This is a genomic window from Nocardioides zeicaulis, from assembly GCF_042432345.1.
In the GTDB taxonomy this organism is placed as follows: Bacteria; Actinomycetota; Actinomycetes; order Propionibacteriales; family Nocardioidaceae; genus Nocardioides; species Nocardioides zeicaulis.
On record NZ_JBHLXH010000001.1, the window covers coordinates 1,542,456 to 1,600,126 of the forward strand.

47 protein-coding genes (1 of these 47 only partly in view) are annotated in these 57,671 nt (G+C 73.7%); 27 read left to right on the forward strand and 20 right to left on the reverse strand.

Going from position 1 to position 57,671, the window contains the following annotated elements; all coding sequences use genetic code 11:
* From purD to ACFFJG_RS07670, 3 genes are all read right to left on the reverse strand, one after another.
* Nucleotides 1-903: phosphoribosylamine--glycine ligase (gene purD, locus ACFFJG_RS07660; protein WP_378518004.1), on the reverse strand; the 903-nt coding region annotated here is incomplete at its 3' end.
* 76 nt (nt 904-979) lie between these two features.
* Nucleotides 980-2,506: a hypothetical protein gene (locus tag ACFFJG_RS07665; RefSeq protein ID WP_378518005.1), complete on the reverse strand. Its 1,527-nt coding sequence runs from the start codon at nt 2,504-2,506 to the stop codon at nt 980-982.
* Nucleotides 2,507-2,608: 102 nt separating this feature from the next.
* Nucleotides 2,609-3,892, reverse strand: a complete 1,284-nt coding sequence (locus ACFFJG_RS07670; RefSeq protein WP_378518006.1) for an adenylosuccinate synthase — start codon at nt 3,890-3,892, stop codon at nt 2,609-2,611.
* A gap of 181 nt (nt 3,893-4,073) precedes the next feature.
* Between ACFFJG_RS07670 and ACFFJG_RS07675 the strand changes: the two genes are divergently transcribed.
* Nucleotides 4,074-4,991, forward strand: coding sequence for a diacylglycerol/lipid kinase family protein (locus tag ACFFJG_RS07675; protein WP_378518007.1), 918 nt, complete (start codon nt 4,074-4,076; stop codon nt 4,989-4,991).
* Nucleotides 4,992-5,012: 21 nt separating this feature from the next.
* Here ACFFJG_RS07675 and ACFFJG_RS07680 read toward each other — a convergent pair whose 3' ends face one another.
* On the reverse strand, nt 5,013-5,993 hold the full coding sequence (locus ACFFJG_RS07680; RefSeq protein WP_378518008.1) for a helix-turn-helix domain-containing protein: 981 nt from the start codon (nt 5,991-5,993) through the stop codon (nt 5,013-5,015).
* Between the two features lie 315 nt (nt 5,994-6,308).
* Here ACFFJG_RS07680 and lysS point away from each other — a divergent pair, with 315 nt between their 5' ends.
* Together lysS and ACFFJG_RS07690 are read left to right on the forward strand one after the other, a co-directional pair.
* Entirely contained in the window at nt 6,309-7,994 is a 1,686-nt protein-coding gene (lysS, locus tag ACFFJG_RS07685) for a lysine--tRNA ligase (protein ID WP_378518009.1), read from the forward strand.
* Between the two features lie 216 nt (nt 7,995-8,210).
* Nucleotides 8,211-9,263, forward strand: a complete 1,053-nt coding sequence (locus tag ACFFJG_RS07690; protein WP_378518010.1) for a hypothetical protein — start codon at nt 8,211-8,213, stop codon at nt 9,261-9,263.
* Nucleotides 9,264-9,388: 125 nt separating this feature from the next.
* Here the strand turns inward: ACFFJG_RS07690 and ACFFJG_RS07695 are convergent, their stop codons facing one another.
* Nucleotides 9,389-9,853 carry an acyl-CoA thioesterase gene (locus tag ACFFJG_RS07695; protein ID WP_378518011.1) on the reverse strand — a complete coding sequence of 155 codons (465 nt, stop codon included), beginning with the start codon at nt 9,851-9,853 and terminating at the stop codon, nt 9,389-9,391.
* 51 nt (nt 9,854-9,904) lie between these two features.
* Here ACFFJG_RS07695 and ACFFJG_RS07700 point away from each other — a divergent pair, with 51 nt between their 5' ends.
* The 6 genes from ACFFJG_RS07700 (at nt 9,905) to ACFFJG_RS07725 (ending at nt 18,502) form a co-directional block, all read left to right on the forward strand.
* Nucleotides 9,905-10,327: a DUF3151 domain-containing protein gene (locus ACFFJG_RS07700; RefSeq protein ID WP_378518012.1), complete on the forward strand. Its 423-nt coding sequence runs from the start codon at nt 9,905-9,907 to the stop codon at nt 10,325-10,327.
* 40 nt (nt 10,328-10,367) lie between these two features.
* Complete coding sequence (locus ACFFJG_RS07705) at nt 10,368-13,418, forward strand: hypothetical protein (protein ID WP_378518013.1); 3,051 nt, start codon at nt 10,368-10,370, stop codon at nt 13,416-13,418.
* Complete coding sequence (locus ACFFJG_RS07710; RefSeq protein ID WP_378518014.1) at nt 13,415-14,743, forward strand: SWIM zinc finger family protein; 1,329 nt, start codon at nt 13,415-13,417, stop codon at nt 14,741-14,743. Before ACFFJG_RS07705 ends, ACFFJG_RS07710 begins: the two co-directional genes overlap by 4 nt.
* A gap of 87 nt (nt 14,744-14,830) precedes the next feature.
* A complete protein-coding gene (locus tag ACFFJG_RS07715) occupies nt 14,831-15,115 on the forward strand; it encodes a DUF3311 domain-containing protein (protein WP_378518015.1) in 285 nt (94 codons plus the stop codon).
* Nucleotides 15,112-16,842: a monocarboxylate uptake permease MctP gene (mctP, locus tag ACFFJG_RS07720; RefSeq protein WP_378518016.1), complete on the forward strand. Its 1,731-nt coding sequence runs from the start codon at nt 15,112-15,114 to the stop codon at nt 16,840-16,842. Before ACFFJG_RS07715 ends, mctP begins: the two co-directional genes overlap by 4 nt.
* Before the next feature lie 142 nt (nt 16,843-16,984).
* On the forward strand, nt 16,985-18,502 hold the full coding sequence (locus tag ACFFJG_RS07725; RefSeq protein ID WP_378518017.1) for a DHA2 family efflux MFS transporter permease subunit: 1,518 nt from the start codon (nt 16,985-16,987) through the stop codon (nt 18,500-18,502).
* Nucleotides 18,503-18,595: 93 nt separating this feature from the next.
* Here ACFFJG_RS07725 and fbaA read toward each other — a convergent pair whose 3' ends face one another.
* Entirely contained in the window at nt 18,596-19,630 is a 1,035-nt protein-coding gene (fbaA, locus tag ACFFJG_RS07730) for a class II fructose-bisphosphate aldolase (RefSeq protein WP_378518018.1), read from the reverse strand.
* Between the two features lie 247 nt (nt 19,631-19,877).
* Here fbaA and ACFFJG_RS07735 point away from each other — a divergent pair, with 247 nt between their 5' ends.
* The 3 genes from ACFFJG_RS07735 (at nt 19,878) to ACFFJG_RS07745 (ending at nt 22,132) form a co-directional block, all read left to right on the forward strand.
* Nucleotides 19,878-20,792 (forward strand): hypothetical protein, encoded by a 915-nt coding sequence (locus ACFFJG_RS07735; protein WP_378518019.1) that lies wholly within the window; start codon nt 19,878-19,880, stop codon nt 20,790-20,792.
* Nucleotides 20,789-21,280: a SigE family RNA polymerase sigma factor gene (locus tag ACFFJG_RS07740; RefSeq protein WP_378518020.1), complete on the forward strand. Its 492-nt coding sequence runs from the start codon at nt 20,789-20,791 to the stop codon at nt 21,278-21,280. The genes ACFFJG_RS07735 and ACFFJG_RS07740 overlap by 4 nt, the downstream gene beginning before the upstream one ends.
* A gap of 81 nt (nt 21,281-21,361) precedes the next feature.
* Entirely contained in the window at nt 21,362-22,132 is a 771-nt protein-coding gene (locus tag ACFFJG_RS07745) for a hypothetical protein (protein WP_378518021.1), read from the forward strand.
* Nucleotides 22,133-22,142: 10 nt separating this feature from the next.
* Here the strand turns inward: ACFFJG_RS07745 and ACFFJG_RS07750 are convergent, their stop codons facing one another.
* Nucleotides 22,143-22,790: a TrmH family RNA methyltransferase gene (locus ACFFJG_RS07750; protein ID WP_378519466.1), complete on the reverse strand. Its 648-nt coding sequence runs from the start codon at nt 22,788-22,790 to the stop codon at nt 22,143-22,145.
* A gap of 89 nt (nt 22,791-22,879) precedes the next feature.
* On the opposite strand from ACFFJG_RS07750, the gene ACFFJG_RS07755 reads away from it, so the two are divergent.
* Nucleotides 22,880-23,635 (forward strand): DedA family protein, encoded by a 756-nt coding sequence (locus tag ACFFJG_RS07755; RefSeq protein WP_378518022.1) that lies wholly within the window; start codon nt 22,880-22,882, stop codon nt 23,633-23,635.
* Between the two features lie 216 nt (nt 23,636-23,851).
* Nucleotides 23,852-32,467: a hypothetical protein gene (locus tag ACFFJG_RS07760; RefSeq protein ID WP_378518023.1), complete on the forward strand. Its 8,616-nt coding sequence runs from the start codon at nt 23,852-23,854 to the stop codon at nt 32,465-32,467.
* On the opposite strand, the gene pyrE is transcribed toward ACFFJG_RS07760, so the two are convergent.
* Nucleotides 32,433-32,960, reverse strand: a complete 528-nt coding sequence (gene pyrE / locus ACFFJG_RS07765; RefSeq protein ID WP_378518024.1) for an orotate phosphoribosyltransferase — start codon at nt 32,958-32,960, stop codon at nt 32,433-32,435. The two genes, ACFFJG_RS07760 and pyrE, sit on opposite strands and share 35 nt — an antisense overlap.
* A 57-nt stretch (nt 32,961-33,017) precedes the next feature.
* Nucleotides 33,018-33,692 carry a class E sortase gene (locus ACFFJG_RS07770; protein ID WP_378518025.1) on the reverse strand — a complete coding sequence of 225 codons (675 nt, stop codon included), beginning with the start codon at nt 33,690-33,692 and terminating at the stop codon, nt 33,018-33,020.
* A 52-nt stretch (nt 33,693-33,744) separates the two neighbouring features.
* Between ACFFJG_RS07770 and ACFFJG_RS07775 the strand changes: the two genes are divergently transcribed.
* Nucleotides 33,745-34,920, forward strand: coding sequence for a pyridoxal phosphate-dependent aminotransferase (locus tag ACFFJG_RS07775; RefSeq protein ID WP_378518026.1), 1,176 nt, complete (start codon nt 33,745-33,747; stop codon nt 34,918-34,920).
* 16 nt (nt 34,921-34,936) lie between these two features.
* Here ACFFJG_RS07775 and ACFFJG_RS07780 read toward each other — a convergent pair whose 3' ends face one another.
* A complete protein-coding gene (locus ACFFJG_RS07780; protein ID WP_378518027.1) occupies nt 34,937-35,746 on the reverse strand; it encodes a hypothetical protein in 810 nt (269 codons plus the stop codon).
* A gap of 46 nt (nt 35,747-35,792) precedes the next feature.
* Entirely contained in the window at nt 35,793-36,911 is a 1,119-nt protein-coding gene (locus ACFFJG_RS07785) for a hypothetical protein (protein ID WP_378518028.1), read from the reverse strand.
* Between the two features lie 339 nt (nt 36,912-37,250).
* Between ACFFJG_RS07785 and ACFFJG_RS07790 the strand changes: the two genes are divergently transcribed.
* From ACFFJG_RS07790 to ACFFJG_RS07810, 5 genes are all read left to right on the forward strand, one after another.
* On the forward strand, nt 37,251-38,147 hold the full coding sequence (locus tag ACFFJG_RS07790) for an ABC transporter ATP-binding protein (RefSeq protein ID WP_378518029.1): 897 nt from the start codon (nt 37,251-37,253) through the stop codon (nt 38,145-38,147).
* A complete protein-coding gene (locus ACFFJG_RS07795) occupies nt 38,144-38,350 on the forward strand; it encodes a hypothetical protein (protein ID WP_378518030.1) in 207 nt (68 codons plus the stop codon). Before ACFFJG_RS07790 ends, ACFFJG_RS07795 begins: the two co-directional genes overlap by 4 nt.
* 48 nt (nt 38,351-38,398) lie before the next feature.
* Entirely contained in the window at nt 38,399-38,971 is a 573-nt protein-coding gene (locus ACFFJG_RS07800) for an ABC-2 transporter permease (protein ID WP_378518031.1), read from the forward strand.
* A gap of 213 nt (nt 38,972-39,184) precedes the next feature.
* Nucleotides 39,185-39,727 (forward strand): cysteine hydrolase family protein, encoded by a 543-nt coding sequence (locus ACFFJG_RS07805; RefSeq protein WP_378518032.1) that lies wholly within the window; start codon nt 39,185-39,187, stop codon nt 39,725-39,727.
* On the forward strand, nt 39,724-40,662 hold the full coding sequence (locus ACFFJG_RS07810) for a PfkB family carbohydrate kinase (RefSeq protein WP_378518033.1): 939 nt from the start codon (nt 39,724-39,726) through the stop codon (nt 40,660-40,662). The genes ACFFJG_RS07805 and ACFFJG_RS07810 overlap by 4 nt, the downstream gene beginning before the upstream one ends.
* Nucleotides 40,663-40,791: 129 nt before the next feature.
* Here ACFFJG_RS07810 and ACFFJG_RS07815 read toward each other — a convergent pair whose 3' ends face one another.
* From ACFFJG_RS07815 to kdgD, 3 genes are all read right to left on the reverse strand, one after another.
* Nucleotides 40,792-42,117 carry an enolase C-terminal domain-like protein gene (locus tag ACFFJG_RS07815; protein ID WP_378518034.1) on the reverse strand — a complete coding sequence of 442 codons (1,326 nt, stop codon included), beginning with the start codon at nt 42,115-42,117 and terminating at the stop codon, nt 40,792-40,794.
* Complete coding sequence (locus ACFFJG_RS07820) at nt 42,114-43,622, reverse strand: aldehyde dehydrogenase (NADP(+)) (RefSeq protein WP_378518035.1); 1,509 nt, start codon at nt 43,620-43,622, stop codon at nt 42,114-42,116. Before ACFFJG_RS07820 ends, ACFFJG_RS07815 begins: the two co-directional genes overlap by 4 nt.
* 68 nt (nt 43,623-43,690) lie before the next feature.
* Nucleotides 43,691-44,617 (reverse strand): 5-dehydro-4-deoxyglucarate dehydratase, encoded by a 927-nt coding sequence (gene kdgD / locus ACFFJG_RS07825; RefSeq protein ID WP_378518036.1) that lies wholly within the window; start codon nt 44,615-44,617, stop codon nt 43,691-43,693.
* Between the two features lie 155 nt (nt 44,618-44,772).
* On the opposite strand from kdgD, the gene ACFFJG_RS07830 reads away from it, so the two are divergent.
* Nucleotides 44,773-45,588, forward strand: coding sequence for a Rossmann-fold NAD(P)-binding domain-containing protein (locus ACFFJG_RS07830; RefSeq protein ID WP_378518037.1), 816 nt, complete (start codon nt 44,773-44,775; stop codon nt 45,586-45,588).
* On the opposite strand, the gene ACFFJG_RS07835 is transcribed toward ACFFJG_RS07830, so the two are convergent.
* Both ACFFJG_RS07835 and ACFFJG_RS07840 read right to left on the reverse strand, forming a co-directional pair.
* Entirely contained in the window at nt 45,578-46,489 is a 912-nt protein-coding gene (locus tag ACFFJG_RS07835; RefSeq protein ID WP_378518038.1) for an SDR family oxidoreductase, read from the reverse strand. The two genes, ACFFJG_RS07830 and ACFFJG_RS07835, sit on opposite strands and share 11 nt — an antisense overlap.
* A gap of 351 nt (nt 46,490-46,840) precedes the next feature.
* Nucleotides 46,841-48,217 (reverse strand): NAD(P)-binding protein, encoded by a 1,377-nt coding sequence (locus ACFFJG_RS07840; protein WP_378518039.1) that lies wholly within the window; start codon nt 48,215-48,217, stop codon nt 46,841-46,843.
* A 174-nt stretch (nt 48,218-48,391) separates the two neighbouring features.
* Here ACFFJG_RS07840 and ACFFJG_RS07845 point away from each other — a divergent pair, with 174 nt between their 5' ends.
* Nucleotides 48,392-48,853, forward strand: a complete 462-nt coding sequence (locus ACFFJG_RS07845) for a GNAT family N-acetyltransferase (protein WP_378518040.1) — start codon at nt 48,392-48,394, stop codon at nt 48,851-48,853.
* Here the strand turns inward: ACFFJG_RS07845 and ACFFJG_RS07850 are convergent.
* Complete coding sequence (locus tag ACFFJG_RS07850) at nt 48,843-50,642, reverse strand: sensor histidine kinase (RefSeq protein ID WP_378518041.1); 1,800 nt, start codon at nt 50,640-50,642, stop codon at nt 48,843-48,845. The genes ACFFJG_RS07845 and ACFFJG_RS07850 overlap by 11 nt on opposite strands.
* A 120-nt stretch (nt 50,643-50,762) precedes the next feature.
* Nucleotides 50,763-51,674 (reverse strand): LysR family transcriptional regulator, encoded by a 912-nt coding sequence (locus ACFFJG_RS07855; protein ID WP_378518042.1) that lies wholly within the window; start codon nt 51,672-51,674, stop codon nt 50,763-50,765.
* 111 nt (nt 51,675-51,785) lie between these two features.
* Here ACFFJG_RS07855 and ACFFJG_RS07860 point away from each other — a divergent pair, with 111 nt between their 5' ends.
* The 5 genes from ACFFJG_RS07860 to ACFFJG_RS07880 are packed head-to-tail and all read left to right on the forward strand — an operon-like array spanning nt 51,786 to nt 56,611.
* Nucleotides 51,786-52,787 carry a Bug family tripartite tricarboxylate transporter substrate binding protein gene (locus ACFFJG_RS07860; RefSeq protein WP_378518043.1) on the forward strand — a complete coding sequence of 334 codons (1,002 nt, stop codon included), beginning with the start codon at nt 51,786-51,788 and terminating at the stop codon, nt 52,785-52,787.
* A 43-nt stretch (nt 52,788-52,830) separates the two neighbouring features.
* The gene (locus ACFFJG_RS07865) at nt 52,831-53,376 is read left to right on the forward strand and encodes a tripartite tricarboxylate transporter TctB family protein (RefSeq protein ID WP_378518044.1); all 546 of its coding nucleotides are present in this window, start codon (nt 52,831-52,833) and stop codon (nt 53,374-53,376) included.
* A gap of 30 nt (nt 53,377-53,406) precedes the next feature.
* A complete protein-coding gene (locus ACFFJG_RS07870; protein WP_378518045.1) occupies nt 53,407-54,945 on the forward strand; it encodes a tripartite tricarboxylate transporter permease in 1,539 nt (512 codons plus the stop codon).
* Nucleotides 54,942-55,349: a universal stress protein gene (locus tag ACFFJG_RS07875; RefSeq protein ID WP_378518046.1), complete on the forward strand. Its 408-nt coding sequence runs from the start codon at nt 54,942-54,944 to the stop codon at nt 55,347-55,349. The genes ACFFJG_RS07870 and ACFFJG_RS07875 overlap by 4 nt, the downstream gene beginning before the upstream one ends.
* Nucleotides 55,346-56,611 carry an enolase C-terminal domain-like protein gene (locus ACFFJG_RS07880; RefSeq protein WP_378518047.1) on the forward strand — a complete coding sequence of 422 codons (1,266 nt, stop codon included), beginning with the start codon at nt 55,346-55,348 and terminating at the stop codon, nt 56,609-56,611. Before ACFFJG_RS07875 ends, ACFFJG_RS07880 begins: the two co-directional genes overlap by 4 nt.
* A gap of 71 nt (nt 56,612-56,682) precedes the next feature.
* On the opposite strand, the gene ACFFJG_RS07885 is transcribed toward ACFFJG_RS07880, so the two are convergent.
* Both ACFFJG_RS07885 and ACFFJG_RS07890 read right to left on the reverse strand, forming a co-directional pair.
* The gene (locus tag ACFFJG_RS07885) at nt 56,683-57,354 is read right to left on the reverse strand and encodes a FadR/GntR family transcriptional regulator (RefSeq protein ID WP_378518048.1); all 672 of its coding nucleotides are present in this window, start codon (nt 57,352-57,354) and stop codon (nt 56,683-56,685) included.
* Nucleotides 57,351-57,671, reverse strand: partial view of an L-talarate/galactarate dehydratase gene (locus tag ACFFJG_RS07890; protein WP_378518049.1) — the end only. It continues 846 nt past the right edge of the window; the window shows 321 of its 1,167 coding nt (coding positions 847-1,167); the start codon falls outside the window, past its right edge — the gene reads right to left on this strand; the stop codon is at nt 57,351-57,353. Before ACFFJG_RS07890 ends, ACFFJG_RS07885 begins: the two co-directional genes overlap by 4 nt.

The following is a 57,671-nucleotide window of genomic DNA, read 5'->3' on the forward strand; positions in this document are numbered from 1 at the left end:
GGCCGCCTTGAGCAGCGCGCCCAGCGGGGAGGTCAGCAGCGCGAGGACGGGCTGCACGTCGGGGTCGCCGAAGCGGCAGTTGAACTCGATGACCCGCGGTCCGGTCGCGGTGAGCGCGAGGCCGACGTAGAGGCAGCCCACGAACGGCGCCCCGAGGCGCCGCATCTCGGCGAGCGTGGGGGCGACGACCTCCGCCATGACCTTGCCGACGGTGCCGTCGGGCAGCCAGGGCAGCGGCGAGTAGGAGCCCATGCCGCCGGTGTTGGGGCCGCGGCCACCGTCGAAGATCCGCTTGAAGTCCTGCGCCGGCTGGAGCGGGCGGCCGACCTCGCCGTCGCAGACGACGAACAGGGAGAACTCGGGTCCGTCGAGGAACTCCTCGACCACCACCCGCTCGCAGCCCGCCGCGTGGGCGAGCGCCTCCTCGCGGTCGTTGGTCACCACGACGCCCTTGCCCGCGGCGAGGGCGTCGTCCTTGACCACGTGGGGCGCGCCGAAGGCGTCGAGCGCGGCCGCCACCTCCTCGGCCGTCGTGCAGGTGCGCGAACCGGCCGTCGGCACGCCGGCGCGCGCCATCACGTCCTTGGAGAACGCCTTGGACCCCTCGAGGCGCGCGGCCGCGCGCGAGGGCCCGAAGACCGCGATGCCCGCCGCCCGGACCGGGTCCGCGACACCGGCGACGAGCGGGGCCTCGGGGCCCACGACGACCAGGTCGGCGCCGATCGAGGTGGCCAGCGCCGCCACTGCGTCGCCGTCCATCGGGTCGACGTCGTGGAGCGTGGCGACCTCGCCGATGCCGGGGTTGCCGGGCGCGGCGTGGACCTCCGCGACCGCCGGGTCGAGGGAGAGCGCGAGCGCGAGCGCGTGCTCGCGGCCGCCGGTGCCGATGACGAGGGTCTTCACGGGCGTCGACCCTATCGGCGCACCGGGGCCGGTCGCGTGCGCGTCCCGGCCCGCAACGGCGTCACGGGCCTGCCCGTCAGGCCTTCACCGCGGCCCGCAGCCTCGCCTTCCCCGCACTGTTGACGAAGGTGACGGACAGCGTGACCCGCGCCTTCGGCACGGAGCGCAGCAGGGCGCGCGCGGCCTTCGGCACCTTCACCTTGGTCGTGTAGGTGCCGTAGCCGGTGGACCTCACCGCGCGCGCGACCTTGGTCGGCTTCCGCCCCGGGGCGGTGACGGTGGCGACGGTCTTGATGCGGCCGGGAGTGTTGACCGTGGTGCGGATCGCGAGCGTGCCCGACTTCGCGGAGTACGACGCCCGGCCCTTGCGCGCGAGCGTCGGGTCGACCGTCCGGGGGCTGGCGTCGGCGGCCCAGACGACGGCGGCTGAGTCGCTGTCGCGGTTGCCGAGCCCGACCGCCCAGCCGTCCGAGACGTCGAGGTAGGCGTAGTAGCTGACGGCGTCGGCCTCGTCGTCGATCACCGTGCTCGTCGACCAGGTGCCGTCCACGCCGCCGCTTGCGCGGGCGACGTAGAGGTCGCTGTCACCGTTGTCGCGCCAGATGGCGGCCGGCCCACGACCGGACGGCAGCGCGCGGAGCTGGAAGAACAGCGCCTGCCCGGTGCTCAGCCGGCGCTCGTCGCTGAGCGCCCCGGTCGTCGGGTCGAGGCTGCGGACCCAGAGCGCGCTCGTGCCGGAGGCGGCGTACCCCGGCGTGTGCGAGGTCGCGAGAGCAGCGCCGGAGGAGTCGCCCGCGACCCCCAGCAGGCTGCCGAGGCTGCCGGCGCCGAAGACCTGGGTGTCCAGGCCGGGGTCGTAGGTCGCTCCGCGGTGGGCGTACACGCCGCTCGTGGAGTAGAAGCCGAAGACCGGCGTCCTGGCGGCGCCAGCCGTGACGAGCCCGGTCGCGCCGCGGCTGCCCAGCTTGTCGGTCAGCCGGACGGCGCCCGACGGGGTCGTCTGCATCGCGTAGCCGGCCGGGACGTGGGCGATGAGCGCGTCGGTCTGCCCGACCGTCGTCCAGAAGCCGCCGGTGCCGTCGGGCGCGGCGTCGCCGACCCCGAACGAGTTCCACACCCTGATCGGCGCAGACCACGTCACGCCTTGGTCGGCCGACCACCACAGGTAGGTGCCGAGCGTGCCGGCCAGGTCGCCCGACGCGTCGGCCGAGGCGGTGAGCAGGATGCGGCCGGTGGCGGGGTCCTGCACCAGCGACGGCGAGCCGAAGGTGTCGAGCCCGCCCTGCGGCAGCGCGACCGGCGTCCAGTCCGACGCGCCGCTCTGGCGCTGCAGCTCCAGCACCCGAGCGACGCCGGGGCCCTGGCGGTAGTAGCTCATCAGCGAGACCCGCGTCGAGGTCGTCAGGACGGCCGGACCGCCGAACGACTGTCCCGGACCGGCCACCGCGACCACGGTGGTCGGGTCAGCGGGGGGCTTGGCGGCGTGGGGCGGGCTCGGGTCCTGGTGCACGGCACCGGTCGACGGCGCGACGCCGGCGAGGGAAGCGACGGCGACCGCCGTCGTGAGGGTCAGGCTGCGGACGAGGTGACGAGGTGCGCGCACGGTGGGCTCCTGGTGGGTGAGGACCCGTCCACGCTAGGACCGGAACACCCCGAGCGCGAGGGGGGCCAGCACCCCCATTCCGCGGCTCGCCGCGCCCGCCGGCTAGGGGTGGACTACCAGGGTCTGCTCGCGGCCGGGCCCGACGCCGACGCCCCAGATCTTCGCGCCGGACATCTCCTCGAGCGCTTGCACGTAGACCTGCGCGTTCTTCGGCAGCTCCTCGAAGCTGCGGCACCCGGAGATGTCGGACCCCCAGCCCTCGAAGTACTCGTAGACCGGCTTCGCGTGGTGGAACTCGGTCTGCGTCATCGGCATCTCCTCGACCCGCTGGCCGTCGATCTCGTAGGCCACGCAGACCGGGATCCGGTCCCACGCCCCGAGGATGTCGAGCTTGGTGAGGAAGAGCTCGGTCAGGCCGTTGACCCGGCTGGCGTAGCGGGCGACCACGGCGTCGTACCAGCCGCAGCGGCGGGTGCGACCGGTCGAGACGCCGATCTCGCCGCCGAGCTGCTGGAGCTGCACGCCGTCGTCGTCGAAGAGCTCGGTCGGGAACGGACCGGAGCCGACGCGCGTCGTGTAGGCCTTGATCACGCCGATGACCCGGTCGATGCGGGTGGGGCCGATGCCCGCGCCGACGCACACGCCGCCGGCGACCGGGTTGGAGGAGGTGACGAAGGGGTACGTGCCGTGGTCGACGTCGAGCATCGTGGCCTGGGCGCCCTCGAAGAGCACCGTCTGGCCGGCGTCGAGCGCCTGGTTGAGCAGCAGCGAGGTGTCGCAGACCATCGGTCGCAGCCGCTCGGCGTAGGACGTCAGCTCCTCGACGACCGCCTCCACCTCGATCGCGCGGCGGTTGTAGACCTTGGTGAGCAGGTGGTTGCGCACGTCGAGCGCGGCCTCCACCTTCTGCGTGAGGATCTTCTCGTCGAACAGGTCGGCGACCCGCACCCCGACGCGGTTGATCTTGTCGGCGTACGCCGGCCCGATCCCGCGGCCGGTCGTGCCGATCTGGTTCTTGCCGAGGAACCGCTCGGTGACCTTGTCGATCGTCGCGTGGTAGCTGGCGATGACGTGGGCGTTGGCGCTGACCTTGAGGTCGGCGACCTCCACCCCGCGCGCGACGAGGCCGTCGAGCTCGCGGAACAGCGCCTCGGGCGAGACCACGACGCCGTTGGCGATCACCGAGGTGGCGCCCGGCGTGAGGATCCCGCTCGGCAGCAGGTGGGTGGCGTACTTCTCGCCGTTGACGACGATGGTGTGGCCGGCGTTGTGGCCGCCGCTGGTGCGGACGACGAAGTCGATCGGGTCCGTGGTGGCGAGCAGGTCGGTGGCCTTGCCCTTGCCCTCGTCACCCCACTGGGCACCGAGCACGACGATTGCGGGCATCTCAGCCCTCCTGTTGGTCAGAGCGGTCACTGCGGACGAAATGCAGAGAACCCCGGCACAAGGCGCCGGGGCTCTTGCGGCCACACGCTACCGCACCCCCGCCCCGCCGCTCGCGGCCGCGACCGGGCGGCGGACCGCAGGGGTGGTGATGCCGGTCGTCGGGGTCGGCTAGTGTCCGGCCGTGCGCTCGTTCCTCGTCATCACCAACTCCGGGGCCGGCACCTCCGACGACGAGAACCTCGCCGAGGCGCTGTCGGTCCTGCGCGACGAGGCGTCGGTCGAGGTCGCGCGGACCTCCAACCCCGGTGAGCTCGACGGCGTGCTCCACCGCGCCGGCGGTCGTACGGTCGTGGTCGCCGGAGGCGACGGCAGCATGCACGCGGTGGTCACCGCGCTGCACAAGCGCCGCGAGCTCGCCGGCACGACCCTCGCGCTGCTGCCGATGGGCACCGGCAACGACTTCGCCCGCGGCAACGACATCCCGCTCGAGATCGCCGACGCCGCCCGCCTGGTGCTCCACGGCGAGGCCCGCCCGGTCGACCTCCTCCTCGACGAGACCGGCAACGTCGTGGTCAACAACGTCCACGTCGGGGTCGGCGCCCAGGCCAGCCGCAAGGGCGCGAAGTGGAAGACCCGGCTCGGCGCCGTGGGCGTCGGCAAGGTCAACCTCGGCAAGCTCGGCTACCCGATCGGCGCCGCGCTGTCGGCCTTCCACCCGCCCAACTGGCGCCTGCGCGTGGAGATCGACGGCGAGGTCGTCAACGACGTCGACCGGCCCGTGCTGATGGTCGCCATCGGCAACGGCGGCAACGTCGGCGGCGGCACCGAGCTCAACCCCGACGCCGACCCCGAGGACGGGCGCCTCGACGTGATGATCAGCCGCGCGGTGAGGCCGACCGCCAAGATCGGGTACGTCATCGGCCTCAGCCGGGGCACCCACGACCAGCGCGACGACGTCGTGACGCTGCGCGGGCGCTCGGTCAAGGTCAGCGGCGAGGAGTTCTGGCTCTCGGCCGACGGCGAGATCTCCGGTCCCGAGCGCAGCCGCAGCTGGCGCCTGGAGGCCGCGGCGTACCGGATGATCCTCCCGCCCGCCTGACCCCGCCTGATCCCGGGACGCCTACAGCCAGCCGCGGCGGGCTGCCTCGACGCCGAGCTGGAACCGCGTGTCGACGTCGAGCTGGTCCATGAGGTCGGCGACCCGGCGGCGCACGGTGCGCAGGCTGACGTCGAGGTTGCGGGCGATCTGCTCGTCCTTGACGCCGTCGGCCAGCTCGGCCAGCAGCATCCGTCGCTGGTCGCGTGGGGGCAGCCGCCCGGCCCGCGCGTCGACGTGGCCGGCACGGTCCCAGAGCTCGTCGAAGTACGCCTGGAACATGCCGACGACGGCCGCCTGGCGCACCACGACGCGGTGCTCGGCGCCGACGCCCAGCGGCTCGGGAACGATCGCGCGGCGCGGGCCGACCACGACCAGGCGGGTCGGGACGCTCGGGACCACCCGGATCTCCTCGCCGATCTCCGCGCGGGTGCGCAGCACCTCGGGCGCCTCGGTGAGCGCACGGGCGGGGTAGATCGCGCGCACGCGCCGCCCGGACCGGATGGCGTTGCCGACGGCCACCGCCATCTCCGACTCGCTCGGGAAGCGCCACTGGTCGGGGCGCAGGAAGCTCAGGTCGCCCCGGTTCTCGCGCACCCACTGCGCGATCGTGGCCGGCACGTCGGCCATGGCCGAGACGTCGCCGTCGATGACCTGCTCCTGCGGCATCCGCTCGTCGCGCGGCTCGCCGAGCGCCGGCAGCACGTCGGCCAGGCGCATCAGCTCACGGCTCGCGACGAGCAGCTTCTCGGCCTGCTGGGCCAGCGCCCGGCTCGTGGCCGTGGCCGGGTCGACGACGTGCAGCACGCCGTCCTCGACGGCCACCACGCTCAACGCGACCAGGGGCGCCAGCTGGTCGAGGAGGTCGTCGACCGGGAGCGCCATGCTCGCGGCCACCTGCGCCAGGGTCAGGCCCGAGCCGGGCAGGATGCGCCGGTAGAGCGGCTCCATCTGCTCGGTCATGCCGAACGCCGCCGCCAGCCACGCGTCCTCGCCCCTCGCCACGGTCTGGCATCTTAGTGCCATCGGCCACTTAGGGACAGCAATCTGAGCCGCCGAAGTGGCATGATCCTGCCGAACCACTCGGGGATTCCACGCGGACGCGGGGGTGACTGCGTGGACTTGTCCGAGCACGGACCAACGAGTGGTGGCGTCGGAGCCGCCACGGGGGACGGCTCCGACGCCCCTCGGGAACAGCGGCTCCGACGCCCTTTCACCTCTCGGCCCCACCGGCGTCCCACCCCTGCCCTCCGGCGCGGTCCCTCGGCCCAGCCCCGATAACCTCTGCGCATGGCACGAGGTGGACGACAGGGCGATCCGGTGGACTGGGTGACGCGGGCGGCGGACGACGCCGTACGCCACGCCGGCGAGGGCAACCTCGTCACGGTCGCCTCCGGCGCCTCCCCCAGTGGCCCGATCCACCTCGGCAACCTGCGCGAGTTCATCACGCCCCACTTCGTCGCCGAGGAGCTGCGCCGTCGCGGCGTCCCGGTGCGCCACCTGCACTCGTGGGACGACTACGACCGCTTCCGCAAGGTCCCCGCCGGCGTCCCGGCGGAGTGGGCCGAGCACATCGGGCGCCCGCTGACCGCCGTGCCCGACCCGTGGGAGTGCCACGACAGCTGGGCCGCCCACTTCAAGGCACCCCTCCAGGAGTCGCTGCGCCAGCTCGGCGTGGAGATGGAGGAGGTCTCCCAGACCGAGATGTACACCGCCGGCGCCTACCGCGAGCAGGTGCTGCTGGCGGTCTCCCGCCGCGACGAGATCGAGGCCGTGCTGGCCAGGCACCGCACCAAGAAGGTCGCCCCGGCCGAGGACGCCTCCGACCAGGAGGCCGCGGACCTCGCCGACTCGGTCGCCAACGACGACGAGGCGCCCGCCCCCTCCGCGGGCGGTGACGACGCGATCGCGCGCTTCCCCTACCGGCCCTACTGCCGCGAGTGCGGGCGCGACACGGTCACCACCACGGCGTACGACGACGCCACCACGACGCTGTCCTACACCTGCAGCGCGTGCGGCTTCTCCGGCACGACCGACCTCTCCACCGACACCGACGGCAAGCTGGTGTGGAAGGTGGACTGGCCGATGCGCTGGGCGTTCGAGAAGGTGAACTTCGAGCCGGCCGGCCGCGACCACATGACGCCCGGCTCGTCCTACACCGTCGGCACCGAGATCGCGCCGTCGATCTTCGACTGGCGCGCCCCGGCCCGGGTGATCTACGCCTTCGTCGGCTTCGCCGGCGTGCAGAAGATGTCGTCATCGGCCGGCGGCGTGCCGACCGCGACCGACGCCCTGCGCGTCCTCGAGGCGCCGATGCTGCGCTGGCTCTACGTCCGGCGCGCGCCCACCCAGGCCTTCGACATCGACTTCGGCCCCGCGGTCGTGAGGCTCTACGACGAGTGGGACGCGCTGGGCCGCAAGGCCGCCGACCCCGAGAAGGCTGACGTCGCGACCCTGGCCTGGCACCGCGCCTCGGCGACGGCCTCCGCCGGCACGCTCCCGACGCCCGCGGTCCCGGTGCCGTTCCGCACGCTGTCGTCGGTGGCCGACGTGACCGCGGGCTCGGCCGCCCTCATCTCGCGCATCGTGGAGTCCTCCGGCTTCCCGCACGCGTCGGTCGACGACCTCGAGCCGCGCCTGACCAAGGCGATGCAGTGGACCGCCGAGCACGTCCCGGCCTCCGAGCGCACGACCGTGCGCGAGACGCCCGACACCGCGCGGCTCTCGTCGCTGTCGGAGGACGAGGAGCTCTGGCTGCGGATCTTCCTCGACCGGCTGCCGGACGACGGCGACCTCGACGAGGTGACGGCCGTGGTCTACGGCACCCCCAAGGTGGCCCGTGGCCTCGGCTTCGACGACGCCCCCACCGACGAGGTGAAGGCCGACCAGAAGGACTTCTTCCGCCTCCTCTACAACCTCCTCGTCGACGCCGACCGCGGCCCCCGCCTCCCCACCCTCGTCCTCGCCCTCGGGACCGAGAAGGTGCGCCGGCTCCTCGGCGCCTGACGGGCGACCGCCCGTCAACGGGCGGGGTCGAGCGGAGCATTCTCCGCTCAACGCACGCCATGGCGTGCGTCCAGCGTCAACGGCGTGCGTCTAGTCCGGGCTCACGGCAGCGGGGCGGGCCGGTTGCCGTCCACAGCGAGCGCTCGCCGACCTCTGTCCACAGGCGCCGACCTGCACCGGTCGCGTACGCCGACGAGCGCGGCGATGGTCGCCGTCATGAGACCAGCCCTCCACGCCACCGCCGTTCGACAGCATGGGATCTTCACCCGCGCCCAGGCGCTCAGGTCCGGCTACAGCGAGCGCGAGGTGGCAGCGCTCACCAGACCCGACGGCGAGTGGGCCGTGGTGCGGCTCGGCGTCTACTGCGAACGCTCGCTGCTCGCTCCCCTCGGCCTGTCGGCGAAGTGGCTGCTGAAGGACCACGCCGCCGCGCTGTCCTCGCGCCGGCCGGCCATCCTGAGCCACGACTCGGCCGCCCGCGTCCTGGGCATCGCCACCCTCGACACGTCCACGCCCGCGAGCCACCTCACCCTCTTCGGGCCACGCGGCAGCCGTACGAACAGCGGCCTCACCCGGCACCGGGATCTCCTGCCATTGTGCGTCGAGCGGGTCGACGACGTGCTCACGACCTCCTACGCACGCACCGCGATCGACATCGCTCGGTGGCACGGCTATCGCCACGGGACGGTCGCCATCGACGCCGTGCGCCGCCTCGGCGTCCCACGGTCCGACCTCGAGGCCGAGCTCGCGCGCATGCGGCACCACCCGCACATCGCGCGGGCGAGGGTTGCCCTGGCTGACTCCGACCCGGGCGCGGAGTCCGTGCTGGAGACGCTCGGTCGTGAGCTCGTGGCGTCGCTCGACATCGGGGACGTCGACACGCAGTTCGCCGTGCGCATTGCCGGCGACCGCGTCGTGTGGTGCGACATCCGGGTCGGCTGTCACTTCTTCGAGTGCGAAGGGAGGCTGAAGCTGGTGCCGGTCGCGAGGGGCGGTGTGGCCCAGGAGTCGCCCGAGGACGTGGTGTGGAAGCAGCAGGCCCGACGTACGGACGTCTGCGCCGAGGGTTTCGGCATGTCCCGCATCGTGTGGGCGGACTGCTTCGAACCGGGCTGGGAGCGGGCACGCGAGCGGCTCCTCCGCGAGTACGCGGTCACCGTGGCGCGGTTCGGACGGACGCCCACCCCCGAGCAGCTCGAGTTCGCTGCGAACCACCCGCGACGTCGCGCCACGACCCTGTGGACGTCCGAGTTCTGCGCCGCGGCGTGACGCCGTCCGGGGCGAACTAGGACACAGCCGTTGACGCTAGACGCACGCTATGGCGTGCGTCGAGCGGAGATGTCTCCGCTCGAGTCGAGGCATGGATGCCGAGAGACGGTGGCGGGGGGCCGGGGTCAGCGGCGGAAGGCGGCGGGAGGGCCGTCGTAGGCCATCAGGTCGGCGCGGACGGGGTCGCTGATGGTCCAGGCGGAGGCGGCGTGGTGGTCCCAGAGGACGTTGACGCACTCCCAGACGGCGGCCGGGCCGCCGGCGGCGTCGACGCGGAGCTCGGCGGAGACGGTGAAGGACGAGCGCCCGACCCGCGAGACCCAGAGCGAGGCGAGGAAGGGCTGGTAGGGCACGAAGCGCATCTCGGAGTGGTACTCGATGGTCTGGGAGGCCACGAGCTCGGAGACGCCGGGGGCGACGCCGTGGAGCAGGCCGGTCGCGTCGGCGGGCAGGCCGGGCAGGTGCGCGAAGCGGAGGAACTCGTAGCGGGCCTCGTCGAGCACGCGGACGGCCTCGACGTTGTCGACGTGCCCGGCGAGGTTGATGTCGCGGTAGCGCGCCTGGATCTCGGTCGTGAAGGTCTGGCCCATGGGGAGGATCCTCCACGACCGCACCGACCGGCCGGGTCCTAGGGTGGGGCCATGACCAGCTCGTTCGGCGGCGACCTCATGGCAGGTCCCCCGCCCACCCGTCTGCCCGCCGACCCCGCCGACGCCGCCCTGGCCGGGGGCGAGCAGCCGGCCGCCGTCGTGCGCCAGCACCCGGCCTCGCCGGCCGCCTGGGCCGCGCTGGCCGCGCAGGCCAAGGAGCAGGGTGCCGACGACGTGACGGTCTACGCCTACGCGCGCGTCGGCTACCACCGCTCCCTCGACATGCTGCGCCGCAACGGCTGGAAGGGCCACGGCCCGGTGCCGTGGGAGCACGAGCCCAACCGCGGCTTCCTCACGGCGCTCGCGCTCCTCGCGCTCGCCGCCCGCGCCATCGGCGAGACCGACGAGTGGGAGCGCTGCTCGACCTTCCTGCGCGACTCCAGCCCCGCGGCGGCCGACGCCCTCCTCGACTGAACCGCTGACGCCGGCGGTCGGGGCGCCTAGGCTGCGCCGGGTGACGGGGGACACGGGCACGACCGACGTCGGAGCACGCCTGCGCGCGCTGGTGCTCGCCGGGGACCTCGAGGCCCTGGGCTCGTACGTCGACGCGCTGACGGGGTCCGACCTCACGGCAGCACGGCGGTGGGTGACGGGCACCCACGACCTGGACGGCTACCCGTACCCGGAGGAGCTGGGTGACCGCGCCCACCGCGGCACCTACGCCGCCGTCCAGCGGATGCGGCTCGCCCGACTCGTGACCTGGGCCCGACTGGGAGCCCCGGTCGCGACGGTGAAGGCGTTCTCGGCCGAGCTGACCCACCTCACCGACGAGCAGCTCCGCGAGGTGGTGCCGTCCGTCGTCGACCGTGACCGCGCGTGGGCGGAGGCGTTCGCCACGGCCGCCGACGCCGTCCGCCCGTCGGCCCGCGGGTCCGGCACGGTCCGGCTGCTGCTGGACGCGGTCGTGCGGGCGCACGGGCTGCCGGTGCCCAGAGGTCGGCTCTTCCACGAGGGCTGGATCCGGGAGGTGCGTGGCCAGGTCGAGCCGTCGAGGTGGACCGACCACGAGCCGACCCTCGACCACCTCCTCGCCGACTCCCTGCTCCCCGACGTCGTCTACCTGCAGCTCGCCTCCGGCGAGGTGGGCGGCTGGCCGGCCTTCGGGCAGGTCCTGCCGACCCTCGTCGCGAAGGGGCTCATCGACCGCGACCGCACCCTCACCGTCGCCCTCGAGCAGCTGACCGCCGGGCAGAAGCCATCGGCCCAGAAGGCGCTCGCCGGGGTCCTGACCGCGCTAGAGGTACGCGCCGACGAGGTGCCCGGCGGGCTCGACCTCCTGCTGAGCATCCTGTCGTCCAGCCACGACTCGGCCGTGGCCCCCGTGCTGGACCTGGCCATCGGGTCCGTGCAGACCGAGGAGGACGTCGTGGAGCTGGCCCGCGTCGTCGCGCCGCGGGCCCAGAAGAACGTACGGCGCACGCTCCTGAAGGCTCTGGCACCCGACGCTCTCGGCACCCGCGTCGACCACGCCGCCCTGCTGGAGGCGGTCGAGCTGCTGGCCGACTCCGACGACGACGTGTCGACCAGGGCGAGGTACGACGCGGCGCGGACGGCGCTCGGCGGGACGACCCGTGCCGAGCCCCAGGCCCCCGTCGCTCTCGGATTGTGGGACCTCAGGCCGCGCGAGCCCGTCGACCGTGAGACCGCACGCTGGGCCAACAACCTCTGGCTGCGAGAACGCACCCGGTCGTGCCTGAGCGTCAGGAACCCCCGCTCCGCCCGCGAGTGGGTCGACGAGATGGTCGACGAGATGCTCGACGCGGCCGCTGTCGGCGACATCACCGACGGGCTTGTCGCGACCGTCCAGGAGGTCGGGCTGGAGGGTGCGCTGAGCCCGGTGCGGGCGGTGGCGCTGCTCGAGCCGTTGTTCCTGGGCGGTGCCATGAGGTCCGCCTGGCCCGTCGCCCTCGAGGTGGTCGCGCTGTGTGCGGAGCGTCCGCGCACGGTCGCGGGCCTCGACCGGCTGCTGGGCCTGCTCGCGACCTATGCCGTCGAGGTCCCGCGCCCGGTCGAGCTGCCCGCCGCGGTCGCGCGACTCGCGGCAGGTCGGTCGAAGACGGCTCTCGAGGCCCAGCGACTGCTCGCGCTGACCGGCGCGACCACCAGTCCGGACAGCGACCCTCCGCGTCCGCTCGGGCTCTGGCGCGAGGGGAGCGAGCCGGGCCCGTGGGAGCTGGCCCACCCGCCGACGCGCGACCTCGACAGCATCGGCCAGCGCATCGTCGACAGCCCGCACGGCCACCGCGTCTCCAGCGCCGTGCGGCGCCAAGTCCTGTCGTCCCTTCTCCTCGACGAGCTGGGCGCCTTGGTGGCCGAGCACGGCGTCGAGGTGGTCCGCGAGCGGGTGGCAGCGGCACAGGTCCCGTTCAGCCCCTCGGCGAGGTCGGAGGCTGTGCAGTTCTGGGCGCGCGGCCTGCTCACGACTGAGTCCTACTGGTCCATCGCCCGCAGCACTCGCACCGTCGACGACCTCGCCGAGGGATGGCGTGCGGAGCTCGGGAGCTCCGAGGCACACACCAAGGCGCGCTCCTGGACCCTCGCCGACGCGGTGCAGCACGACCCGCCGGTGATGCCTGCATGGTGGTCGGACAGGTGGTTGACGGCGCTGCTCCGCTTCCAGTTCCTCCACACCTGTGAGGTGCTGCTCGTGCTGGAGCGGGGCGGACGCGTGGTCAGCTCGCCCGACGTGGTCGACGGCAGCCTGGGCCTGGCCCGCCTCTGGGAGCGTCTCGCCTCCGCCCCGCTCGTCGGGCCGCTCGACCTGCGACTGGCCCTCGGACGGCTCCGGCCGGACCTCCGTCACCTGCGCCCCCCCGGCGCCGGCGCCACGATCGACGGCAGCCTCGCCGGGACGGTCGGCCCGCCCGAGCAGGCGTACGACGTCGTGGAGCGCTGGGTCGCCGAAGGCGGTCTCAGGCTGACACCGCAGCCCGGGGTTGGCCGCGGCGCGTGGCACTATTCCGGGACCTGCGCCGTGCCTTGGCGGTCGCTCGTTGCACTGGCCGACCTGGGTGTCGACGACGGTCCCGCCTGGCACCCGTGGGGAGACAGCGAGGTGCTGCCGGGCCGGGTCGACCTGTGCCTGCGACACGGCGTCGACCCGCGGGAGAGCCCGGCTGACGTCGGCGGCGCGCTCGGGGTGACCGCGTGGCGCACCCTGCTCGACGCGCTAGGTGACCCGTCGTCGAACGCCATCCAACACCCCACCTTCACCTTCCTCGTCCGCCTGCAGGACCAGGGACGTCTCGACCCCGCCGTCGCGGCGGCAGCGGCCGTACAGCGGTGGGACGAGGGCGTGCCCGATCCGGCCGGCGCGCTCGGCTGGGAGCGGGCGATGCTCCGCGGTGCGCTGCGCGGCCTGTGGCCCGTCGCGGTGGCGGTCGTGGAGGCGGGCCTGGCCCGCGGCGAGCGACCGGCCGACCTCGACGCGCTGGTCGAGGTGCTGCGCAGGCGGACGCACGAGGTCCCGCCCGAGCACGTTCCCGCCTTCCTGGCGGGCGCGTGAGCGGCTACGGCGCGGCCTCCGCGCTCGTCGACGGTCCCACCGGACGACGGCTCGGGCTCGAGACCGCCACCGCGCTCACGCCGGACGGACTGGTGGAGCGGCCGGTCTTCTTCAGCGGCTTCCCGGCGCACCCACGGGTGTTCGCGGCCGGGCTCCTCGCGGTCGCCGACGTCGCCGCGACGACGTACGCCGACCTCGGGCTGGCGCAGCGGCTCGCGAGCCTCGACCCGGTCGTGACGGCGAGCGGCGACCGGCTGCGGTTCGAGTCGTTCTCGGGGTGCAACTCCGTTCACGCGCGGCTCGACGTGCTGCCCGACGGCCTCGACGGCGGCGAGGTCGGGTTCGGAACGACCAACGTCGACATCAACCAGCCGCTGCGGTCGGCGCTCGCCAGGATGGGCGGGGCCGACCTGCTGCACCTCTCGGTCGGCCCCGACGAGCTCCGGGCGAGCACGCCGGACGAGGCCCACGTGGAGCGCAAGGTCACCCTGCCGGACCGGTGGGTCCGCGGCCTTGCCGAGGTGCCCTCGGTCAGCGCGACGATGACGCGGCAGGCGGAGCTCACCGGCGCCGCCGTCCAGAGGCTCGCCCGCGACCTGCCGCGCTCCGGGTCGCCCGGGCCGGTCGTCCACCTCCTGGTCCGCGACGGCGCCGCGCGGGTGCTCCCCCGGTCGCTGCCGGGCTCGATCGAGGTCCCCGGTGCGACCCGGCTGCGCGGCATGGACCGGGTCCTGCGGTTTGCGCGCCGGCTGACCGTCCATCGCGACGCGTTCGGGGCCACCGCGTGGGTCTTCGAGCTGCCCGGCGCTCGCCTCACGCTGGTCCTCACCGCCCACCCCTACCGCGGATTCTCCGGCGAGGGCGGACTGCTGCTGCGCCTGGCGAGCCGTCGGGGCGAGCAGCACGGACGCGCCCTCCTGGACGTTCTCGGGTGGGAACCCGTCGTCGACGCCACCGTCCTGTCCGAGCGCTCAGGCTTACCAGCGGAGGAGGTCGACGCCGGCCTGGCCTGGCTGGCCGCGTCCGGGCGCCTCGGCCACGACCTGACGGAGGGTGCGTGGTTCCACCGCGAGCTCCCGTCCGACGGGGAGAAGGTGATCCGTCGCAACCCGCGGCTGCGGCACGCGCACGAGCTCGCGGGGACCGGGGGCGTACGCCCGTCGGGCCCGGGCGTGTGGAGCGTGCGCGGCAGCCGCGGTGACGAGCACACCGTGCGTGGCTCGACCGAACCCGATCTGGTCTGCACGTGTCCGTGGGCCGACAGCCACGCCGCCGGCCGCGGGCCCTGCAAGCACGTCCTCGCGGTGCTCCTCACCACCTCGTGACGACCGTTCGTCGCGTCGGACCGGCCGCTGGTCGCGCCACCGCGAGGGGTGGGTGACGGCGGTCACTCCGGGAGTAAGGTCGCGCGGGTGAAATCCGGGAACACACCACCTCAGCAGCGCCCCGAGCAGGGGCCACCCCCGACCGACAAGATCAAGATGGCCATCGCCGCCGTCCTGCTCGTCATCCCGATCGTCGCCCTCCTGTGGGTGCCGTCGTACGCCAAGGACGCCCCCGAGCTGTGGGGCTTCCCGTTCTTCTTCTGGTACCAGTTCCTCTGGGTCTTCATCTGCTCCGGCCTGACCTGGACGGCCTACAAGCTCACGCTGTCGGCCCGCGGCCTGACCACCCACAAGGTCGGTGAGGACCGATGACGCCGCACCTGACGGTCATGGCCGCCGACACCGGCGGCGTCAACGGCGTCGCCCTCGCCGTCCTCATCGTGCTGTTCCTGCTGGTCACCGTCGCCGGCTTCATGGCCTCGCGCTTCAAGCGCGCGGAGTCGATGGAGTCGCTGGAGGAGTGGGGCCTCGGCGGGCGCACCTTCGGCACGTGGATCACGTGGTTCCTGCTCGGCGGCGACCTCTACACGGCCTACACCTTCGTCGCCGTGCCGGCCGCGATGTTCGCGACCGGCGCCGTGGCCGGCTTCTTCGCCGTGCCCTACACGATCATCCTCTACCCGATCATCTTCATCTTCATGGCGCGGCTGTGGTCGGTGAGCCACCGCCACGGCTACGTCACCACCGCCGACTTCGTGCGCGGCCGGTACGACGACCGCACCCTCTCGCTCGCGGTGGCCGTGACCGGGTTCGTGGCGACGATGCCCTACATCGCCCTCCAGCTCGTCGGCATCCAGGCGGTGCTCGAGGTCTCCGGCCTGGGCGGCGGCGACAACGTCGTGGCGAAGGACGCGCCGCTGTTCATCGCCTTCGCGGTGCTCGCGGCCTACACCTACTCCAGCGGCCTGCGCGCACCGGCGGTCATCGCCTTCGTGAAGGACATCCTGATCTACCTCGTCATCATCGTCGCGGTCATCTACCTGCCCGGGAAGGTCGGTGGCTGGGAGGCGATCTTCGGGGCCGCGCAGGACAAGATGGACGCCAACAACGCGGCCGCCGTCGAGGCCGGCCTCAAGCCGGCGTCGTCGTTCGTCCCCGGCTCCGGCGCCTTCTGGGCCTACGCCACGCTGGCGCTCGGCTCCGCGATGGCGCTGTTCATGTACCCGCACTCGGTGACCGCGTCGCTGTCGTCGAACAGCCGCAACACGATCCGGCGCAACGCCGCGATCCTGCCGGCGTACTCCTTCGTGCTGGGCCTGCTGGCCCTGCTCGGCTGGGTGGCGATCGCGGCCGGCACGCAGCCGATAGGGCTCGACGGCCAGCCGAACGCCCAGCTGGTGATCCCCCAGCTGTTCGAGGACATGTTCCCCTCGTGGTTCGCCGGGGTCGCCTTCGCCGCGATCGCGATCGGCGCGCTGGTGCCCGCCGCGATCATGTCGATCGCCGCGGCCAACACGTTCAGCCGCAACATCTACAAGGAGTGGATCAAGAAGGACGCCACCCCGGCGCAGGAGGCCAAGGTCTCCAAGCTGATGTCGCTGCTCGTGAAGGCGTTCGCGCTTGTCTTCGTGCTGACCCTCGACAAGCAGAACGCGATCAACTTCCAGCTCCTAGGCGGCATCTGGATCCTCCAGACCTTCCCGGCCGTCGTGTTCAGCCTCTTCACCCGGTGGTTCCACCGCTGGGGCCTGCTCGCGGGCTGGGCGGTCGGCATGGTCTACGGCACGGCCAAGGCCTACCAGGTGGTCAACCCCGTCACCGGCAAGCACTTCGGCGGCTCCTCGGCGCTCATCCCGGGCATCGGCGAGATGGGCTACATCGCGGTCACCGCGTTCGTGCTCAACGTCGTGGTCGCCGTGGTGGTCACCCTGGCCCTCACCGCGGCGAAGGTGTCCAACGGCAAGGACGAGACGATCCCGTTCGACTACTTCGCCGACGCCGACGACCCGCGCGTGCAGAAGGACCTCACCGAGCACGGGGCGCACGACGAGCCCTACGGCGACGCGGACGACATCCCGGGCAACGCACCGGCCCGCTGAGCCGTCCGCTGGTCGATCCGCGAGAGCGCCTGCGCGAGCCTCGAGACCCACCCGGTCTCGAGGCTCGCTGCGCTCGCACCTCGACCAGCGAGGGGGATGCGCGGCGGGAATCGATGTCGGACCCCAGGTGTTCACTGGTCTCGTGACCGCGACCACAGCAGAGACCCAGCGCACCGACCCGTGGCCCGCCCTCTGGGCGCTGTGCATCGGGTTCTTCATGATCCTCGTCGACACGACCATCGTGACCGTCGCGACGCCGGCGATCATCGAGGACCTCCAGGCGGGCGTCAACGAGGTCGTCTGGGTGACCTCGGCCTACCTCCTGGCCTACGCCGTGCCGGTGCTCATCACCGGGCGCCTCGGCGACCGGTTCGGCCCGAAGAACCTCTACCTCGTCGGCCTCACGGTCTTCACGCTCGCGTCGCTGGCGTGCGGGCTGACGACGACCATCGAGGGCCTCATCGCCGCACGCGTGGCGCAGGGCCTCGGCGCGTCGATGATGACGCCGCAGACGATGGCGGTGATCACCCGCATCTTCCCGATCGAGCGTCGCGGCTCGGCGATGGCGCTGTGGGGCGCGACCGCCGGCGTCGCCACCCTCGTCGGCCCGATCGCGGGCGGCGTGCTGGTCGACACCCTCGGGTGGGAGTGGATCTTCTTCGTCAACGTGCCCGTGGGCGTCATCGCCTTCGCGCTCGCCTGGCGGCTGGTCCCGCGCCTCGAGACCAACCAGCACCGCTTCGACTGGCTCGGCGTCGCGCTCAGCGGGCTCGGCATGTTCCTGCTGGTCTTCGGCATCCAGGAGGGCGAGCAGTACGACTGGTCGACCATCGCCGGGCCGTTCACCGTGTGGCGGCTGATCGTCGCGGGCGTCGTGGTGCTCGCGCTGTTCGTCGTCTGGCAGGCGCGCAACCGGCGCGAGCCTTTGGTGCCGCTGAGCCTCTTCGCCGACCGCAACTTCTCGGTCTCCAACCTCGCCATCACCACCGTGTCGTTCGCCTTCACCGCGATGGGCTTCCCCCTGATGCTGTGGGCCCAGCTCGTGCGGGGCTACTCCCCCACCCAGGCCGGCCTGCTGCTGGCCCCGATGGCGGTCACCTCGATCCTCGCCGCGCCTGTCGCCGGCCGGCTCACCGACCGGGTGCACCCGCGTGTGCTGACCCTGGGCGGGTTCGCCGGTCTCGGCGTGGCGCTGCTGGTGCTGCAGGCGGTGCTCGCTCCCGACACCCCGCTGTGGCAGCTGGTGCTGGTCTTCGCGCTGATGGGCCTGGGCAGCTCGTTCCTGTGGGGACCGCTCGCCACCACCGCCAACCGCAACCTCCCGCCGCAGCGCGCAGGCGCGGGCTCGGGCGTCTACAACGCCACCCGCCAGGTCGGCGCGGTGCTGGGCTCGGCCGCGATCGCGGTGCTCATCGACGCGCGGCTCGCGGCCAACGGTCTGTCGTTCTCGCCCGCCGACGGTGCCGCGGGCGGCGGCACCCTGCCCGACCAGGTCGCCGGGCCGTTCACCGAGGCGATGGCCCAGTCGCTGCTCCTGCTCCCAGCGGTGCTGCTGCTCGGCCTGCTCGCCGTGCTGCTCTTCGAGCGCCCGCGCCACTTCGGCGCCGCGCCCGCCCGCGACGCGGCCCCGGCCGGCGCCGCGGAGCCCGCGCCGCACTGAGGCCCGCCGGCGACCCCGCGGGCGGTGCGTGAGGAGGGTTTCCGCTTCACGGAATCCCCCTCACGCACCGCTCGGCGGTGGCGCGTGAGCCGGTCAGCCGGCGAGCGAGGTGCCCGCGGACCGCAGGTTCTCGCAGGCCTCCACGATGCGGGCGGCCATGCCGCCCTCGGCGGCCTTGCCCCAGGCGCGGGGGTCGTACTGCTTCTTGTTGCCGACCTCGCCGTCGACCTTCAGCACGCCGTCGTAGTTGGCGAACATGTGGGCCGCGACCGGGCGGGTGAAGGCGTACTGGGTGTCGGTGTCGACGTTCATCTTCACCACGCCGAAGTCGACCGCGTCGCTGATCTCCTGGGCCGTGGAGCCGGAGCCACCGTGGAAGACCAGGTCGAACGGGCGGGCGTCGGAGCCGAGGCCGAGCTCGGAGGCGGCGGCCTCCTGGGCGGCCTTGAGGATCTCCGGGCGGAGCTTGACGTTGCCCGGCTTGTAGACACCGTGGACGTTGCCGAAGGTCAGGGCGGTCATGTAGCGACCCTGGTCGCCGGCGCCGAGCGCCTTGATGGTGGCGATGGCGTCCTCGGGCGTGGTGTAGAGCTGGTCGTTGATCTCGTTGGCCACGCCGTCCTCCTCGCCGCCGACGACGCCGACCTCGATCTCGAGGATGATGTGGGCCGCGGCGCACTTGGCGAGCAGCTCCTCGGCGATCTGGAGGTTCTCCTCCAGCGGCACGGACGAGCCGTCCCACATGTGCGACTGGAACAGCGGCAGCTCGCCGCGTGCGACGCGCTCGGCCGAGATGTCGAGCAGCGGGCGCACGAAGCCGTCGAGCTTGTCCTTGGGGCAGTGGTCGGTGTGCAGCGCGATGTTGACGGGGTAGTTCTTCGCGACCTCGGCGGCGTAGGCGGCGAACGCCACCGAGCCGGTCACCATGTCCTTCACCGAGGGGCCGGAGAGGTACTCCGCGCCGCCGGTGGAGACCTGGATGATGCCGTCGGAGCCCGCGTCGGCGAAGCCCTTCAGCGCGGCGTTGAGGGTCTGCGAGGACGACACGTTGATGGCCGGGTAGGCGAAGGACTTCTCCTTCGCGGCGTCCAGCATCTGTGCGTACACCTCGGGGGTGGCGATGGGCATCGGGGCTCTCCTCTGAAGCTGTGCAACGAGTGGTCCGGAGGGTGGCGCACGCGAGGCCACCCGACGCCGACCACCCTAGTGGCTACCGGCGGGTCGCCCACGGGCTGAGCACGGGCCGAGCACGGGGCCGAGCACGCGCCCGGTCGGGGCCGGGCACGCCGGCGGGCGGGAGGACGCCGGTGACAACCGATCGCGTCGCCGCTCCGTGTGGAGCGGTGCCACACTCAGCACGGGGGAAGGACCGTCCATGGACACGCAGGTCGACTGGCGCGAGGAGCTCGACTCCTCCTTCGGCGAGGGGCGCGACGTCGTCCCCGCCCACTACCTCGAGGCCGGCCACCGCGTCGCCCGCCGCCGACGCGCAGCGCTCGCCGTCGCCGGGGTCGCGGCGGCCGTCGTCGTCGCAGGTGCGACCTGGTCGCTCGCCCCCGGCTCCGCACCCCGCGGCGGCGAGGCGCCCGTGGCGTCCGACCCCGCCCGGCCCACGCGGACCGCGGACGGCCGCGGCCCCGAGGACCGCGTGCGGAGCCTGGCGGAGCTGCGTCGGGCAGGCGCCGCCGAGCCGGACTTCCTCGGCAACCCGGCCGTCCTGGTCGACGGCGGACTGGTGCTCGCGGACGGTGCCGGACCGGTACTGCAGCGGGTGCCGAACCCGATGGGCTACACCCCCGCCCAGGGCACCTCGCTCGGTATCCGGGTGTGGTTCGAGGGGCGCGAGCAGTACTCCCTCATGACGTCGCACGTCGAGGGGACGAGCACCTCGACCGCCACGGTCGACGCCACCGGCGACTTCCCCGGTTGGCTCGACCAGGCGGTCCGGACCCAGCGGACCCTCGACGTCGCCAACGGGGTGACGCCCGCCGCCGGGAGCGACGACGGGCCGTGGCTCGAGCTGGGTGCCGACGGGTCGGTCGAGGCCGCCCGCGCCGGCGTGCTGATCGAGGAGGTGCGCAGCGGCGTCGACCTCGGGCCGTCGTTCGCCGACGGCGCCGACGGCACCGGCGCGGTCCGGCTCCGCGTCGACGGCAGCACCGAGCACGCCGCCTTCCGCGTCGTCGACGGCGTGCTCGACGTCGTCCCCGGCGGCGGTCGCTTCGCCTCGATGGACGCCTTCCTCGCCTGGGCGCGCGCCCAGTACGCCTCCGGATCGGGCATGCGATGAGGCGTACCGAGCGCGACGCCGCCTTCAGCGAGTTCGTGGCCGCGCGGCAGCGTCACCTGCGCCGGGTGGCGTACGCGCTGTGCGGCGACTGGACCCGCGCCGACGACCTGCTGCAGACCGCGTTCACCAAGCTCTACGTGGCATGGCCACGGATCCGGCACGACGGCAGCGAGGAGGCCTACTGCCGCCAGATCATGGTGCGGGCCAACATCGACGAGTCCCGGCGGCCGTGGCGGCGCGAGCGGCCCACCGACCGGCTGCCCGACCTGCCGGCCCCGGAGCCGACGCCGGTGGAGGAGCGCTCCGCCCTCTTCGCGGCCCTGCAGGCGCTGCCCGAGCAGCAGCGCAAGGTCGTGGTGCTGCGCCACTGGCTCGGGCTCTCGGTGCGCGAGACCGCGCGCGAGCTCGGCATCGGCGAGGGCACGGTCAAGAGCCACAGCAGCCGCGGACTGGCGGCGCTCGAGCAGGTGCTGGCCCGGCAACGCTGACAACCGGACCGGCCCCTGAGGCGTCCTCCAGCGTGGGGCTGCCGACCCGGGCGGCCCCTGACGGATGCGGGGAGGTGTGACATGACCCGCACGTGGCGAGGGCGCACCGCCGCGCTGGCGGTCGCGGCCACGCTGGCCGTGACGGGTTGCCGCGCCGGCGGGGGCACCCCCGCCCCGCCTGACGCCGCGTCAGCCGACGGGCCGACCGCGGCGGGTGCCCCCGGTCCGTCGACCGACCCGACGCCGGCCGCCCCACCGGCCGGCGTCGGGATCGTCCCGGCGCTCCGGCGGTGGCTGGTGCTGCGCGCGGGCAGCCGGTTGCCCCGGCCGCGGGCCGGCGTGGTCGTGGAGGAGACCCGCCGCGAGCCCGTCGGGCCGACCGGAGCCACGGAGTCGCTCGGCCTGTCGTTGCGCCGGGGCGACCGGGCGCGGTGGGTGCTCGCGGTGGTGGACGAGGACGGGCTGCACGTCGACCTCGAGCACCCCCGCCTGTCGGCCTGGCTCACCGTCGACCCGTGGCTCGCAGACACCGCCGGCATCGAGGAGGGCGGGCCCGGGCTCGTCCTCGCGGAGATGGGCCCGGACGGCTCCATGGTCGCGCTGGCGCACGGTGCCCGGGTGCTCCACGAGGCGGTCGTCCCGGACGGGGCGCTGGGTCAGCTGCGGGAGTCGGTCACCTCGACGGCCGCGGTCGCGATCGTGCGGTGGCGCTCGCACCGGTGGTTCGTGCTGGCGGAGCGTCTGCCGTCGCGGACCCGTCACGTGACGGTCGCCGCGTCGCGCAGCGGCTTCCACGCAGCCACCGCCGCCGAGCTGGTCACCCGCTGGGAGCGGGCGTCGCGGGCACCCTGAACCCCGGCGCTCAGCCGCGCCAGGCGTCGTCGCCCGACAGGTCGGCGTACGCCCGGATCCAGCCGTGCATCGCGACGGCCGCCGCGGCGCTGGCGTTGATCGAGCGCGTCGAGCCGAACTGGGCGATCGAGAAGGTCCCGTCGCACACCTCGCGGGCGCCCGCCGACAGGCCCGGGCCCTCCTGGCCGAACAGGAAGCACACCCGCCGCGGCAGCTCCATCGTCTCGAGGTGCGCCGAGCCGGGGAGGTTGTCGATGCCGAGCAGCCGCACCGGGCCGCCGTCGAGGCCGTGCAGGTAGGTCGCGAGCGCTGCCGCGTCGGGGTGGTGCCGCACGTGCTGGTAGCGGTCGGTGACCATGGCGCCGCGCCGGTTCCACCGACGGTTGCCGACGATGTGCACCTCCGCGGCGAGGAACGCGTTCGCGGTGCGCACGATGGTGCCGATGTTGAAGTCGTGCTGCCAGTTCTCGATCGCGACGTGGAAGTCGTGGCGACGGGTGTCGAGGTCGGCGACGATCGCCTCGAGGCTCCAGTAGCGGTAGCGGTCGACGACGTTGCGACGGTCACCGTCACGCAGCAGGTCGGGGTCCCAGTGCGCACCCTCGGGCCACGGCCCCTCCCACGGTCCGACCCCCACCTCGGGCTGCCCGTGCGGCATCGGGTCGTAGGGCGCCCGCTGCTCCTCCTGCACGGGCCCCACCCTAGGGCTCGGCGTCGCCCCGGACGGGCCCGGCATAGGGTGACGCCGTGAGCGCACTCCTGGACCTCAGCCTCGTCCAGCCGGCCGTCCAGCCGCTGCTGCTCGGCATCAGCTGGATGGACCCGAACTGGCTGCTCGACCGGTTCGGCACCGAGCTGTTCTGGATCAGCCTGGCCATCGTCTTCGTCGAGTGCGGCCTCTTCTTCCCGATCCTCCCCGGCGACACCCTGCTGTTCGCGCTCGGCCTGTTCATCGCCACCGGGCAGCTCGACCTGTTCCCGGGCCCACCGTTCGTCGAGGTCCTGATCTGCATGGCGGCACTGATGGTCGCGGCCGTGCTGGGCAACCTGAGCGGCTACGAGATCGGGCGCCGGATCGGGCCGCCCCTCTACGAGCGCGACGGCCGGATCATCAAGCGCAAGTACTTCGACCAGACGACCGCGTTCTTCGACCGCCACGGCAACAAGGCGCTGGTCATCGGGCGCTTCGTGCCCTTCGTGCGCACCTACATCACGGTGGTGGCCGGGGTGACGCGGATGGAGCGGCACCGCTTCTTCCTGTGGAGCGCGGTGGGCGCGGTGATGTGGGTCGCGCTGATCACCCTGCTCGGCTACTTCCTCGGCGACGCCTTCCCGACGCTCGGCGAGAGCATCGACAAGCTGGTCATCGTCATCCTCGCCTTCTCGGTCATCCCCATCGCCTTCGAGTGGTGGCGCCACCGGCGCACCAACGCCGCCGGGGCCGAGATCGGTGACCACGACGGCGGCCCCGACCGCGACGTGAGCGGTCGCGACGTCGACTGACGGCGCGCGCCACCCGGCCCGTTCGGGCGCTCGCCCCTGGCCCAGTCGGGCCGTTGGGCCCGCCCATGTGGATCAGATGTGACGATCCCCACGTAGCGCGCGTCCGGCGACCCTACGGTGTGGTTCTGCTGTAACCCGACCGAGGCACTCCCGAGGGAGGGGCGACGCGCCGTGGGGGCGTGTCGTCGCGGGTTCGGCGACATGTGGAGGACCACCATGCCCGGCCTACGCCGTCGACCGCACCGCGCCGCCCGTCCGTGGCCGCGCGTGCTCGCCGTCCTGTCCCTCGTCGCCGTCAGCCTGGCGGTGTCCGTGGTCGTGCCCGCGGGCCCGGCCGACGCGGCGGTCATCCGGCCGTTCACCCGCGTGTTCTCCCAGCAGACCAACGGCTCCGTGCAGATCACCGGCAACACGCTGATGACCTGCGGGACGGCCACGAACTGCGCCCAGGCGCAGGACGGCTCGATCGCCGCGAGCAACAACGACTTCACCATGGGGTTCCTCGACGCGGACACCGACGCCACGACGACGCGTTCCTCGGCGGCCGGCCTGACCATCCCGAACGGCGCCCGCGTGCTCTACGCCGGCCTCTTCTGGGGCGCCGCCCGGGTGGCCGGCACCAACGGTGTCGCCGCCAGTGGCGCCGTCGACACGATCCGGTTCCGGGTGCCCGGCTCCACGACGTACTCCACGCTCACCGCCGACCGGGTCGACAACCAGTCCTCGGCGACCAACGACTACTCCTCCTACCGCAACGTCACCTCGCTGGTGCAGTCCGCCGGCGCCGGCACCTACTGGGGGGCCGACGTCGCGGCCGCGACCGGTGTCGACCGGTACGCCGGCTGGAGCCTCGTCGTGGCCGTCGAGGACCCGGCCGCGCCCCTGCGCGACCTGACGGTCTTCACCGGCTACGCGACCGTGACCCAGACCGAGATCGTCGACACCACCATCAGCGGCTTCCTCGCGCCCTACTCCGGTGCCGTCGGCGCCACGTTCGGCACGGTGGCCTACGAGGGCGACAACAGCCTGACCGGCGACTACCTGCAGGTCGGCTCGACGCGCCTGGCCGACTCGCTGAGCCCGTCGGCCAACTTCTTCACCAGCCGGGTGAGCGCCGGCGGCCGCAACCTCACCAACCGCACCCCGGCCTCGGTCAACAACCTGGGCATCGACGCCAAGGTGATCGACGCCCCGGGCGTGGTGCGCAACGGCGCGACGTCGACCAACGTCCGCTTCGCCACCAACGGCGACTTCTACTACCCGGCGGCCCTGACCACCCAGATCGACCTCTACGCCCCGACCATCCAGGGCACCAAGACCGTCACGAACCTCTCCGGCAGCTCGCCGGCACGCGTGGGCGACGTGCTCGAGTACTCGCTCGCCTTCAGCAACACCGGCGTCGACACCGCGATGGCGTCCGTCGTCAGCGACGCCCTGCCCGCCAACGAGACGTTCGTGCCGGGCTCGCTGCGCTTCACCGCGGGCGCCAACCAGGGCACCAAGACCGACGGCGCCGGGGACGACCAGGCCGAGTACGACGCCGCGACCCGCACCGTGCGCGCGCGGATCGGCAGCGGCGCGACCAGCACCGCGGGCGGCAGCCTGGTCTCGGCGAGCACCGCCTCCGTCACCTTCCGGGTGAAGGTCGACTCCGCTGCTGCCGGGACGACCCTGCGCAACTCCGCCACCCTGGCCTACCGCGCCCAGACGCTGGCGAAGGACTACACCTACCAGACGGCCGAGGTCGCGACGCCCGTCGCGGAGGAGGCGGACGTCTCCATCACCAAGACGGCGTCGGCGGACCCCGTCACGGCGGGCGGCGAGGTCACCTACACGCTCACCGCGCGCAACTCCGGGCCGAGCACCGCCGCCGACGTGCAGGTCGTCGACACGCTGCCCAGCGGCGTGACGTACCTGTCGAGCACGCCGTCGAGCGGGTCGTGCTCGGTCGCCGCCGGCACCCTGACCTGCCTCGTCGGCAACCTGCCCTCCGGCGCCAGCGCCACGGTCAGCGTCGTGGTCCGCGTCCCGGCGGACTCCGACGCACCCGCGGTCACCAACGTCGCCCGGGTCACCAGCACCACCTCCGACCCCGACCTGTCCAACAACAACGCGTCGGTCTCCACGTCGGTCGTGCGGCAGGCCGACGTGGCCCTCACCGCGACCGCGAGCCCGGCCTCGCCGGTCCCCGGCACCGACGTGACCTACACGTTCGTGGCCACCAACAACGGCACCTCCCGGGCCACGGCGGTGCAGCTCAGCGACACCCTCCCGGCCGCCTTCCGGGTCGGCCCGGCCACGGCCGACCAGGGCACGTGCACCGTGACCGGCAGCCAGGTGCGGTGCGCGATCGGAACCCTCGACCCCGGCCAGAGCGTCCAGGTCGTCGTCGTCGCCACCCTGTCGTCGGGCGCCGGCGCCGCCGCGCTCACCAACACCGCGAGCGTCTCCTCGACGACCAACGACCCGGTCCCCGGCAACAACGTCGCCTCCACCACCGTCACCCCCGCCGCCCCGCAGGCCGACCTCGTGGTCACCAAGCGCACCGTCACCTCCCCCGTCGTGGCAGGTCGGCCGGTGCAGTGGGTCGTCACCGTCGCCGACGAGGGACCCTCCGACGCCGCCGGCGTCACGCTCGAGGACGTCCTCCCCGCCGGCATCACCGCGGCGGCCGCCTCGACCACCGGCGGCAGCTGCACCGTGGCCGCGGGCACCGTCTCGTGCTCCCTCGGCACCATCCCGGCCGGCCGGTCGGTGCAGGTCACCGTCGACGGCCAGCTGGCCGCCGGTGCCACCGGCACCCTGGTCAACAGCGCCAGCGCCGACTCCACCACCGCCGACCCCGACCCGTCGGACGACACCGCGACGACGACCGCCACCGTCGCGACCCGCGCCGACCTCGCGGTGACCAAGTCCGCCGACGCGGTCGTCGACGGCACCGACGCCACCTACACGATCGTGGCCACCAACACCGGCCCGTCGACCGCCCGGTCGGTGCAGGTCACCGACCCGGTGCCGGGCAGCCTCACCTACGTCTCCTCCGGCACCAGCCGCGGCAGCTGCGCGGCCGCGGGCACCCCCACCACCGTGACGTGCGACGTCGGCGACCTCGCGCCCGGCGAGAGCGCGACCGTCACCGTACGGGCCCACACGCCCGCCGACGGCAGCGCCCGCGGGGCCAGCAACACCGCGACGGCGACCTCGCCCACCACCGACCCGGCGCCGGGCAACAACAGCGCCACCTACGTCCTGCCGACCGCCTCGCAGGCCGACCTGTCCCTGTCGAAGACCGTCGCCCCCAACCCGGTCGTGGCCGGCGGCACGGTGACCTGGGTGCTCACCGCCCACAACAACGGCCCGTCGCTGGCCAGCACCGTGACCGTCACCGACACCGTCCCGGACCCCGTCGTCGGCGTGGTCGCGAGCACCTCCACCCCCGGCGCCTCCTGCGCCCCGGTGAGCGGCAACCGGGTCTCGTGCACCGTCGCCACCCTCGCGCCGGGCGACGAGCTCGTCGTCGAGGTGACCGGCACGGTCGCCCCGGGCGCGGCGACGGGCGCGCTCGCCAGCTCGGCCTCGGTCGACGCCGTCTCGCCCGTCGACCCCTCGGTCGACAACAACACCGCGTCGGCCTCCACCGAGGTCGTCGCGCGGGCCGACCTCGTGGTCACCCGGACCGGCCCCGCGACGCTCGCGGCCGGCACCACCGGCTCGTGGGACGTCACCGTCCGCAACGACGGACCGTCCACCGCGTCCGCGGTCCGGCTCGTCGACGACGTGCCGGCCGGCATGACCGTCGTCAGCTCGACCAGCACGCCCGCCGGTACCACCTGCACCGTGGTCGACGGTGCGCTCACCTGCCCCGTCGGCGACCTCGGTCCCGGCCAGCAGGTCACCGTGACGCTGGCCGGCAGGATCGGGTCGTCGGTGGCCGGGGGGACGGCGCTGGTCGGCACCGCAGCCGCCTCGTCGGGCACCCCCGACCCCGACACGGGCAACAACAGCGACTCCCACACCACGACCGTCACCGAGCGCTCCGACGTACGCCTCGCGAAGGCCTCGGACCCGGCCACCCTGGTGCCCGGCGCCACGTCGACCTACCTGCTCACGCTCACCAACGACGGCCCCTCCGACGCCCGCGACACCGTCGTCACCGACACCCTCGACCCCGACCTCACGGTGCTCGAGGCGGCGATCCCCGGCGGCACCTGCGACGTGGCCGGCCAGGTCGTCACCTGCCGGACCGCCGTCCTCCCCGCCGGTGCCTCGGCGGTCGCCCGGATCCGGGTGCGGGTCGCGCCCGAGCGCCGTACGCCGCTCACCAACACCGCGTCCGTCAGCACGCCGTCGGACCCCGTGCCCGGCAACGACACCGCGTCCACCACGAACCCCGTGCAGCCCAACGCCGACCTCCAGGTCGTCGCGACGGCGTCGGCGTCCCGCGTGGCGGCCGGCGAGGGCCTCACCTACACCTTCACCGTCGTCGACAGCGGACCCTCGGCCGCCGAGGACGTGACCGTCGACGACACCTTCCCGGCCGACGTCGTGCCGACCGCCGTCACCACCACCGCCGGCAGCTGCACGCTCGCCGGCCAGCGGCTGCAGTGCGCGCTCGGCCAGGTGCTGCCCGGCTCTCCCGTCGTCGTGACCGTCGAGGCGAGCACCAGCGCGGCCGCGACGGCCGGCACCCGCTCCGACACCGTCACGATCGCCTCGTCCACCGACGACGCCGACCCCGACGACAACAGCGCCCAGCTCGACGTCGACCTCGTCACCCGGGCCGACGTGCAGGTCACCAAGACCGCCGACAGCGGCAGCTTCGTGCCCGGGACGGCGGTCAGCTGGACCATCCTGTTCACCAACGCCGGCCCGTCGACCGCGCGCGGCGTCGTCGTCACCGACACCGTCCCCGACGCGGTGACCATCACCTCCGCCGTGCACGGCACCGCGAGCCCGTGCTCGGTCACCGGACAGGCGGTGCGGTGCGTCCTCGGCGACCGCGCCCCCGGCCAGCGCGTGATCAAGGTCGCCGGCACCCTCGCCTCGGCCTACACCGGCGCGAGCCTGGCCAACACGGCCCAGGTCACCACCACGACCACCGACCCGGCCGCGGCCAACGACGCCTCGACCGCGACCACCCCGATCACCCGGCTGACCGACCTCGAGGTCGTCAAGACCATGACCCCGGCCCACCCGGTGGCGGGCGAGCGGGTGACCTACACGCTGTCGGTCTACAACAACGGTCCCTCGGACGCCTCCCACCCGCAGCTCATCGACCAGCTCCCGAGCGGCCTGACCGACGTGGTGGTCAACCGCCCCATGCTGATGGGCATGCCGGCGACGGCCGAGTGCGAGCTGCGGCGCCCGACCGACCCCGGCACCGCCGACAACCCCACCGCGCCGACCGTCTTCTGCGACGGCCCGACGTTCCGCGCGGGCCTGCCCCAGCGCGTCATCGGCAGCGTGGAGGCGACCGTGGCCCCGGGCTTCACCGGCTCGCTGACCAACACCGGCCGGATCAGCTCCGACACCATCGACGTCGTCGCGAGCAACAACGAGTCGTCGGTGACCGCCGAGGTCGCCGCCGTGGCCGACGTGTCGATCACCAAGACGCTCAGCCCCTCCGTCCCGGTGCCGGGCGAGGACGTGACCTGGACCCTCACCGTGCACAACGCCGGGCCGTCCGTGGCGCGGGACGTCGCGGTGCACGACGACGTGGCCGACGACGTCACCGGGCTCACCGCCACCGTCTCCGGCGGTGCGGGCAGCTGCGACGTCGCGCCCGGCAACGACACCTCCTGCGACCTCGGAGACCTCGCGCCGTCGGCCACGACGGTCGTCACCCTCACCGGCGGCCTGCCGGCCGACTTCACCGGCGACCTGGACAACACCGCGACCGTCTCGTCGCCGACCGACACCACGACGCCTGCGAACGACTCGGCGACGGCCGACGCGACCAGCGTGCCGCAGGCGGGGCTGTCGCTCACCGCGGGGCTCTCACCGGCCGCGCCGGTGCCCGGCCGCGACGTCACCTGGACGCTCGCGGTGTCCAACGCCGGCCCGTCGGTGGCGCACGACGTGGTCGTGGACGACGACGTGGTCGACACGATCACCGGGCTCAGCGCCTCCACCGACGCCGGGACGTGCACCGTCGCGGCCGGCAACGTGGTCCGCTGCCCGGTGGGCGACCTCGCCCCCGGTGACACGGTCACCGTGACCCTCACCGGAGGGCTGCCCGCCGGCTTCACCGGGGCCCTCGCGACCACGGCGACCGCCACCTCCCCCGACTCCGACCCCGCCACCGGCACCGCAGCCGGGACCGCGGCTCCCGACGCCGACGTGCACGTCACCAAGACGGTCGCCCCCGCGAGCCCGGTGCCCGGCCGTGGCGTGACCTGGACCCTCGTCGTGGGCAGCACCGGCCCCTCGGTCGCCCGCGACGTGGTCGTGCACGACGACGTCGTCGACGCGATCACCGGCCTGACCGCCACCACCGACACCGGGACGTGCACCGTCACGGCCGGCAACGACGTCACCTGCCCGGTGGGCGACCTCGACCCCGGCGCGCAGGTGGTCGTGACCCTGGCCGGCGACGTGCCGGCCGGCTTCACCGGCACGCTGGCCAACACCGCGACGGTCGCCTCCCCGACCGACACCGACACCCCGGCGAACGACACCGCGACCGCGGCACCCGCCACGACGCCCGGCGCCGACCTGGCGATCGTCAAGACGGCCGACCCGGCGGTGCCCGTGCCCGGCACGGACGTCACCTGGACCCTCGTCGTCACCAACGCGGGGCCGTCGGTGGCGCGCGACGTCGTCGTGGCCGACGACGTCGTCGACGCGCTGACCGACGTCACGGCGAGCGCGCCCTGCACGGTCGGCGCCGGCAACGAGGTCTCCTGTGCCCTCGGCGACCTGGGCGCCAGCGGGGTGGAGGCGACCCGCACGGTCACCGTCACCGGGCACCTGCCGGCCGCCTTCACCGGCCAGCTCGCCAACACCGCCACCGTCTCCTCGCCGACCGACACGCTCACGGGCGACAACACCTCCTCCACCTCAGGCACGGCCCGACCCGACGCGGGCGTCTCGATCACCAAGACCGCCAGCCCGGTCGCCCCGGTGCCCGGACGCCGGACGTCGTGGACGCTGGCCGTCACCAACGCCGGTCCCTCGGTGGCCCGCGACGTCCGCGTGCACGACGACGTCCTCGACGTCCTCACGGACGTCACCGCCACCACCGGCAGCGCACCCGAGCCGTGCACGGTCGCGGCCGGCAACGACGTGGCCTGCGACCTCGGCGACCTCGCACCGGGTGAGACCGTGACGGTCACCGTCGCCGGGGACGTCCCTGCCGACTACGCTGGCCCGGTCGACAACACCGCCACGGTGCAGTCGCCGACGGACTCCACCCCCGGCGACAACAGCTCGACGACGACCGGTACGGCGACCCCGCGCGCCGAGCTCGCCCTCACCAAGTCCCTCTCCCCCGCCCGGCCCGTGCCGGGCGAGCAGGTGACGTGGACCATCGGCGTGGTCAACGCCGGCCCGTCGACCGCCCGCCGGGTGGTCGTCACCGACGACGTGCCCGCGGCCGTGACGGGCCTGGTCACCGGCCAGGGCGACCCCTGCACGGTGGGCTCCGGCAACCGCGTGACCTGCGACCTCGGCGACCTGCCCGCCGGGGCGAGCCGGGTCCTCACGGTGCGCGGCACGCTCGACGAAGGCTTCACCGGCTCGCTGGCCAACACCGCCACCGTCGCCTCCCCCTCCGACACCACGCCCGACGACGACAGCGCCACGGCGACGGGCGAGGCCGCACCGTCGGCCGACCTCGCGATCACCAAGACGATGACCCCGACCGTGCCGGTCGCCGGTGGCGACGTCGCGTTCACCATGGTGGTCACCAACGACGGCCCCTCGACCGCACGCCAGGTCGAGGTCGTCGACGACCTCGCCGACCACCTCGTCGGTGCCACCGCGTCCGTCGAGGGCGGTGCCTGCCGCGTGGAGGGCCAGCGCGTCACCTGCGACGTGGCTGCCCTGGCCACGGGCGCGTCCGTCACCGTGACCGTCCGCGCGACGGTCGACGCGGCGTACGCCGGCACCGTCAGCAACACCGCGATGGTGTCCGCCGCGACGCCCGACCCCGACCGGTCCGACAACGCCGCCTGGGTCTCCGAGGGCGGCAGCGGGACCTGTGCGCCGGCGGCCGCGAGCAGCGGCCGGGTCGTGGCCTGCTCGACCCTCGCGGTCCGCAAGACGGCGTCGCCGAGCAGCGCCGGACCGGGCGACCTGGTGACCTACACGATCACGGTCAGCAACGCGGGCCCGTCCGCGGCCCGCGACGTGCAGGTCGTCGACGACCTCGACGACGACCTCGACCTGGTCTCCGTCGACGTGGTCTCCGGCCAGGCGGCGGTCACCAGCGACGACCGCACCGTCACCGCCGCCTTCGGCTCCGTACGCCCGGGTGTCGACGGGGTGGTGCGGATCGTCACCCGCGTCTCGACCACGGCCTCCGGGGCGGTCGCCAACACGGCTGTCGTCACCGGCAGCGGCACCGCCGGCGTGCAGCCGACGGCGCAGGACACCGCGGACATCGAGGTGCTCGGCCGCGAGGCCGAGTACGACGACGACGGCGGGAGCGGCCAGGGCGGCGGTCGCGGCGACGGCGGCCCCGGGACTGCCGGCGGCACGCTGCCGGGCACCGGGCTGCCCACCCCGGTCGTCCCGCTGGGTGCCCTCAGCCTGCTGCTGCTCGGACTCGGGACGTGGCTGTCGCGGCGCTCACGCGTCAGCGGTGGACGGCATCGAGCTGGGCGCGCGTGAGGACGGGGCGGACCTCGAGGCCGACGTCGGCGAGCGGCTCCTGACCCTCGGGTGAGCGGTCGATCGCGCAGACCACGACCTCGACCACCGCACCGGCCTCGCGCAGCGCGCGGGTGGCGTCGCGGACGGCGCCGCCCGTGGTGATGACGTCCTCCACCAGCGTCACCCGGCGCCCGGCGACGTCGGGACCCTCGGCCAGCTTGCAGGTGCCGTACTCCTTGGCCTTCTTGCGCACGAACAGCGCCGGCGTGCCGGTCTTCGCCGAGACCATCGTCGCGATCGGGACGCCGCCGAGCTCGAGGCCGCCGAGCAGCTCGGTGTCCTCCGGCAGCAGGTCGAGCATCTGCGTCGCGACCCGGTCGAGGAGCGCCGGCTGGGCCTCGAACAGGTACTTGTCGAAGTAGGTGTCGGCCACCTGGCCCGACCGCAGGGTGAACTCCCCGGTCAGCCGGCAGGCGGCGTCGATGTCACGTGCGAGCGTCTCGTCGTCCACGCCCCGCAGCCTAGCCACGCGCGACGGTGGGACCGCAGGCGAGCCGGCGGCGTCCACCTACCGCGTCGTGCGCTCTCGCGAGGCCAGGTGGCCGAAGGCGACGAGGCGGCCGTCGGTGTGGAAGAGCTCCGAGCAGGTGGTCAGGGTGAGCAGCCGCTGGCCCGGGTCCTGGGCGGGCTGGACGCCGCCGTCGGGGTTGCGCGGGAGGTCGGCCAGCACCCATCCCGCGGTGAAGGGGACGGTGAGGTCGTCGCCGCCGGTGTCGAGGACGTAGGTGTAGGTCCAGCGTGCGGTCTCGACGACCACCTCGTCGCCGGGCTGGAGCGAGGGCATCTCGCGCAGCGGCTCGCCGTGGGTGATCCGGTGCGCGGCGAGGGCGAAGTTGCCCTTCGCCCCGGCGGCCGCGCTGGCGGCGAAGTGGCCGAAGCCGGCGGCCAGCACCTCGTCGCTCGTGCCCTCCAGCACCGGGACGGCGTAGACGTCACCGAAGCGCGGGATCCGCACCACCGACGTGACCCGGCCGTGCTCGGTGTCCACCGGCTCGTCACCGGGCGCCTCGGGGGCCGCCCAGGCACGCTCGGCCTCGCGCACCAGGTCGCGGTGGGTGCGCTGCGAGACCACGTCGGTCCCCCACACCTGCCACACGACGTACGCGCCGAGGGCGAGGCCGGCCAGCACCAGCAGGGCCCCGAGGCGTCCCGTCCACACGGCGGCGCGGGTGCGGTCGGGCATGCGCCGAGTCTCCCCCATCGACGTGCCCCGCGTGGCGGCTACGCTCGCGAGCATGCCTGCGATGTCCGCCCGCGTGGCCTCGATCCCGCCGACGATCTTCTCCGAGATGTCCGCCCTCGCGGTGCGCGCCGGGGCGCTCAACCTCGGCCAGGGCTTCCCCGACGTCGACGGCCCGGCCTCGGTGGTCGCGGCGGCGGAGCGGGCGATGCGCGACGGGGCCAACCAGTACGCCCCCGGCATCGGCGTGCCCGGCCTTCGCCAGGCGATCGCCCGGCACCAGGAGCGCCACTACGGCCTCGCGCTCGACCCCGACCGTGAGGTCGTCGTCACGACCGGGTGCACGGAGGCGATCGCGGCCGCGCTGCTCGGCCTGGTCGACCCCGGTGACGAGGTGGTCGTGCTCGAGCCCTACTACGACTCCTACGTCGCGATGCTCGACATGTGCGGCGCCCGGCGCCGCCCGGTGACGCTGCGCGCGCCCGACTTCAGGCCCGACCCCGACGAGCTCCGCGCTGCGATCACCCCGGCGACCAAGCTGGTCCTGCTCAACACGCCCCACAACCCGACCGGCACCGTCCTGACCCGCGAGGAGCTGCAGCTCGTCGCCGACCTCGCGATCGAGAACGACGTGGTCGTGGTGACCGACGAGGTCTACGAGCACCTCGTCTTCGACGACGCGCTGTCGACCGAGGGCCACGTGCCGATCGCGACGCTGCCGGGGATGCGCGAGCGCACCCTCACGCTCTCGAGCGCGGGCAAGTCGTGGTCGTTTACCGGCTGGAAGGTCGGCTGGGCGACCGGGCCCGCCCACCTCGTGCAGGCGGTGCTGGCCGCCAAGCAGTGGCTCACATTCACCTCCGGCGCGCCGCTGCAGCACGCCGTCGCGCACGCGCTCGACCACGAGCCCGACTGGCCCGCGGCCCTGGCCCGCGACCTCCAGGCACGACGCGACCTGCTCTGCGACGGGCTGGCTGCGGCCGGCCTGCCGGCGCGGCGGCCGGAGGGCACCTACTTCGCGACCACCGACGTCAGCCACCTCGGCTGGGCCGACGGCCGCGAGCTGTGCCTGGCGCTGCCCGAGCGGGCCGGCGTCGTGGCGATCCCCACCCAGGGGTTCCACGACGACCCCGACGCCGGGCGCCAGCTGGTGCGCTGGGCGTTCTGCAAGGAGCCCGCGGTCATCGCCGAGGGCGTACGCCGCCTGGCCGAGGCCGACCTGCGGCGCTGACCGGCCGGGTCAGGGGTCAGCGACCGGGGTAGTCCGAGGACGGTCCGTCGGAGCCGCCGGCCGGCGGCTGGCCGTAGGGGTTGTCGGAAGCCGGCGGCGGCGGGTAGCTGCCGCCCTGCTCGGCGCCGGGCGTGCTGCCGTAGGGCTGCTGGCCGGGCGTGCTGCCGTAGGGCTGCTGGCCGTAGGGCTGGCCCTGCGGGGCGCCGTACGGGTCGCCGTAGGACCCGCCGTGGCCGTCGGACCCGCCGGGGGGCAGCCCCTTGAACCACGGGCCGGCGCCGCCGACGTAGAGCAGCACGATCACCGCGACCGCGGCGATGAGGGTGATGACCGGGATGCCGCCGCCGATGCCGAGCAGCGACAGGACCGCGGTCACCGCGCTGGAGATGGTCAGCAGGATGCGTGCCACGTTGGAGCGGCGCAGCACGAAGACCGCGAGCACGATCGCGATGAGGCACCACACGAGCATGCCGAACATCAGGACCACCGCGACGCCGTAGGCCTGGTCGACGTCGAAGTCGAGGTTCTGGTAGTCGGGCGACTTGCGGATCTCGTCGATGGCCTGGTCGCGGGCGACCAGGAGCGCGAAGCCGAGCAGGCCGAACAGCGCGCCCACCAGCGTCGAGAAGACGATCGAGACCCAGGCCGCGACCGTGACCGTGGTCGGGCGCTTGCCGGCGCTGCCGACCGGGGCGCCGTAGGGCTGCTGGCCGTAGGGCTGGGACCCGTAGGGCTGCTGGCCGTAGGGGGAGCCCTGGGCGGGCTGCCCGTAGGGCGACGACTGGCCGTAGGGCGTGTGGGTGGGACCGGGCTCCTGCTCGCTCATGGGCACATCTCACCATGCCGGCGGTGAGCGGCGCTCGTGCGCGGCGTCAGCGCGACGACGACCAGCGCCGCACGTCGCCGCGGCGCAGGCACGCCACGACCGCGACGGCGGCCGCGGCCGGCACCGCGAGCAGGGGGTTGCCGACCATGAGGGCGAGGCTGGCCACGGCGCTCAGCACGGCGAGGACCATCAGCCCGCGTCGCGCCCAGTCGCGGCGCGCCATCAGGAACCCCGACAGGACCAGTGCGGCCGTGCTCCACGCGACCAGCGCGCCGCCGACGCCGAACCCGGTGCGGCGGAGGTCGTCGAGGGTCAGGCCCGCCTCGACCAGGTCGGGCTGCTGCTTCTCGACGGTGCTCATCAGGAGCTCCGGCGAGAGGCCGACCAGCGCGATCCACAGCAGCGACAGGGTGAGCAGGCCGCCGGCCATCACCACGGTGAGCACGAACGCCGCGACCACGCCGCCGGGGCGGTGGTACGGCGCCGGCCGGGGCTGCTGCCCGTACGGTCCGGGGTGCCAGACCTGACCCTGCGCGCCCTGCTGCGGGAGCGGGGCGTGGGGCGGCCGCGGCTCGCCGTACGGGCGGTCCGCCGGTGGCGGGACCGCCGGGCCGACGCCCGCGCCGGGCGTGCCGGGCGGCGGGGGCCAGCCCTGGCCGGCCTGCGGCTGCTGGCGCGCCTCGCGCTCGGCTGCCTGCTCGCGCGGCGGGGGCGGCGTCCAGCGGCCGGTGGCGAACCACTCTCGCGCCGGCACCATCCACAGCATCGCGGCGCCCGCGGCGACGAAGGAGCCGGCGATGCCCGACGACGGCAGCCAGGCGCCGGACAGGCCGGAGAGGAAGACCGGCACGGCGAACACGGTGAGGCCCAGGCGGGCCGTGCGGTCCGGGCGACGGACGTACCAGCCGAGGACGCCGGTCGCGCAGGCGGCGACGGCGCTGACGATCGCGAGCACCCGCACGAGGTCGGTCATCGAGGACGCGTCGAGGCCGAGGGCGTCCAGCGGGGGCTCGGACACCGCCGCCTCGACCGCGCGCTGCGTGGCCAGCGACCCCAGCGCGGCGACCTGGCTGAAGGCGGTGAGCACCACGACCACGGACGACGCGATCACCAGCCCCGAGGCCAGGGTGACCTGGGGCGGACGCGTCTTGATCGGCTCGCTCACCGCACCAGTGTCCCAAGGCCCGCCAACGGCGTACCCACCCCGCCCCTCTCGGCGGCGTGGTCCAGTGGCAGACCGTCGCGCTGCCGCCGTAGTCCAGTGGCAAAGCGTCCTTCCTGGGTCCGGCAGACAGCGTTTCGCCACTGGACTACCCCGGGCCCCCGCTGGGGTAGTCCAGTGGCAAGACGTCGTCCCCGGGCCCGGGACGCAGCACTTCGTCACTGGACTACCCCGGCCCGGCGCTCCGGGGTCGACCCCGGGGTGTTCTCGGGGTCGCGGTCAGGGCCCGACCGGGACCGCTCCCCGATGCGCGCGGGGGTCGGGCGGCGGGAGGCTCGAGCCATGATCAGCGTCGAGTCCCTCACCAAGCAGTACGGCCCCTTCCGCGCCGTCGACCACGTGTCCTTCACCGCGGCCACCGGCCGGGTGACCGGCTTCCTCGGCCCCAACGGCGCCGGCAAGTCGACCACCATGCGCGTCATGGTCGGGCTGACCCGCCCCACCACCGGCCGGGTCACCATCACCGGCCGCGACTACCGCGACCTCGTCAACCCCGGCCTCGAGGTCGGCGTCCTCCTCGACGCCTCGGCCCAGCACGCCGGACGCACGGGGCGCGAGATCCTCACGATCGCCCAGCAGACGATGGGCCTGCCGAAGTCCCGCGTCGCCGAGACGCTGGCCCGGGTCGGGCTCACCGAGGACGAGGCCCGCCGCCGGGTCCGCGACTACTCCCTCGGCATGCGCCAGCGCCTCGGCCTGGCCACCGCCCTCATCGGCGACCCGCAGGTGCTGGTCCTCGACGAGCCGGCCAACGGCCTCGACCCGGCCGGCATCCGCTGGATGCGCGACCTGCTCCGCGGTTTCGCCGACGACGGCGGCACGGTGCTGCTGTCCTCGCACCTGCTGCACGAGATCGAGGTCATTGCCGACGACCTCGTCGTCATCGGGCAGGGCCGCATCGTGGCCCAGGGCAGCAAGGCCGAGCTGCTCGCCGCGGCCGGCACCCTCGTCCGCACCAACGACCCCGAGCGCCTCGCCCGGGCCCTGGCCGAGTCCTCGGTCGTCACCACCCCCATCGACGGCGGCCTGCGCGCCGACGCCGAGCCCGAGCTCGTGGGCGAGGCGGCACACCGTGCCGGCGTCGTCCTGCGCGAGCTGCGCGCCGCCGACGGCGCCGGCCTCGAGGAGATGTTCCTCCAGCTCACCGCCGAGACCGCCCGCGAAGGAGCAGCAGCATGACCACCACCGCCACCCCACCGACCACCTCCGCGACCGCGGTCCCGACGCGTGCCGCCGCCCCGCCCCGCGACGTACGCCCCATCCCGATGACGCGGCTGGCGAAGGTCGAGCTGCGCAAGATGTTCGACACCCGCGCCGGCTTCTGGCTGATGGCCAGCGTCGGCATCGTCTCGGTCCTCGCCACCGCCGCGGTGATCCTCTAGGCGCCCGACGAGGCGATCACGCAGGAGACCTTCTCGACCGCACTCGGGATGCCGCTGTCGGTCGTGCTGCCGATCATCGCCGTCATGTCGGTGACGGGCGAGTACAGCCAGCGCACCGGCCTGACGACGTACACCCTCGTGCCGTGGCGCGGGCGCGTCATCGGCGCCAAGCTGCTCGTCACCCTCGCGATCGGCGTCGCGGCGATGTTCCTCGCCCTGGCGCTCGGCGCGGTCGGCAACCTCCTCGGCTCGACGATCACCGGCCTCGACGCGACGTGGGACGTCAGCCTCGTGGAGTTCGGCCGGATCGTGCTGGCCAACGTGCTCGGCATGCTGATGGGCTTCATGCTCGCGGTCGTCCTCCGCTCCACCCCGGCCGCGCTGGTGGGCTACCTCGTGTACTCCTTCGTGCTGCCGATCGCCTTCGGCACCCTCGCGGCCTTCCAGGGCTGGTTCGCCGACCTGCAGCCGTGGGTCGACGTGCAGTACGCCATCACCGGCCTGTTCTCCGACGTCGTCACCGCCGAGCACTGGCAGCAGCTCGGCGTCACCACGCTCGTCTGGCTCTGGATCCCGCTGGGCCTCGGCCTCCGCCGGGTCCTGCGTGCCGAGGTCAAGTAGCCCTCCGGGCCTGCCTCGCGCAGCGCCAGCGGCTGCCGGTCGGGGGACCGGTGGCCGCTGGCGCGTCTCTTCGCTGGCGTGGCCCCGAAGTCCCCGGATATCCGGGGACTCTCGTACTGTGCGCCCGAGACCCGGGGTGCGAAGCACGAGACCCGGGTGTGAAGCCCGGACGTCCGGCGCCCCGCGCCGCCGGCGTCTGACAGGCTGGGCGCCATGCACCCGGACGCCTGGCTGGTCGTCATCGACCCGCAGCGGATCTTCGCCGACCCCGCGAGCCAGTGGGGCTCGCCGATGTTCCCCGGCATCGTCGAGCCCGTACGCCGCCTCGCCGCCGCCGCGGGCGAGCGCACCGTCGTCACCCGCTGGGTGCCGGCGGCCGAGCCGCGCGGGAGCTGGCGGACCTACCTCGACGCCTGGCCGTTCGCCGACGTCGCGGCCGACGACCCGCTGCTCGACCTCGTGCCGGACGTGGCCGACCTCGGCGAGAGGGTGGTCTCGCTGCCGACCTTCGGCAAGTGGGGCCCCGAGCTGGAGGCCGTCACCGGCCCGACACCCCACCTCGTCCTCACCGGGGTGGCGACCGACTGCTGCGTCGTGTCGACCGCGCTGGCCGCCGCCGACGCCGGCGCCACGATCACCGTCGTGACCGACGCGTGCGCCGGGTCGTCGGAGAAGAACCAGCGCGCCGCGCTCGACGTGATGGCGCTTTACCCGCCCCAGATCACCCTCGCGAAGACGGCGGACCTCCTGCCGTGAGCCGCGTCGTGCACACCGGGCAGGCGCTGGTCGACGTCGTCGTCGAGGTGCCGGACCTCCCCGCCCGCGGGCAGAACGTGATGGCCTCCTCGGCCACCGACTACGCCGGCGGCGCGGTCACCGTGCTGCTCGCGGCCGCCCGCTTCGGCGCGGCGTGCGTCCACGCCGGCGCGCACGGCACCGGCCCCCACGGCGACCTGATCCGCGCCGCGCTCGACCGCGAGGGGATCACCGCGTCGGCCGACCCCGTGCCCGACCTCGACACCGGCATCTGCGTGGTGATGGTCGAGCCGAGCGCCGAGCGCACCTTCGTCACGACCCTCGGCGCCGAGCGGCAGATCTCGGTCGCCTCGCTGGCCACCTCCGAGCCCCGGGCGGGCGACCTGGTCTGCGTCACCGGCTTCTCGCTCGCCCTTGATCGCACCCGCGACCCGCTGCTGGAGTGGCTGCCGACGCTCGACCCCGCCGTGGTGGTCGTGCTCGACCCGGGCGCCGCCTTCGCCGGGCTGCCCGACGACGTCCGCGCCGCGATGCTCGAGGTCACCGACGTGTGGTCGAGCAACGCCGAGGAGGCCCAGGACCTGCTGCGCGAGGTCGGCCAGGAGCCGCCCGCCGACCTCGCGGACCTCACGACGGCCATCGCCCCGCTTCTGCGCGGCGACGCGGTCGCGATCGTGCGCGACGGCCCCGAGGGCTGCGCGGTCCGCGTCGGGGAGGAGACGACGTACGTCGCCGGGTTCCCGCAGACGCCGCTCGACACCAACGGCGCCGGCGACACCCACACCGGCGCGCTGCTGGCCGAGGTGGCTTCCGGTACGCCGTGGGTGGAGGGCTGCCGGCGCGCGAACGCCGCCGCCGCCATCAAGGTCACCCGCCGCGGCACCCAGTCGGCGCCCACCTCGGCCGAGGTCGACGCCTTCCTCGCGTCGCTCTGACGTCCACCCCCGGCCCCGCCGCTGGGTATCTAGCGACGAAATGGTGGGTGGAACCGCCTGTCCACCCACCATTTCGTCCCTAGATACCGGGCGGGGAGGCGTCGGACGGGGCCCGGGAGCAGAGCGCGTTCAGCGCACCAGGCAGGGGCGCTTGGGGTCGAAGGCCCAGTCCTCGACGAGGTACTGCATGGCCACCGCGTCGTCGCGCGCGCCGAGGCCGTGCTCGAGGTAGAGCTCGTGTGCCGAGGCGAGCCGGTCGCGGTCGAGCGTGACACCGAGGCCCGGGGCGGTCGGCACCTCGATCGCGCCGTCGACGATCTCGAGCGGCTGCGCGGTGAGGCCCTGCCCGTCCTGCCAGATCCAGTGGGTGTCGAGCGCGGTGATCTCCCCCGGCGCCGCGGCACCCACCTGGGTGAACATCGCCAGCGAGACGTCGAAGTGGTTGTTGGAGTGCGAGCCCCAGGTCAGCCCGAAGTCGTGGCAGAGCTGGGCGACCCGGACGGAGCCGGCCATGGTCCAGAAGTGGGGGTCGGCGAGCGGGATGTCGACGGCGTTGGTGCGCACGGCGTCGGCCATCTGCCGCCAGTCGGTGGCGACCATGTTGGTGGCGGTGCGCAGGCCGGTGCGGCGCTTGAACTCCGCCATCACCTCGCGCCCGGAGTAGCCGCCCTCGGCGCCGCACGGGTCCTCGGCATAGGCCAGCACGTCGTCCTTGCCGGCCAGCAGGCGGACCGCGTCGTCGAGCAGCCAGCCGCCGTTGGGGTCGAGGGTGATCCGCGCGTCGGGGAAGCGCTCGTGGAGCGCGGTGACGGCCGCGACCTCCTCCTCGCCGGGCAGCACACCGCCCTTGAGCTTGAAGTCGCTGAAGCCGTAGCGCTCCTGCGCGGCCTCGGCGAGTCGGACGACGGCCTCGGGGGTCATCGCCTCCTCGCGGCGCACCCGCTCCCACGCGTCGGCGCCGGCGGGCTCGCGGAGGTAGGGCAGGTCGGTGCGGTCGGGGTCGCCGACGTAGAAGAGGTAGCCCAGCATCGGCACGCTGGTGCGCTGCTGGCCGTCGCCGAGCAGCTCGGCGACCGGCACGCCCAGGGCCTGCCCGGACAGGTCGAGCAGCGCCGACTCGAGCGCCGTGACGGCGTGGATGGTGGTGCGGAGGTCGAAGGTCTGCAGGCCGCGGCCCCCGGCGTCGCGGTCGGCGTACGCCGTTGCCACCTGCCGCAGCAGGCTGCGGAACGTCGCGACCGGCTGGCCGACGAGCAGCTCGGCCGCGTCCTCGATCGTCCGGCGGATCGCCTCGCCGCCCGGCACCTCGCCGAGGCCCTCCCGGCCCTCGGAGTCGGTGACGACGGCGATGTTGCGGGTGAAGAAGGGACCGTGCGCGCCGGAGAGGTTGAGCAGCATCGAGTCGTGCCCGGCGACCGGGACGACCTCGACCCGCGCGATCGTGACGGGGCTCATTCGAGCTCTCCGTCGACGCGGCGCCGCAAGCCCCAGGGGTTGTCGTCGCGGACGGCCTCGGGCAGCAGCGCGGCCGGGACGTCCTGGTAGGCCACGGGGCGCTGGAAGCGCTCGATCGCCAGGCTGCCGACACTGGTGGAGCGGCCGTCGGAGGTCGCGGGGAACGGGCCGCCGTGGACCATCGCGTGACCGACCTCCACGCCGGTGGGCCAGCCGTTGAACAGCACGCGGCCGGCCCTGGTCTCCAGGACGGGCAGGAGCGCCCGCGCATCGTCGACGTCGGCGTCGGTGGCGTGGACGGTGGCGGTGAGCTGGCCCTCGAGGCCCTCGAGCCGCGGCAGCAGGTCGGCCACGTCGTCGTACCTCACGACGACGCCGGCTGCCCCGAAGACCTCGTCGGTCACGGGGCTGTCCGCGGTGGCGAGCAGCGCGGCGGGCGCCTCGTAGACGACCGGAGCCGGAGCGTGGTCACCGGCCGCGGTCCCCTCACCGACGACCCGGACGCCCTCGGTCCCGCGCAGGCTCGCGGTGCCGCTGGCGTAGGCCTCGGCGATGCCGGGCGTGAGCATCGGCTGTCCCGCGGCGGCCGTGACCGCCTCGCCGGCGGCGCGGAGGAAGGCGTCGCCCCGCTCGCCGGCGGGCAGGAACAGCAGGCCCGGGTTGGTGCAGAACTGGCCCGACCCGAGGGTGAGCGACCCGATGTACGCCGTCGCGAGCGCCGTGACGTCGCCCTCCAGCGCGCCCGGCAGGACGACGACCGGGTTGATCGAGGACATCTCGGCGTAGACCGGGATCGGCACCGCACGGGCGGCCGCGGCCCGGACGAGCGCGAGCCCACCGCCCCGGGAGCCGGTGAAGCCGACGGCCGCGATGCGCGGGTCGACGACGAGCTCCTGCCCCGTCTCGAGGCCGCCGAGGACGAACGAGAAGGTGCCGGCCGGCAGGCCCGACCGCTCGACCGCGCGGGTGACCGCCCGGGCGACGAGCGTGCCCGTCACGGGGTGCGCGGGGTGGCCCTTGACCACGACCGGGCAGCCCGCCGCGAGCGCGGAGGCGGTGTCGCCGCCGGCGGTGGAGAAGGCGAGCGGGAAGTTGCTGGCGCCGAAGACCGCGACCGGGCCGAGCGGCACCATCCGCTGGCGGATGTCGGCGCGCGGGAGGGGCGTACGGTCCGGCTGGGCCGGGTCGATCCGGACGCCGAGGTGGTCGCCCCGGCGAACCACGCCGGCGAAGAGACGCAGCTGACCGGTGGTGCGACCCACCTCGCCGGCGATGCGGCCCTCCGGCAGCCCGCTCTCGCGGACCGCCTCCGGCACGATCGCGTCGCGGTCTGCCTCGATCTCCTCGGCGACCGCCTCGAGGAACGCGGCCCGCTGCTCCGGCGTCGTCGCGCGGTAGGCGGCGAACGCCTCCGCGGCGGCGGCGGTGGCCGCGGCGACGTCGGGCTGCTCGGCGTCAGCGCCGGCGATGATCGAGGTGGCGGCGATCGTCTGGCTGTCGGTCATGTCGTCCTTCGGATCGGGTGCGTGCGGGAGGGTGCGGGGCTGGAGCCGGGCTGGCAGGGGGCTGGAGCTCAGGCCTGCGAGCCTGCCACCTTGTCCACGAGGGTCTGGAGCTCGTCGCGCTCGGCCTCGGTGAGGTCCGACAGCGGCGGGCGCACCGGGCCGGCCGGGCGGCCGACGGCGGCGAGCCCGGCCTTGACGATGGACACGGCGTAGCCGGGCTCGCGGTCGCGGATGCGGGTGTAGGGGATGACGAAGTCGTTGAGCATCGCGTAGACGGTGCCCTGGTCCTGGCGACGCACCGCGTCGTAGAAGTCGAGCGCGAACTGCGGGACGAAGTTGAAGATCGCCGAGCTGTAGGTCGTCACGCCGAGCTGGAGCAGGGGCAGCGCGAACACCTCCGCGGTGGGCAGGCCGCCGACGTAGACGAGCCGGTCGCCGAGCTGGGCGTAGGTGCGGGTCATCTGCTCGATCGAGCCGACGCCGTCCTTGAAGCCGACCAGGTTGGCGTTGCGGGCGCAGGCCTGCTCGAGCGCGTCGACGCCGAGCACCGCGTTGGCCCGCGAGTAGTAGATGACGCCGAGGCTGGTGGCGGCGCAGACCTGGCTGATGTGCTCGACGAGACCACGCTGGCCGGCCTCGGTGAGGTAGGGAGGCATGAGCAGGATGCCGTCGGCGCCGGCCTCCTCGGCCGCGCGGACCTGCGCGACCGCGTTGACCGTCGCGCCGGTCGCCGGGGCCAGCACCGGCACCTTGCCGCCCACCCCGGCCACGGCCGTACGGACGACCCGGTCGGCCTCGTCGGAGGTCAGCGAGAATCCCTCGCCCGTGCCGCCCGCGGCGAAGAGACCGGCGACGGGGTAGCCGCTGAGCCACTCGAGGTGCTCGCGGTAGGCCGCCTCGTCGACGCGCAGGTCGGCGTCGAAGTGGGTCACGGGGAAGGAGAGCAGCCCCTTGCCCAGGGTCTCGACCAGCTCGGTGGGGCTGTAGTTCGTCACGCGGCGTCCTTCGGCTCGTCGGCGTGCCAGCGGGTCTGGCAGCGGTGTGGCGGTGCTCACCAACCTAGGAAGGCTCCACGATGCCTGTCCAAGCCCGTTTCTGGATCGAGTGATGCCTCTGGGGCATGGCTTCGGCGCTTGGCTAGGCTCCGCGCGTGACTTCGGACGTGCTCCTCGTCGGCTGCGGCGACCTCGGCGCCGCGGTCGGGCTGCGCCTCGCCGACCTCGGCCACGACGTGCTCGCGCTGCGCCGTGACGCCGCCAGGGTGCCGGCGCCGCTCGTCGGCCGCTCGGTCGACCTCACCGCGGCGGCGCCCGACCTGTCCGACGTACGCCCCCGCCTCGTGGTCGTCGCCCTCACCGCGCGTCCGCGCACCGAGGAGGCCTACCGCGCGGTGTACGTCGACGGCATGGCGCGGGCGCTCGACGCGCTGCCGTCGCCCCCTGAGCGCGCGGTGCTGGTCTCCTCGACCGCGGTCCACCCGAGCCACGACCTCCCCGACCTCGAGGACGAGACGGTGCCGGCGGCGCCGTCCGACGGCCCCGGGGAAATGCTGCTGGCGGCCGAGGAGGCGTTCCACGCCCGGGTCCCGCACGGGACGGTGCTGCGGCTCTCCGGGCTCTACGGCGGCAGCAGCACGCGGCTGCTCGACCAGGTCCGCGAGGGACGGGTCACCGACCCGCACCGCTGGACCAACCGCATCCACCGCACCGACGCCGCAGCGGCGGTGGTGCACCTGCTGACCATGCCGGGCCAGCCCGAGGGGCTCTACCTCGGCACCGACGACGAGCCGGCCCAGCTCGGCGACGTGACCGCCCACCTCGCCTCGCTCACGGGGTCGCCCGCACCCCCGCCCGCCGACCCCGCCCAGGGGCACGGCAAGCGGCTGTCCAACGCGCGCCTCCGGACCACCGGGTGGGCGCCGACGTACCCCACCTACCGCGAGGGGTACGCCGGGCTCACATCGTGACCGGGCCACCGCCGGTGACGGCGAGGACCTCGCCGGTGACGTAGCTCGACTCGGCCGAGGCGAGGAAGACGTACGCCGTCGCCACCTCGGCCGGCTGCCCGGCGCGGCCGAGCGGCGTCTGCTTGCCGAAGTCCTCGACCTTGTCGGGCGGCATCGTGGCCGGGATCAGAGGCGTCCAGATCGGGCCGGGGGCGACCGAGTTGACCCGGATCCCCTTCTCGGCGACCGAGAGCGCGAGGCCGCGGGTGAAGTTCACGATCGCCGCCTTGGTCGTGGCGTAGTCGAGCAGCTCGGGCGAGGGCGAGCTCGATTGGACCGACGAGGTGTTGATGATCGAGGAGCCGGCGCGCATGTGCGGCAGCGCCATCCTGCAGAGCCAGAACATGGCGTAGACGTTGGTGCGCATGACGCGGTCGAGCTGCTCGGTCGTGATGTCGGCGATGCCGCCCTCCTGGGCCATCTGGTAGGCCGCGTTGTTGACCAGGATGTCGATCCGGCCGAGCTCGTCGACCGCGCGGTCGACGAGCGCCTGGCAGGCCTCCTCCTCGACCAGGTCAGTCGGCACCAGCACGCACCGGCGCCCGGCCTCCTCGACCAGTCGCGCGGTCTCGCGGGCGTCGTCCTCCTCGCCGTCGAGGTAGGCGATGACGAGGTCGGCGCCCTCGCGGGAGAACGCCACCGCGATCGCCCGGCCGATGCCCGAGTCACCGCCGGTGACGACGGCGACCTGGTCGAGCAGCCGGTCGTGGCCGACGTACGACTCCTCGCCGTGGTCGGGCTTCTCACCCATCTGACGGGTGACGGAGTCCTCGTGGCCGGGGTCGGGCAGTTGCTCGCCCTCGGTGTCGGGCTGCGGGTGCTGCTCGGTCGGGTCCTGGCGGGTCTGGTCCGCGTCGCTCATGTCGGGTCCTTCGTCGGGGTTCGGGTCTGATTCGGTGTGCTTCAGGGCGGACCCCGCCCGTACCCGGCAGGCCCGGCTCGATGCAGGGAACCGGAGGACGTGCCCCGTACGACGAAGCCCGCCGACGCCGCGGTCGCCGCGACCGACCGGTGGACCGACCCCGACGGGTCCCGCGCCCCGGCCCGACTCGTCCACGCGTGGGTGCCCCGCACGAACCAGACCGGGTGCGGCGTACCGCTCCGCCGCTCTGCCGACGACGGACTAGGACACCTTCGTTGACGCTAGACGCACGCCATGGCGTGCGTCGAGCGGACAATGGTCCGCTCGAGTCCCGCCGTGGACGGCGGGAGCTCAGCCCGCCGCCACCAGCCGCTCGAGCCCGGCGAGGCCGGGGGCGGTGGCGGCGGCGAGCCGCTCGCGGAGGTGGTCGAGAGCGGGCGAGCCGGGGTGGTCGGGCGGGATGCGGGCGGGGTTGAGCGCGACGCCGCTCGCCCACGAGGCGATGTCGGGCTCGGCTCCGAACGCCTGGGCGGCGCGGGTGCCGCGGAGGTTCATCTCGGCCCACTGCGCCAGCGAGTTGCCGTAGCGCGAGGGCGGGCAGAGCCGGTTCTTCTCGTCGTCGTCGACGCGGGTCGCCTCGACGTAGCCGGTGAGCGCGGCGCCGAAGCAGGGGAAGCCGGCGCGCACCGGCTGGAGCGTGATCGTCCCGGGCCCCCAGACCGGCACGAGCGGCGGGTTCTTCAGGGCGTCGGCGGCGCAGTGCACCACGACGGCGTCGTCGGAGATGCCGACCGTGGTGCCGTCCGCGAAGCGCAGCCGGCCCCGCTCGACGGCGGCCAGGTGCCCGTGGCGCACGACGTCCTCGATCGTCCGCAGCAGCCCGAGCTCCCACTCCCCGAGCGTCGGGGCCTTCGCCATCCGCGGCGTCACGGTGCGGTCAATGCGCAGCATGACGCCGGCGTCCTCGAGGCGGAGGAACACCTCGTCGAGGTCTGCGGAGGCCGCGGCGGCCTCGAGGATCGCGACGGGGACGCCGAGGTAGACCTCGGGGTCGGGCTGGATCAGCGCGCGGTTGAGCATCCACGGGTCGCGCGGGCGTACCCAGCAGATCGCGTCGGGGTCGACGCCCTCGCCCAGCAGCCACACGCACGCGTCGGTCGCGGTCTTGCCGGAACCGACGACGACGTACTGGCGGGGCGCCTCCTCCAGCCGCACGAGGTCGTTGACCGGCACCACCCGCACGCCCTCGCCGACCGCGAACGGCGGCGGCGTCTCGGCGGGGATGTCGGGAGCGAGGTAGCGCGCGTCGACGATGCGCGTGGAGGCCGGGACCTCGCGGACCGCGCTCGAGACGCGGGACACGACCGTGCGGCCGACGACGTCGGAGCTGGTGAGCACCTCGACGCGCCCGCTGTCCTGGAGCCGTTGGGCCACCTGCGCGAAGTACGCCACGATCTCCGGCTGCGAGGCGCGGATCTGGAGCCCTGCCTCCGGGCCGCTCTCCTGCAGCCGGCCGCCACCGAGCAGCGTGGACGCGACGCCGTAGAAGCAGGACGCCTGGTGCAGCCGGACGAACGGGTACGCCTCCAGCCAGTGCCCGCCGACGCCGTGGCGCCGGTCCACCAGCGCCACCCGGGCGCCGGAGTGCTGCACGAGGGCGTCGGCGAACGCCATCCCCATCGCGCCGGCTCCGACGACGAGGTGGTCGACGTCGAGGGTGCGGTCCATGGGCCCACGGTGACAGCCGGGGGCGTACGCCGTCCACGCCGGCACGCGATCGCCGTGAGCCGCCGGTCGGCGGCGGACTAGGACACCCTCGTTGACGCTGGACGCACGCTATTGCGTGCGTCGAGCGGCGATACCTCCGCTCGAGTCGCGCCGTCGGCGCGGCAGACTGCCGCCGTGAGCATCTCCCGGGCCGACTTCGCCGACCCCCGCCTGGCGGCGTTCCTCCAGGCCCACCTCGACGACATGGAGCCGACCGCGCCGCCGGAGAGCCGCCACGCGCTCGACCTCGACGCGCTGCAGCGTCCCGGCGTGCGGCTGTGGGTGGCCGCCGACGCCGAGGGCATCCTCGGCACGGCTGCGCTCAGCGCGATCGACCCGCGGCACGAGGAGCTCAAGAGCATGCGGACGGCGCCCCACGCCCGCGGGCGCGGCGTCGCGCGGGGCCTGCTGGCGCACGTGCTGGCCGACGCCCGCGCACGCGGCGTCGAGCGGGTCTCGCTGGAGACCGGCAGCATGGCGTTCTTCGCCCCCGCCCATGCGCTGTACGCCTCGGCGGGCTTCGAGCCGTGCGGCCCGTTCGGCTCCTACCGGGACGACCCGCTGAGCACGTTCATGACGCTCACGCTCACGCCGTGACGGCGGGGGCCCCGGACCCGGACGGGCGCGGGAGCACCACGGTCATCGTGGTGCCCACGCCGAGCTTGGACTCGATCTCGATGCGGCCGGAGTGCCGGCGGGCGATGCGCTCGACGATCGCGAGCCCGAGGCCCGTGCCCGGACGCGCCTTGGCGTCGGGGTTGGTGGAGCGGAAGAACTCCTCGAACAGGCGCGCCTGGTCCTCCTCGGAGATGCCCAGGCCCGAGTCGCTGAAGCTGATCCGCACCTCCTGCGGCTCCTCGACCAGGCGCACGTCGATGTCGCCGCCCTCGTCGGAGTACTTGATGGCGTTGCTGCCGAGGTTGGCGAACATGCGGTGCAGCTCCTCGGGGCGTCCGTCGCACCAGACGGGGCCGTCGGGGACGTCGAGACGGCAGTTCTGCTGACGCGCCACGGCCGCCGGGCTGCACTCCTCGGACACGTCGGTGAGGACCTGGCGCAGGTCGACCCGCTCGGGCACGAACTCGCGCTGCGGGTCGGCGATGGCGGCCATGGTGAGCAGGTCCTCGACCACCGACTTCATCCGCGCGGTGCCGCGGGACGCGGCCGACAGGCAGCGCTGGGCCTCCGGGTCGAGCGCCTCGGACTCGATGAGCTCGAGGTTCGCGCTCACCGAGAACAGCGGGCTGCGCAGCTCGTGGGCGAGGGTGTTGACCAGCTGGACGCGGTAGCCGTCGAGCTGGCGCAGCTCGTCGACCAGGGACCGCTCGGCCTCGAGCGCCCGGGCGTTGGCGACGGCACGGCCGAGGTCGCGCCCGATGTCGAGGGCCGCCTCCTTCTCCAGGTCGGTCCAGGCAGGGGTGTCGGAGACCCGCGAGAGGGCCAGGAAGCCAAGGCACTGGGGACCGGCGCCCATCGGCACGAACAGCACCGAGCCGATGCCGATCCGGTCGAGGAAGCCGAGCAGCTGCTGGGCGTCCTCCGCGGGCAGGCCCGGGTGGACCGAGCGGCTGCGGGAGAACTGGGCGACGTACTGGTCGGCCCAGTAGCGGTGGGCCAGGGCGAGCACGACGTCGTCGATCTCGGAGAAGAGCGGCTCGGCCTCGGAGTCGACGGCGTACCACGCGGTGGTGGTGCGGTCGTGCTCGTCGAAGGCCGTCAGCCACATGCCGACCGCGCCGAACGAGCGGGTCACGCCGGCCCGGCAGGCCTCCAGCACCAGGTCGAGCGAGGGCTCGCCGAGGGCGCTGCGCACGATCTGGCGGGCCTCGTCGGCCATCTGCACGCGGCGCGACAGGTCCTCCCGCTCGAGGGCGAGCAGCACCGACGTGCGGGCCAGGCCGGCGTACTTCTGCAGCAGCGCGAGGCGCTCGGGCCCAGGACGCAGGCCGTCCTGGGGGCCGTCGACCGAGAGCAGGCCGCGGAGCACGCCGTCGTCGTCGTAGACCGGGGCCGTGAGCAGGTCGAGGGGGTGCCAGGCGTCGGGCGCGTCGATCTCGGCGGCGGTCGGGACGTGGCTGTACTCGAGGACCTCGTCGCCGACCCGGTCGTGCGGCACGAAGCGCCACGCGTCCCAGTGGTCGGCCTTGGCCAGCTCGCCCTCCACGACGTGGTGGGGCAGGCGGCGGCCCACGATGTTCTCCACGACGCCCTCGCCGGCGCCGGCGACGACCTCGAACTCGTCGCCACGGCGCAGGCTGATGGCCGACTGCTCGAAGCCGGCGAGGACCGCGACGCCCTCGACGAGCACCTGCAGGTGCTGCCGGGTCTGCTCGTCGGACCACGGATCCGTGGTGGACGCGTGGCGGACTGTTGCCGTCGGTTGCACCTGCACCTCCCCCGTCGCCTGGTCGTGGTCACGGAACTGCTACGGACACCCTCTCAAGAGATCGGGCCGTTGTGGGCGCGCTCACAGAAATTCGGTGTCAAGGAATCCGTGACGCACGCCTCAGCCCCCGACGGCGCTCACGACCTCGAGCACCCGGCGCACCACCGGGGACTCGGTCGAACGCGCCCAGATCGCGTGCAGCTCGACCGGACGCTCGGGGTCGGCGTCGACGCGGGTGTCCCCACCGTGGTGGGCGAGCTCCTTGTGGACCACCCCGCCCACGTGCAGGGAGGCCGCGGAGGCCGGCGCCAGCGCGATGCCGCGCTCCGCCGAGACCAGCAGGACCGCGGTCAGCACCTGGTGGACGCGCTGATCGACCTTGGGGTGGGCGTTGGCGAAGAAGCGCACCGACAGCTCGTGGAAGTAGCGCGACTGGTCGGGGTTGTAGCCGATGACGCTCTCTCCGTCGAGGTCCTGCGGCGTCAGCGGGCGGTCGACCGAGGCGAGCCGGTGCCGCTCGGGCACCACGGCGACCAGCGGCTCGCGGAGCACGACCTTCGAGCCCAGCAGCGAGGTGTCGAAGGGCGGACGGGCCAGGCCGAGGTCGAGCTCGCCGCGACGGATCCCGTCGACCTGGGCGTTGGTGACGCGCTCGGAGAGCACCACCTCCACGTCGGGCAGCTCGGCGGTGAGGCGGCGCAGCAGCGGTCCCAGGATCGAGATCGCCGACACGGCCGTGAAGCCGAGGCGTACGACGCCCGCGGCGCCCGCGTCGACGCGCCGGGCGAGGTCGCCGGCACCCTCCACCAGGCTGAGCATCCGGTAGGCCTCGTCGAGGAACGCCGCACCGGCCCCGGTCAGCGCCACGCGCCGGTTGTCCCGCTCGAGCAGGCGCGCGCCCACGGCCCTCTCCAGCTTCTGGATCTGGCGCGACAGCGGAGGCTGCGTCATCCGGAGCCGCTCGGCGGCCCGGCCGAAGTGCAGCTCCTCGGCGACGGCCACGAACGCGCGGACCTGGTCGAGCGTGATCACGGCCGGAGCCTACGATGCACGCGGTGGATCAGTCCATGCCGAAACGGGCTTGGACGGGCATCGTGGTGCCTCCCTAGTGTCGGTGATCACATCCCGAGCAAGGAGCCCCTGATGCGCCAGCACACCACCGGCCTCGCGGTCATCGCCGCCGGCACCGCCCTCGCCCTGTCCGCCTGCGGCGGCGTGAAGACCACCGCCGGCGGCGGCTCCGACAGCGGCGACTACCCCACCGGCGCGGTCGACATGCCCGTCGGCGCCTCGGCCGGCGGCTCCTCCGACCTGATCAGCCGCCAGATCTCGCGCGGCCTCTCCGAGGAGCTCGGCGGGTCCTTCCCGGTCATCAACCGCGAGGGCGCCAACGGCGCGCTCGCCGCGGCGGAGGTCGCCAAGGCCGAGCCCGACGGCTCCACCATCTCGGTGCAGAACGCCTCGCTCTTCGCGATCACCCCGCTCGCCGTCCCTGCGGACCAGGTCACCAGCATCGACGACTTCGACGTGGTGCAGGGCGTCTCCCGCGACGACTACGTCCTCGTGGCCAGCAAGGGGTCGGGCTTCACCTCGATCGACGACTTCGCCGACGCCGACGGCAAGATCACCTACGGCACGACCGGCGTGGGCACCGGCGCGCAGCTCGCGTGCGCGCTGACGTTCAACATCGACAAGACCCCGTCCGAGGCGATCCCGTTCGACGGCGGCGCCCCGGCCCTGACCGCGCTGCTCGGCGACCAGGTCGACACCGCCTGCCTCCAGGTCGGCGAGGCCATCGAGAACATCCAATCGGGCAAGATCACCCCGATCGTGGTCTTCGGGCCCGAGCGCGTCGACTTCCTCCCCGACGTGCCGACCGCGCAGGAGTCCGGCCTCGACGTCGAGGTGGCGCAGTACCGGTTCATGACCGTCCCGAAGGGCACCCCGCAGGACGTCCAGGACACGATCGCCGAGGCCATGCAGGCGACGTTCGAGACCTCCGAGTACCAGGACTTCAACAAGCAGAACAACCTCACGCCGATGGAGATCCCCGGCGACGAGGTCGTCGCCCAGCTCGAGGAGGACAAGCAGCGCTACGCCGACCTCGTCGAGCAGTACGGCATCGACCTCGGCGACGCCAGCTGACCAGGGGACACCCCCACCCCACCGCACCGAGACGAGACCCACCATGAGCGAGACCGCACCGCGCCCGGACTCCGCACACGAGCCCGACATCCTGGCCCAGCTCCAGGCCGAGGTCGCCCAGGACCTCGCCGACGAGCGACCGCCCGCGGGAGGTCCGGCGTACCAGGTCGTCGCCGCCGTCGCGGTGCTCGTCCTCGGCGCGGTGGCGGCGTGGCTCGCCCACGGCTACGGGCTCGGGTCGCTCCGGCGGCCCGGCCCCGGACTGTGGCCCTTCGTCGTCTCGGTCCTCATCGTCGTGCTGGGCCTCGTGCTGCTCCTGCGCGGGCGGGCCCTGGACGACGCGGAGAAGTTCACCCGGTCCAGCCTGCTCGTCCTCGTCGGCGCCGCGACCTTCCTGGCGCTCGGCGTGCTCCTGCCGGTGGTCGGCTTCGAGATCCCCGCCGTGCTGCTCTGCATCGTGTGGCTCCGCTTCCTCGGAGGCGAGTCCTGGCGCAGCACCCTCGTGATCTCGGTCCTCACGACTGCGGCCTTCTACCTGCTGTTCCTCTACGCCCTGTCCATCCCGCTGCCCCACCTGATCGCCTTCTGAGCGGCACCCCGGTCAGGACAGGAGAAACCCATGGACCTCAGCGCCTTCCTCGACGGCTTCGGTGTCGTCACCCAGCCCGGCAACCTGCTCTACTGCCTCATCGGCGTCGTCGTCGGCATGCTCATCGGCGTGCTGCCCGGCCTCGGCCCGGCCGCCACGATGGCGATCCTGCTGCCGATCGTCTACAACGCCCACGACCCGGTGGCCGCGATCATCATGCTCGCCGGCATCTACTACGGCGCCCAGTACGGCGGCACCATCACCTCGGTCCTGCTGCGGATCCCCGGTGAGGCCAGCTCCGTGGTCACGGTGTTCGACGGGTTCGCGCTGGCCAAGCAGGGCAAGGCCGGCACCGCCCTCGGCATCGCCGCCATCGGCTCCTTCGTCGGTGCCACCATCTCGATCATCGGCCTGACCCTCCTGGGCCCCGTCGTGGCCGGCTACGCGCTCGACTTCGGCTCGCCGGAGTACTTCGCCCTGGCCCTGCTCGGGGTGCTGCTGGTCGCCACCATCGGCAACGGCAACACGCTCAAGGCCCTCGCGGCCGCCGCGGTCGGGCTGCTGCTCGCCACCGTCGGCAGCGACACCTTCACGAGTGCCGACCGCTTCACCTTCGGCAGCCTCAACCTCCAGGGCGGCATCGACTTCGTCGTCGTGGCGATGGGCCTGTTCGGCGTCGGCGAGATCCTCTACAACCTCGAGGAGCGGCACGGCAAGCCGCACGTCCCCGCGGCCATCGCCAACATCTGGCCCTCCCGCAAGGACCTCAAGGAGGCCTCCCCCGCCATCGGTCGCGGCTCGCTGATCGGCTTCGTCCTCGGCGTGCTGCCCGGCGGAGGTGCCGTGATGGCCTCCCTGGCGGCGTACGCCGCGGAGAAGAAGGTGGCCAAGCAGCCCGAGCGCTTCGGCCGCGGCGCCATCGAGGGCGTCGCGGGCCCCGAGTCGGCCAACAACGCCGCGGCGACCTCGTCGTTCATCCCGCTGCTCACGATCGGCATCCCCGCCAACGCCTCGATGGCGATGCTCTACGCCGCTCTTCTGGTCGTCGGTGTCACGCCCGGCCCGCAGCTGATCGACGAGCGCCCCGACCTGTTCTGGGGCGTCATCAACTCGATGTACATCGGCAACCTGATCCTGCTGCTGCTCAGCATCCCGCTGGTCGGCGTCTTCGTCCGGATCCTCCGGGTGCGGCCCGCGATCCTCGCGCCGATCACCGCGCTCATCACGATCCTGGGCGTCTACACGATCAACAACTCGGTCTTCGACATCTTCGTGATGATCTTCTTCGGCGTCGTGGGCTACCTGATGAAGAAGACCGGCTTCGAGCCCGGCCCGATGGTTTTGGCGTTCGTGCTCGGGTCGCTGATCGAGTCGAGCTTCCGCCGCTCGATGCTGATCTTCGACGGCGACGCCACCGGGTTCGTGACGCGCCCGATCTCCGGCACGATCCTGGCCTTCGTCCTCCTGGTGGTCGTCGTGCCGCTCGTCCGCAAGGCCCGCCACCGGGGCGCCACCGCCCCCGAGACCGCCACCCCCGACAGCGCCCAGCGAGAGGACTCTTTGCGATGAGCACCCCCACGACGATCGTCATCGGCTACGTGCCCACCCCCGTCGGCGAGGCCGCGCTGGCCGCGGGCCTGGAGGAGGCGGCGCACCGCGGCGACGCGGTCGTCATCCTCAACAGCCCCCGCAGGCGCACCACGGTGGACGCCGAGTACGTCGACGCCACCGCCGCCGACGAGCTCGTCGCACGGGCCGCGGCCGCCGGTGTCACCGCGCGCGTCGACCAGGCCGACCACGGCGACGACCTCGTCGAGGTCTTCCGGCGCGTGGTCGCCGAGACCTCCGCACGGCTCGTCGTCATCGGGCTGCGCCGGCGCTCCCCGGTCGGCAAGCTGGTCACCGGCAGCGACGCGCAGCGGCTCCTGCTCGACCTCGAGGTGCCCGTCCTGGCCGTGAAGCCCACCGCGTGAGCGGCTCGCGCGTCTCCCGCGTCGTCGTCACGCCGGTCGCCTTCGAGGACCCGCCGCTGCTCAACGTCGTCGGGGTGCACCAGCCCTACGCGCTGCGCGCGGTCGTCGAGGTCCACACCGACGACGGCCTCCTAGGTCTGGGTGAGACCTACGCCGACGAGACGCACCTCGGCCGGCTCGACGCGGTCGCGGCCGCGCTGCCCGGCCACGACCCGTACGACCTGCACGGCCTGCGGCTGCTGGTGGGCGACGTGCTCGGCCGGGAGACCGGCGGGGGCGGCGCGTCGTTCGGCGGGATGCTCGACGTGGACTCCGCGCTCGACACGGTCGTCTCCCCGTTCGAGGTCGCCTGCCTCGACGTGCAGGCCCGCGCGGCCGGCGTCCCGGTCAGCGACCTGCTCGGCGGCGCGGTGCGCGAGCGGGTGCCGTTCAGCGGCTACCTCTTCCACAAGTGGGCCGGCCACCCCGGCCACGACGACGACGCGTGGGGCGAGGCGCTGACGCCCGACCAGCTCGTCGCGCAGGCACGCCGGATGGTCGACGGGTGGGGCTTCGGCTCCCTCAAGCTCAAGGGCGGCGTGCTGCCCCCCGACGCGGAGTGCACCGCGATCGAGGCGCTGCGCGACGCCTTCCCCGACCTGCCGCTGCGCCTGGACCCCAACGGCGCCTGGACCGTCGAGACGTCCGTCGCGGTCGCCGACCGCCTGGCCGGGGTCGTGGAGTACCTCGAGGACCCGACGCCCGGGATCGCCGGCATGGCCGCGGTCTCGGCGCGCACCGACGTGCCGCTGGCGACCAACATGTGCGTCATCGCGATGGAGCACCTGCCGCCCGCGATCGCGCAGGACGCCGTCCAGGTCGTCCTCTCCGACCACCACCTCTGGGGCGGGCTGCGCCGCTCCGCGCTCCTCGGCGGCATCACCGACGTGTGGGGCCTCGGGCTGTCGATGCACAGCAACTCCCACCTCGGCGTCTCGCTGGCCGCGATGGTCCACCTCGCGGCCGCCACGCCGAACCTGACCTACGCCTGCGACACCCACTACCCCTGGAAGACCCGCGACCTCCTCGCCGGCGACCCGCTTCCGTTCGTGGACGGCGCGGTGGCCGTCCCGACCAGCCCCGGCCTCGGCGTCGAGCTCGACCGCGACCTCCTCGGCGAGCTGCACGATCTCTACCTCTCCTGCGGCGTGCGCCGTCGCGAGGACACCGTCTACATGCGCTCGATCCAGCCCGGCTTCGAGGTCAACACCTCCCGCTGGTGACGAGCTGACGCATCTGCACGCGCCGCGTGCACAGATGCGTCAGCTCGGCAGGTTCTCGGCGTGCAGGTGCGTCAGGTGACGCGGCGGCGGGTGTTGCCGAGGTGCAGGCGCATGGCGGCGCGGGCGGTCTCGACGTCGCCGGCGAGGACCGCGGCGGCGACGTTGTCGTGCTCGCGCTGGACCCGCTCGACGTGGGTGGCGTCGGTCATGGAGTACGCCTCGCCGAGGCGGGTGCGCGGCAGCATGATCATCATCGGGCCGAGGGAGCTGAGCAGGTCGACGTAGAACCGGTTGCCGCTCGCGCGGGCGACGGCGAGGTGGAAGGCGAAGTCGGCCTCGACCGCCCCCTCGTGTCCGGCGCGCACGAACCCGGCCATCGCCTCCTCGATCGCCACGACGTCGCGGGCGGTGTGGTCGCGGGCGGCCAGGGCCGCGGCCTCGCTCTCGACGCCGATGCGGAAGTCGATCATGGCGACGACGTCGGCCTGCGTCCGGATGGCCGACGCCTCGACGCTGAACGACGACGCCTCGGGCACCGCGAGCACGAACGAGCCGCGACCCTGCTGGGTCTCGACGAGGCCCTCGGCCCGCAGCCGGGTGACGGCCTCGCGGACCACGGTGCGGGAGACGGCGTACTCCTCCACGAGCTCGGTCTCCGACGGCAGCTTGGCGCCGGGGGCGAGGTCGCCGGCCAGGATCTTGTCCTTGAGGCCGGCGACCACGCCCGCGGAGAGGGTGCTCATGCCGAGAAGGTAGCGGTCTCCACGGTGAGCTCGCGCATGCGCTCGGTGAGGGTGAAGCCGAGGCCCGGACGGTCCGGCACGAAGATCCGGCCGTCGCGGATCTCGATGCGCTCCTCGAAGAGCGGGTTGAGCCACTCGAAGTGCTCGACCCACGGCTCGGTGGGGTAGGTCGCGGCGAGGTGGAGGTGGATCTCCATCGCGTAGTGCGGGGCGAGGTCGAGGCGGTGGTGCGCCGCGAGGGTGGCGAAGCGCAGGAACGGCGTGATCCCGCCGATGCGGGGGGCGTCGGGCTGCACGATGCCGCGGTAGCCCGCGTC

Coding starts and splice junctions, on each gene's coding strand:
- ACFFJG_RS07840 (WP_378518039.1), bottom strand. CDS start 48,217: ATGGACCGCACCCTCGACGTCGACCACCTCGTCGTCGGAGCCGGCGCG.
- ACFFJG_RS07760 (WP_378518023.1), top strand. CDS start 23,852: ATGCCCGGCCTACGCCGTCGACCGCACCGCGCCGCCCGTCCGTGGCCG.
- ACFFJG_RS07820 (WP_378518035.1), bottom strand. CDS start 43,622: ATGACCGACAGCCAGACGATCGCCGCCACCTCGATCATCGCCGGCGCT.
- ACFFJG_RS07815 (WP_378518034.1), bottom strand. CDS start 42,117: ATGAGCCCCGTCACGATCGCGCGGGTCGAGGTCGTCCCGGTCGCCGGG.
- ACFFJG_RS07870 (WP_378518045.1), top strand. CDS start 53,407: ATGGACCTCAGCGCCTTCCTCGACGGCTTCGGTGTCGTCACCCAGCCC.
- ACFFJG_RS07860 (WP_378518043.1), top strand. CDS start 51,786: ATGCGCCAGCACACCACCGGCCTCGCGGTCATCGCCGCCGGCACCGCC.
- ACFFJG_RS07805 (WP_378518032.1), top strand. CDS start 39,185: ATGCACCCGGACGCCTGGCTGGTCGTCATCGACCCGCAGCGGATCTTC.
- ACFFJG_RS07735 (WP_378518019.1), top strand. CDS start 19,878: ATGGACACGCAGGTCGACTGGCGCGAGGAGCTCGACTCCTCCTTCGGC.
- ACFFJG_RS07835 (WP_378518038.1), bottom strand. CDS start 46,489: ATGAGCGACGCGGACCAGACCCGCCAGGACCCGACCGAGCAGCACCCG.
- ACFFJG_RS07795 (WP_378518030.1), top strand. CDS start 38,144: ATGACCACCACCGCCACCCCACCGACCACCTCCGCGACCGCGGTCCCG.
- ACFFJG_RS07670 (WP_378518006.1), bottom strand. CDS start 3,892: ATGCCCGCAATCGTCGTGCTCGGTGCCCAGTGGGGTGACGAGGGCAAG.
- ACFFJG_RS07875 (WP_378518046.1), top strand. CDS start 54,942: ATGAGCACCCCCACGACGATCGTCATCGGCTACGTGCCCACCCCCGTC.
- ACFFJG_RS07865 (WP_378518044.1), top strand. CDS start 52,831: ATGAGCGAGACCGCACCGCGCCCGGACTCCGCACACGAGCCCGACATC.
- ACFFJG_RS07750 (WP_378519466.1), bottom strand. CDS start 22,790: ATGCCGCACGGGCAGCCCGAGGTGGGGGTCGGACCGTGGGAGGGGCCG.
- ACFFJG_RS07800 (WP_378518031.1), top strand. CDS start 38,399: ATGCCGCTGTCGGTCGTGCTGCCGATCATCGCCGTCATGTCGGTGACG.
- ACFFJG_RS07790 (WP_378518029.1), top strand. CDS start 37,251: ATGATCAGCGTCGAGTCCCTCACCAAGCAGTACGGCCCCTTCCGCGCC.
- ACFFJG_RS07700 (WP_378518012.1), top strand. CDS start 9,905: ATGACCAGCTCGTTCGGCGGCGACCTCATGGCAGGTCCCCCGCCCACC.
- ACFFJG_RS07775 (WP_378518026.1), top strand. CDS start 33,745: ATGCCTGCGATGTCCGCCCGCGTGGCCTCGATCCCGCCGACGATCTTC.
- ACFFJG_RS07740 (WP_378518020.1), top strand. CDS start 20,789: ATGAGGCGTACCGAGCGCGACGCCGCCTTCAGCGAGTTCGTGGCCGCG.
- mctP (WP_378518016.1), top strand. CDS start 15,112: ATGACGCCGCACCTGACGGTCATGGCCGCCGACACCGGCGGCGTCAAC.
- ACFFJG_RS07695 (WP_378518011.1), bottom strand. CDS start 9,853: ATGGGCCAGACCTTCACGACCGAGATCCAGGCGCGCTACCGCGACATC.
- ACFFJG_RS07885 (WP_378518048.1), bottom strand. CDS start 57,354: ATGAGCACCCTCTCCGCGGGCGTGGTCGCCGGCCTCAAGGACAAGATC.
- ACFFJG_RS07770 (WP_378518025.1), bottom strand. CDS start 33,692: ATGCCCGACCGCACCCGCGCCGCCGTGTGGACGGGACGCCTCGGGGCC.
- ACFFJG_RS07780 (WP_378518027.1), bottom strand. CDS start 35,746: ATGAGCGAGCAGGAGCCCGGTCCCACCCACACGCCCTACGGCCAGTCG.
- ACFFJG_RS07745 (WP_378518021.1), top strand. CDS start 21,362: ATGACCCGCACGTGGCGAGGGCGCACCGCCGCGCTGGCGGTCGCGGCC.
- ACFFJG_RS07690 (WP_378518010.1), top strand. CDS start 8,211: ATGAGACCAGCCCTCCACGCCACCGCCGTTCGACAGCATGGGATCTTC.
- fbaA (WP_378518018.1), bottom strand. CDS start 19,630: ATGCCCATCGCCACCCCCGAGGTGTACGCACAGATGCTGGACGCCGCG.